Annotated in this window: 45 protein-coding genes (1 of these 45 cut by a window edge); 20 read left to right on the forward strand and 25 right to left on the reverse strand. The window is 63.8% G+C overall.

Annotation, left to right across the window (positions count from 1 at the left end; genetic code table 11):
• Together ACIPZF_RS02500 and ACIPZF_RS02505 are read right to left on the reverse strand one after the other, a co-directional pair.
• A protein-coding gene (locus ACIPZF_RS02500; protein ID WP_400794884.1) for an AraC family ligand binding domain-containing protein crosses the window boundary here: on the reverse strand, positions 1-21 show its beginning. Its footprint begins 810 nt before the window's first position; only the first 21 of its 831 coding nucleotides appear in the window; the start codon lies at positions 19-21; its stop codon lies beyond the left edge, outside the window.
• 58 nt (positions 22-79) lie between these two features.
• The gene (locus ACIPZF_RS02505; protein WP_400794886.1) at positions 80-979 is read right to left on the reverse strand and encodes a LysR substrate-binding domain-containing protein; all 900 of its coding nucleotides are present in this window, start codon (positions 977-979) and stop codon (positions 80-82) included.
• A gap of 103 nt (positions 980-1082) precedes the next feature.
• On the opposite strand from ACIPZF_RS02505, the gene nfsB reads away from it, so the two are divergent.
• Positions 1083-1736: an oxygen-insensitive NAD(P)H nitroreductase gene (nfsB, locus tag ACIPZF_RS02510; protein WP_400794888.1), complete on the forward strand. Its 654-nt coding sequence runs from the start codon at positions 1083-1085 to the stop codon at positions 1734-1736.
• Between the two features lie 23 nt (positions 1737-1759).
• Here nfsB and ACIPZF_RS02515 read toward each other — a convergent pair whose 3' ends face one another.
• Together ACIPZF_RS02515 and ACIPZF_RS02520 are read right to left on the reverse strand one after the other, a co-directional pair.
• Positions 1760-2914: a cysteine desulfurase family protein gene (locus tag ACIPZF_RS02515; protein ID WP_400794890.1), complete on the reverse strand. Its 1155-nt coding sequence runs from the start codon at positions 2912-2914 to the stop codon at positions 1760-1762.
• 154 nt (positions 2915-3068) lie between these two features.
• The gene (locus tag ACIPZF_RS02520) at positions 3069-3995 is read right to left on the reverse strand and encodes a LysR family transcriptional regulator (RefSeq protein WP_400794892.1); all 927 of its coding nucleotides are present in this window, start codon (positions 3993-3995) and stop codon (positions 3069-3071) included.
• Between the two features lie 139 nt (positions 3996-4134).
• Here ACIPZF_RS02520 and ACIPZF_RS02525 point away from each other — a divergent pair, with 139 nt between their 5' ends.
• Entirely contained in the window at positions 4135-5364 is a 1230-nt protein-coding gene (locus ACIPZF_RS02525; RefSeq protein WP_400794894.1) for an acyl-CoA dehydrogenase, read from the forward strand.
• Between the two features lie 153 nt (positions 5365-5517).
• Here the strand turns inward: ACIPZF_RS02525 and ACIPZF_RS02530 are convergent, their stop codons facing one another.
• Positions 5518-6519 carry a TerC family protein gene (locus ACIPZF_RS02530; RefSeq protein WP_400794895.1) on the reverse strand — a complete coding sequence of 334 codons (1002 nt, stop codon included), beginning with the start codon at positions 6517-6519 and terminating at the stop codon, positions 5518-5520.
• Positions 6520-6679: 160 nt separating this feature from the next.
• On the reverse strand, positions 6680-7987 hold the full coding sequence (locus ACIPZF_RS02535) for a substrate-binding domain-containing protein (protein WP_400794897.1): 1308 nt from the start codon (positions 7985-7987) through the stop codon (positions 6680-6682).
• Between the two features lie 404 nt (positions 7988-8391).
• On the opposite strand from ACIPZF_RS02535, the gene ACIPZF_RS02540 reads away from it, so the two are divergent.
• Entirely contained in the window at positions 8392-8670 is a 279-nt protein-coding gene (locus ACIPZF_RS02540) for a hypothetical protein (protein ID WP_400795020.1), read from the forward strand.
• Between the two features lie 144 nt (positions 8671-8814).
• Here ACIPZF_RS02540 and mrdA read toward each other — a convergent pair whose 3' ends face one another.
• The 6 genes from mrdA to ACIPZF_RS02570 form a co-directional block, all read right to left on the reverse strand.
• Positions 8815-10707, reverse strand: coding sequence for a penicillin-binding protein 2 (gene mrdA / locus ACIPZF_RS02545; protein ID WP_400794899.1), 1893 nt, complete (start codon positions 10705-10707; stop codon positions 8815-8817).
• Between the two features lie 209 nt (positions 10708-10916).
• On the reverse strand, positions 10917-12425 hold the full coding sequence (locus ACIPZF_RS02550) for a TolC family protein (RefSeq protein WP_400794900.1): 1509 nt from the start codon (positions 12423-12425) through the stop codon (positions 10917-10919).
• Positions 12426-12460: 35 nt separating this feature from the next.
• Complete coding sequence (locus ACIPZF_RS02555; protein WP_400794902.1) at positions 12461-23002, reverse strand: VCBS domain-containing protein; 10542 nt, start codon at positions 23000-23002, stop codon at positions 12461-12463.
• Between the two features lie 98 nt (positions 23003-23100).
• Positions 23101-25191, reverse strand: coding sequence for an HlyD family efflux transporter periplasmic adaptor subunit (locus tag ACIPZF_RS02560; RefSeq protein ID WP_400794904.1), 2091 nt, complete (start codon positions 25189-25191; stop codon positions 23101-23103).
• A complete protein-coding gene (locus ACIPZF_RS02565) occupies positions 25191-26537 on the reverse strand; it encodes an efflux RND transporter periplasmic adaptor subunit (RefSeq protein WP_400794906.1) in 1347 nt (448 codons plus the stop codon). The genes ACIPZF_RS02560 and ACIPZF_RS02565 overlap by 1 nt, the downstream gene beginning before the upstream one ends.
• Positions 26524-27285 carry an efflux RND transporter periplasmic adaptor subunit gene (locus ACIPZF_RS02570; RefSeq protein WP_400794908.1) on the reverse strand — a complete coding sequence of 254 codons (762 nt, stop codon included), beginning with the start codon at positions 27283-27285 and terminating at the stop codon, positions 26524-26526. The genes ACIPZF_RS02565 and ACIPZF_RS02570 overlap by 14 nt, the downstream gene beginning before the upstream one ends.
• Before the next feature lie 146 nt (positions 27286-27431).
• Here ACIPZF_RS02570 and ACIPZF_RS02575 point away from each other — a divergent pair, with 146 nt between their 5' ends.
• Entirely contained in the window at positions 27432-28532 is a 1101-nt protein-coding gene (locus tag ACIPZF_RS02575) for an AI-2E family transporter (RefSeq protein ID WP_400794910.1), read from the forward strand.
• Positions 28533-28534: 2 nt separating this feature from the next.
• The gene (locus ACIPZF_RS02580; RefSeq protein ID WP_400794912.1) at positions 28535-30151 is read left to right on the forward strand and encodes a mechanosensitive ion channel family protein; all 1617 of its coding nucleotides are present in this window, start codon (positions 28535-28537) and stop codon (positions 30149-30151) included.
• 38 nt (positions 30152-30189) lie between these two features.
• On the opposite strand, the gene ACIPZF_RS02585 is transcribed toward ACIPZF_RS02580, so the two are convergent.
• Together ACIPZF_RS02585 and ACIPZF_RS02590 are read right to left on the reverse strand one after the other, a co-directional pair.
• A complete protein-coding gene (locus tag ACIPZF_RS02585; protein WP_400794914.1) occupies positions 30190-30858 on the reverse strand; it encodes a DUF3313 domain-containing protein in 669 nt (222 codons plus the stop codon).
• Between the two features lie 44 nt (positions 30859-30902).
• Positions 30903-32198 carry an OmpP1/FadL family transporter gene (locus tag ACIPZF_RS02590; protein WP_400794916.1) on the reverse strand — a complete coding sequence of 432 codons (1296 nt, stop codon included), beginning with the start codon at positions 32196-32198 and terminating at the stop codon, positions 30903-30905.
• Between the two features lie 185 nt (positions 32199-32383).
• Between ACIPZF_RS02590 and ACIPZF_RS02595 the strand changes: the two genes are divergently transcribed.
• From ACIPZF_RS02595 to ACIPZF_RS02630, 8 genes are all read left to right on the forward strand, one after another.
• Positions 32384-32980, forward strand: a complete 597-nt coding sequence (locus tag ACIPZF_RS02595; RefSeq protein WP_400794918.1) for a paraquat-inducible protein A — start codon at positions 32384-32386, stop codon at positions 32978-32980.
• Positions 32977-33621, forward strand: coding sequence for a paraquat-inducible protein A (locus tag ACIPZF_RS02600; RefSeq protein WP_400794920.1), 645 nt, complete (start codon positions 32977-32979; stop codon positions 33619-33621). Before ACIPZF_RS02595 ends, ACIPZF_RS02600 begins: the two co-directional genes overlap by 4 nt.
• Complete coding sequence (locus ACIPZF_RS02605) at positions 33605-35245, forward strand: intermembrane transport protein PqiB (protein ID WP_400794922.1); 1641 nt, start codon at positions 33605-33607, stop codon at positions 35243-35245. The genes ACIPZF_RS02600 and ACIPZF_RS02605 overlap by 17 nt, the downstream gene beginning before the upstream one ends.
• A 24-nt stretch (positions 35246-35269) precedes the next feature.
• On the forward strand, positions 35270-35800 hold the full coding sequence (locus ACIPZF_RS02610; protein WP_400794924.1) for a membrane integrity-associated transporter subunit PqiC: 531 nt from the start codon (positions 35270-35272) through the stop codon (positions 35798-35800).
• Between the two features lie 146 nt (positions 35801-35946).
• Entirely contained in the window at positions 35947-37305 is a 1359-nt protein-coding gene (gene nhaA / locus ACIPZF_RS02615; RefSeq protein ID WP_400794926.1) for a Na+/H+ antiporter NhaA, read from the forward strand.
• A gap of 144 nt (positions 37306-37449) precedes the next feature.
• Complete coding sequence (locus tag ACIPZF_RS02620) at positions 37450-37959, forward strand: DUF3455 domain-containing protein (protein WP_400795022.1); 510 nt, start codon at positions 37450-37452, stop codon at positions 37957-37959.
• A gap of 90 nt (positions 37960-38049) precedes the next feature.
• Complete coding sequence (locus ACIPZF_RS02625; RefSeq protein ID WP_400794928.1) at positions 38050-38583, forward strand: sigma-70 family RNA polymerase sigma factor; 534 nt, start codon at positions 38050-38052, stop codon at positions 38581-38583.
• Positions 38580-39278, forward strand: a complete 699-nt coding sequence (locus tag ACIPZF_RS02630; protein ID WP_400794930.1) for an anti-sigma factor domain-containing protein — start codon at positions 38580-38582, stop codon at positions 39276-39278. The genes ACIPZF_RS02625 and ACIPZF_RS02630 overlap by 4 nt, the downstream gene beginning before the upstream one ends.
• Before the next feature lie 29 nt (positions 39279-39307).
• Here ACIPZF_RS02630 and ACIPZF_RS02635 read toward each other — a convergent pair whose 3' ends face one another.
• From ACIPZF_RS02635 to ACIPZF_RS02645, 3 genes are all read right to left on the reverse strand, one after another.
• On the reverse strand, positions 39308-40822 hold the full coding sequence (locus ACIPZF_RS02635; RefSeq protein WP_400794932.1) for a nucleobase:cation symporter-2 family protein: 1515 nt from the start codon (positions 40820-40822) through the stop codon (positions 39308-39310).
• A gap of 118 nt (positions 40823-40940) precedes the next feature.
• Entirely contained in the window at positions 40941-42299 is a 1359-nt protein-coding gene (locus ACIPZF_RS02640) for an 8-oxoguanine deaminase (protein ID WP_400794934.1), read from the reverse strand.
• Positions 42300-42893: 594 nt separating this feature from the next.
• A complete protein-coding gene (locus tag ACIPZF_RS02645; protein WP_400794935.1) occupies positions 42894-44192 on the reverse strand; it encodes an MFS transporter in 1299 nt (432 codons plus the stop codon).
• 257 nt (positions 44193-44449) lie between these two features.
• On the opposite strand from ACIPZF_RS02645, the gene ACIPZF_RS02650 reads away from it, so the two are divergent.
• Together ACIPZF_RS02650 and ACIPZF_RS02655 are read left to right on the forward strand one after the other, a co-directional pair.
• Entirely contained in the window at positions 44450-44986 is a 537-nt protein-coding gene (locus ACIPZF_RS02650) for a chalcone isomerase family protein (protein WP_400794937.1), read from the forward strand.
• 2 nt (positions 44987-44988) lie between these two features.
• Positions 44989-45528 (forward strand): DUF3833 domain-containing protein, encoded by a 540-nt coding sequence (locus ACIPZF_RS02655; RefSeq protein ID WP_400794939.1) that lies wholly within the window; start codon positions 44989-44991, stop codon positions 45526-45528.
• A gap of 212 nt (positions 45529-45740) precedes the next feature.
• Here the strand turns inward: ACIPZF_RS02655 and ACIPZF_RS02660 are convergent, their stop codons facing one another.
• Genes ACIPZF_RS02660 through ACIPZF_RS02685 form a run of 6 tightly spaced genes read right to left on the reverse strand, consistent with a single transcriptional unit; the run spans position 45741 to position 50701 of the window.
• Positions 45741-46229, reverse strand: a complete 489-nt coding sequence (locus ACIPZF_RS02660; protein ID WP_400794941.1) for a DUF2878 domain-containing protein — start codon at positions 46227-46229, stop codon at positions 45741-45743.
• Positions 46230-46232: 3 nt separating this feature from the next.
• A complete protein-coding gene (locus tag ACIPZF_RS02665) occupies positions 46233-47492 on the reverse strand; it encodes a class I SAM-dependent methyltransferase (protein ID WP_400794943.1) in 1260 nt (419 codons plus the stop codon).
• Complete coding sequence (locus tag ACIPZF_RS02670; protein ID WP_400794945.1) at positions 47467-48279, reverse strand: DUF1365 domain-containing protein; 813 nt, start codon at positions 48277-48279, stop codon at positions 47467-47469. Before ACIPZF_RS02670 ends, ACIPZF_RS02665 begins: the two co-directional genes overlap by 26 nt.
• On the reverse strand, positions 48276-49523 hold the full coding sequence (locus tag ACIPZF_RS02675; RefSeq protein WP_400794947.1) for an NAD(P)/FAD-dependent oxidoreductase: 1248 nt from the start codon (positions 49521-49523) through the stop codon (positions 48276-48278). The genes ACIPZF_RS02670 and ACIPZF_RS02675 overlap by 4 nt, the downstream gene beginning before the upstream one ends.
• 6 nt (positions 49524-49529) lie before the next feature.
• Complete coding sequence (locus ACIPZF_RS02680; RefSeq protein ID WP_400794949.1) at positions 49530-50282, reverse strand: SDR family NAD(P)-dependent oxidoreductase; 753 nt, start codon at positions 50280-50282, stop codon at positions 49530-49532.
• Complete coding sequence (locus ACIPZF_RS02685) at positions 50279-50701, reverse strand: nuclear transport factor 2 family protein (RefSeq protein WP_400794951.1); 423 nt, start codon at positions 50699-50701, stop codon at positions 50279-50281. The genes ACIPZF_RS02680 and ACIPZF_RS02685 overlap by 4 nt, the downstream gene beginning before the upstream one ends.
• Positions 50702-50917: 216 nt before the next feature.
• Here ACIPZF_RS02685 and ACIPZF_RS02690 point away from each other — a divergent pair, with 216 nt between their 5' ends.
• The 5 genes from ACIPZF_RS02690 to ACIPZF_RS02710 all read left to right on the forward strand — a co-directional run bounded on the left by ACIPZF_RS02690 (position 50918) and on the right by ACIPZF_RS02710 (position 55200).
• The gene (locus ACIPZF_RS02690; RefSeq protein WP_400794953.1) at positions 50918-51799 is read left to right on the forward strand and encodes a dihydrodipicolinate synthase family protein; all 882 of its coding nucleotides are present in this window, start codon (positions 50918-50920) and stop codon (positions 51797-51799) included.
• An 83-nt stretch (positions 51800-51882) separates the two neighbouring features.
• A complete protein-coding gene (locus ACIPZF_RS02695; protein ID WP_400794955.1) occupies positions 51883-52833 on the forward strand; it encodes a LysR family transcriptional regulator in 951 nt (316 codons plus the stop codon).
• 107 nt (positions 52834-52940) lie between these two features.
• Positions 52941-54077, forward strand: coding sequence for an alanine--glyoxylate aminotransferase family protein (locus tag ACIPZF_RS02700; protein ID WP_400794957.1), 1137 nt, complete (start codon positions 52941-52943; stop codon positions 54075-54077).
• A gap of 306 nt (positions 54078-54383) precedes the next feature.
• Positions 54384-54596, forward strand: coding sequence for a hypothetical protein (locus ACIPZF_RS02705; protein ID WP_400794959.1), 213 nt, complete (start codon positions 54384-54386; stop codon positions 54594-54596).
• Positions 54597-54636: 40 nt separating this feature from the next.
• Positions 54637-55200, forward strand: coding sequence for a hypothetical protein (locus ACIPZF_RS02710; RefSeq protein WP_400794960.1), 564 nt, complete (start codon positions 54637-54639; stop codon positions 55198-55200).
• On the opposite strand, the gene ACIPZF_RS02715 is transcribed toward ACIPZF_RS02710, so the two are convergent.
• A complete protein-coding gene (locus ACIPZF_RS02715; protein WP_400794962.1) occupies positions 55179-56450 on the reverse strand; it encodes an aspartate aminotransferase family protein in 1272 nt (423 codons plus the stop codon). The genes ACIPZF_RS02710 and ACIPZF_RS02715 overlap by 22 nt on opposite strands.
• 32 nt (positions 56451-56482) lie before the next feature.
• Positions 56483-57388 (reverse strand): LysR family transcriptional regulator, encoded by a 906-nt coding sequence (locus ACIPZF_RS02720; RefSeq protein WP_400794963.1) that lies wholly within the window; start codon positions 57386-57388, stop codon positions 56483-56485.
• Positions 57389-57426: the final 38 nt, after the last annotated feature.

Here is a 57426-nt window from a genome sequence, read left to right on the forward strand (position 1 = left end):
GAGGTCGATCCAGTTGGGCATGGCGAGGTAACTACAGAGGGGCAGGGCAGTTCACCTTACCCCAGACGCAATCGCCGGTTTAGAACATTTGTGCAGGCTGCAGCGCCGCGAAGTGCTCGCGCAGGCACTGGTGAAGCTGCGTCACGGCAGGCGACAGCTGTTTGCGATGCGGGCATACCAGGGTCACGGGGGTGGACTCGCCCTGGTGCTCCGGCAGCAGCACTTCGAGCTCGCCGGCAGCGATGTTGGCGCTGACGTCCAGCCACGACTTGTAGACGATGCCTTCGCCTTCCAGCGCCCAGCGGCGCACCACGTCGGCATCGTCGCTGACCAACGGCCCGCGCACCTGCACGGTGCGGTTGCCAAGTTGCCATTTGTCGTACACACGGTTGTGCTGCAGGTACAGCAGGCAGTCGTGTTGCTGCAACTCTTCGGGGGCGCGCGGGCGGCCGTGCCGGGCCAGGTAGCTGGGGGACGCCACCAGCACCCGCCGGTTCCAGGGCGCCAGCGGCAAGGCAATGTAGTTGGCGTCCTGGTTCAAGCCATAGCGGATGGCGACGTCCACCGGGTCGCGGCTGAAGTCGGCCATCTGATCGGAGAGGAAGAAGCGCAGGTTCAGCGCTGGGTGCTGACGACGAAATGCGCTCAGCCAGGGCAGCAGCAGATTGCGGCCGATGTCCGAGGGTGCCGACACCTGCAGCACCCCACGCAAGGTGCTGTGGCTGCCGTGCAACTGATCATGCCCCTGGCGCAAGGTCGCCAATACGTGCTGGGCGGTGGGCAGGTACAGCTCGCCTTCGGCGGTCAGGCGCAAACTGCGGGTAGTGCGGGCGAAAAGGCGCACGTCGAGCTCGCGTTCCAGGCGCTTGATCGCAGCAGCCACTTGGCCAGGCAGCAAATCGGCTTCGTGTGCAGCGGCGGTGAAGCTGCCCAACGCGCTGCTGCGGACGAACAGTTCCAAATCGGAGATGCGCAGCATTTTCACTCCAACGATGAAAGTGTTGCTGCATTTTGCCGGTTTTTCTTGTTTGCAGGAAAGATACTATGCACCCACATCCCGTTCCGCCTATTGGAGTTGCAGCATGGATACCGTTTCCCTGGCTAAGCGCCGTTACACCACCAAGGCCTACGATGCCGCCCGCAAGATCCCCCAGGCCACCGTCGATGCCTTGCTCGAGCAGTTACGCCACAGCCCGTCCTCGGTCAACTCGCAGCCGTGGCATTTCGTCGTTGCCGACAGCGCCGAAGGCAAGGCGCGCCTGGCCAAGAGCACGGCCGAAGGCTACGCCTACAACACGCCGAAGATCCTCGATGCCTCTCATGTGATCGTGTTCTGCACCCGCACCGAGATGAGCGAAGCGCACCTGGACGCGGTGCTCGATCAGGAAGCGGCAGATGGACGTTTCCGCGATGATCAGGCCCGCGCCGGGCAGAATCAGAGCCGTCGTCACTATGTGAACCTGCACCGCTTCGACCAGAAAGACCTGCAGCACTGGATGGAGAAGCAGACCTACCTGGCCCTGGGCACCGCGCTGCTCGGCGCTGCGGCTCATGGTCTGGACGCAACGCCGATCGAGGGTTTTGACAGCAAGATCATGGACGCCGAGCTGGGCTTGCGCGAGCAGGGTTACAGCAGTGTGGTGGTGCTGTGCCTGGGTTATCGCAGCGAGGCGGACTTCAACGCCGGGCTGAACAAGTCGCGCTTGCCGGCTTCAAAGGTGTTCACCTTCCTTTAAGCAAGCTGCTGCCTGAGACGGTTTCACCACAGCGCGATCGACGCCGCCGCCACCACCCGGCCAAACACCTCGATCGCCTTGTCCACCTCGGCTTCGCTGGTAAACCGTCCAATACTCACCCGCACGCTCTTGCGCGCCCGTTGCTCATCCAGTCCCAAGGCCAGCAGCACATGCGAGGCCGCGTTGCTTGCCGAGTTGCACGCCGAGGTGGTCGATAACGCAAGCTCCGTGGCCAACGTCGCGCTGTTGAAGCCTGGAGCTTCGATGCACAGGTTCAGGGTGTGCGGGATGCGCTGGGTGGCGCAGCCGTTAAGGCTCACGCCGGGCAGCGCCACCAGCCCTTCGCGCAAGTGCCCGGCGAGCTGCTCGATGCGCCGGTGTTCGCTGTCACCAGGCTGGCCGGCGAGAGCGAAGGCGCTGCCCATGCCGACGATCTGATGGGTCGGCAGCGTTCCGGAGCGCAGCCCGCGTTCATGGCCGCCACCGTGAATCTGCGCACGCATCAGCTCGCGGGCGCGCGGGCCGACGTACAGCGCGCCGATGCCTTTGGGGCCATACACCTTGTGTGCCGAGAACGACATCAGGTCGACCGCCATGGCCCGCAAGTCGATGGCCAGTTTGCCCACTGCCTGGGCTGCATCCACGTGCAACAGGGCGCCGTGGGCGCGCACCCGCTCGCCGATGGCGGCAAAATCGGTGATGGTGCCCAGCTCGTTGTTGACAGCCATCAGTGAGACCAGGCGTGTGTCGGCGCGTAATGCGGCCTGCACCTGGTCGGGCTGGATCAGGCCGGCGGCATCCGGTGCCAGGCGAGTTACGGACCAGCCCAGGCGTTCCAGCTCGTTGACGGTGTCGAGCACCGCTTTGTGCTCCAGCTGGCTGGTGATCAAGTGGCCCGACTGGCCGAGCCCCTGGGCGATGCCTTTGAGTGCGAGGTTGTTGGACTCGGTTGCGCCCGAGGTCCACACCAGGTCATCGGCTGCGGCACCGACCCGCTCAGCCACTTTCTGACGGGCTTGTTCGACGACGTTGCGGGCATTCTGGCCGTAGGCGTGGCCCGATGAGGCGGGGTTGCCGAAGTTGTCCTGGCGCCCAAGGCAGGTGAGCATGGTTTCGATGACTCGGTCATCGACCGGTGTGGTGGCGGCGTAGTCGAAATAGAGCGGGGCGCTTTGCATGCAGGCAGGTCCTGGAGTGTCACCGTGGCTCGGCGATCGATGCAGATAGCGTACCCGCGTGGGCGAAGAAGATTTTCGCCCTTTTATTCAACGTAGCTTATCGGCGGAGATAATTTTTTCTCTTGAGGCCATTAAGGAGAAAATCATTCTCACATCAAGCAGGTTGAAGCGGCCGTTCTTCTTCGGCCACCACTCGCTCACACAACTCGATGATCTGTTCGCGCATCCAGCGGTTGGCTGGGTCCTGGTCGGTGCTTTCGTGCCAATACAGATGGGTTTCCAATGGCGGTACGTCCACTGGCAGCGGCTGATAACGCAGCTGATGGCGACGGGCGAAGCGTTCAGGAACGGTCATGGTCATATCCGTCTGCTGCAGCACTTGCGAGGCCATCAGGTAATGCTGCGAACGCAGCGCGACCTTGCGTTGCACGCCCATTTTGCCCAGTGCCAGGTCGACGTAGCCCAAGCCGTTGCGGCGGCTGGAAATATGGATATGGGTCATGCCAAGGTAGCTGTCGAGGGTCAGTTTGGCCTCGGCCAGCGGATGACCCTGGCGTAGGGCGCAAACGTAGCGGTCCTGCATCAGCTTGACGTGACGCACTTGCGGGTCGGTGTTCAGGGGTGCATCTACGGCAAAGTCCAGGCGCCCGGCAGCCAGCTCCTTGGTAGTCTCGCGGCGCTTGCACAAAAAGCTTTCGATCAGCACCGCCGGAGCCAGGCGGCGCAGGCGCTGGAACAGCGGCGGCAGGATGACCGCCTCGGTGAGGTCGGTCATGCTGATACGGAAGGTCTTGTTGGCCTGCTGCGGGTTGAAGATGCGGCTCTCCTGCACCGAGGTGCGCAGCAGCGCCAGGGCGTTGCGCACCGGGCCGATGATGTTTTGCGCCATGGGCGTCGGCACCATGCCCTGGGCGGTGCGCACGAACAGCGGGTCATTGAAGGTTTCGCGCAAGCGCGACAGCGCGTTGGACACCGCCGGCTGAGTGATGCCGACGATCTGCCCGGCACGTGTCAGGTTGGCTTCGGTGTAGATTGCATCGAAGACGATGAACAGGTTGAGGTCGACCTTGCTGAGGTTCATGCGCGCCGCTCTTTGTTGGAATTATTGCCCGATCATATATCGGTTATGAATGTTTATACACGCGGAAAATAGACTAGGTAGATTGAGGCGCGCTGCTCTAGGCTCTGCCCATGTACTTCGAACCGTGAAGGTAGCCCCGATGGATTTCGCCTATTCGCCCAAGGTCCAGGCACTGCGCGAGCGCGTCACCGCGTTCATGGACACTTATGTATATCCCGCCGAGCCGGTGTTCGAGCGCCAGGTTGCCGAGGGCGACCGCTGGCAGCCCACCGCGATCATGGAAGAGCTCAAGGCCAAAGCCCGCGCCGAGGGCCTGTGGAACCTGTTCTTGCCGGAGTCGGAATACGGCGCCGGCCTGACCAATCTGGAATATGCGCCACTGGCCGAGATCATGGGCCGTTCGCTGCTGGGACCGGAGCCGTTCAATTGCTCGGCGCCGGACACCGGCAACATGGAGGTGCTGGTGCGCTATGGCAGCGAGGCGCAGAAGCGCCAGTGGCTGGAACCGCTGCTGCGGGGCGAAATCCGCTCGGCGTTCGCCATGACCGAACCGGACGTGGCCTCTTCGGATGCCACCAACATGGCAGCCACCGCCGTGCGTGACGGTGACGAGTGGGTCATCAACGGCCGCAAGTGGTGGACCTCCGGCGCCTGCGACCCGCGATGCAAGGTAATGATCTTCATGGGCCTCTCAGACCCGGAAGGCCCGCGCCACCAGCAGCACTCGATGGTGCTGGTGCCGACTGACGCGCCGGGGGTGAAGATCGTCCGGCCATTGCCGGTGTTCGGCTACGACGACGCCCCACATGGCCATGCTGAAGTACTGTTCGAGAATGTGCGTGTGCCCTACGACAACGTGATCCTCGGCGAAGGTCGTGGCTTCGAGATCGCCCAGGGGCGCCTTGGCCCAGGGCGCATCCATCACTGCATGCGTTCGGTGGGCATGGCTGAACGGGCGCTGGAGTTGATGTGCAAACGCTCTGTCGAGCGCACTGCCTTCGGTAAGCCGTTGGCGCGCCTGGGCGGCAACGTCGACAAGATCGCCGACTCGCGCATGGAAATCGACATGGCCCGGCTGCTGACCCTGAAGGCCGCTTACATGATGGACACGGTGGGCAATAAGGTTGCCCGCAGCGAGATAGCACAGATCAAGGTCGTCGCGCCGAACGTGGCCCTGAAGGTGATCGACCGGGCCATTCAGATACACGGCGGGGCAGGGGTGAGCGGCGATTTCCCGCTGGCGTACATGTACGCCATGCAGCGCACTCTGCGGTTGGCCGATGGGCCGGATGAGGTGCACCGCGCGGCGATTGGCAAGTATGAGATCGGCAAGTATGTGCCGGTGGAGATGTTGCGTAGCAGCAGGTGATATTTTCATGTACTGGCCTCTTCGCGGGGCAAGCCGGATCGCCGGACCGCCGCTCCCACAGGTTTTCCACTGAGCCTGAGGGCAGTGGCGAACCTGTGGGAGCGGCGGTCCGGCGATCCGGCTTGCCCGCGAAGAGGCCAGCACAGAAAAACTTCATACTTTCACTTGGGGCACTTTTTCCTTCTGCCCCCGGGTCTTGATCAGCGAAACCACCACCCCACCCAGCAACAACCCGAACGTAACACCGAGCGACAGCAATGCCGGCACCTTGCCCACCATCCCGTGGTAGAAGATCTTGCATCCAATGAAGATGAGCACCAGCGCCAACGCATACTTGAGATACACAAACCGGTGCATCAACGCCGACAAGGCAAAGTACAGCGAGCGCAGCCCCAGAATGGCAAAGATGTTCGACGTATAAACAATGAACGGATCCTGGGTAATGGCAAAGATCGCCGGCACGCTATCGACCGCAAACACCAGATCTGCCAGTTCGATCAGCACCAGCGCCAGGAACAGCGGCGTGGCGTAACGCAATGCCTTGCTTTCGCCCGGCGGGGTCAGGCGAACGAAGAAGTGCGATCCATGAATCTGATCGGTCACGCGCATGTGCCGCCTGACGAATTTCAGCACCGGGTTGTTGGCCAGGTCCACGTGGCTGTCCTCCTTCGACAGCGCCATCTTCACCCCGGTAAACAGCAGGAATGCGCCAAAGATGTACAACACCCATTCGAAGTTCTGCACCAGTGTCGCACCCACGCCGATCATGATCGCGCGCAGGAACACCACGCCGAGGATGCCCCAGAACAGTACGCGGTGCTGGTAGCGGCGGGGGATGGCGAAGAAGCCGAAAATCATCGCCATGACGAACACGTTGTCCATCGACAACGATTGCTCGACCAGGAACCCGGTATAGAACTCCAGCGCCGATTGTGCACCAAGCTCGTACCACACCCACGCCCCAAACAGCACGCCCACGCTGAAATAGCCCGAGTACAGCAGCAGGCTTTCGCGCATTTCGATTTCGCGGTCCTGGCGGTGCAGCACCCCCAGGTCGAGGACCAGCAAGCCGATGACGATGGCCATGAAAACCAGCCACAACCAGGTGCTGGTGCCGAGGAATGGTTGGGTGAGGAATGTGTGTAGAGCCGTCATGAGCCCCTCCTTGATTGTCGACGTTGCATGGCAACAGTGATCCGACATGGCGGCGCAGTCGCCGTCAGAGGGGCCCGGTATCACATGGGCTTGAGCCTAGACCTGTTTGCGGGTGATGCCGAATGGTGAGCTGTTACATTTCTTTGCCAGGAGACGAGGATCAGTAAACCCACACTTCCACACGCCGGTTACGCAACCGCCCTTGTTCCAGATCGTTGCCCGCAACCGGCAATTCATCGCCCATGCCCGTTACTTCCAGTACTTCAACCCCATCGCGGGCCAGCTCTCGGCGTACCGCCTGGGCCCGCAAACGCGAGAGCAGGGCGGCGCGGCCTGGTGTTTCCTTGGGATCGCCAAAGCCCACCAGCACCGCCTTGCTCTGCAGTTTGCCTGCCTGGCGCAGGTAGTCGGCGACCCGCTGCACATCGCGTAACGCTTTGTTGTCGAGGCTGGCGCTGCCTTCCTGGAAGCGGAAGTTGACGCTCAGACGCTGCGCCTGCTGTGCCAGGTTGCGGTAGCGCGGTGGCATGTCGGCTTGTGCCGGTACGGACAGCGACTTGACCTGCTGCGAAACAAAACCCTGCTCGGCGACGATGGCCTGGCCGGCCGGGCTCTGGGCAAATTCAGCCAGGGCCTTGGCCTGGGGCTTGGGATTGGCGGGCAAGTAGAAGTACAGCCGGCGTGACAGCGGGTAGTCCTCGCTGGCCACCAGCGAGCGGTCCGGTAGCATGGCCGGTGCATCGCCTTCTGCAATCGCCAGTACCTTGGCCCCGTGCACGGCGGCCAGGCTGCTGAAACCAATGGCCTGGCGATCGGCGCTGACGCGTTCGGCCAGCGTATCGCTGGATTCGTAGCGCAGGGCGCGCTTGGCCAATTCGCCATGGTGCGGTTCGAGCACCAGCGCCTTGAAGGTTTCGAAGGTGCCGGAGCGGTCGTCGCGGGTATAAAGATGGATCGCGCCACCCGCCACACCCAGTTGCTCCCAGCGTTCGATCTGCCCGGAGAAGATCTGCGCCAGTTGTGCGGTGGTCAGCTGTGGCAAAGGGTTGTCGGGGTGGACGATCACCGCCACGCCATCCAGGCCGATGACCTGCTCGGCACTGGCTGCGCGAAGGTCTCCCAGCGCCTTGAGCTGGCGCACTTCGGCATCGCTGATGGGGCGGGAGGCGGCGGCCAGGTCGGCCTCGCCACGGCCCAGAGCGGCAAAACCGGTGCTTGATCCGTGCGCGGCAATGTCGATGCGCAGCGCCTGGCCATCCGCGCTGCGGGCGTTGATCACGGTTTCATTCTCAACTGCCCCTGGCAGCTGCTCGATGGCCGTTGCCTGCTGTGCCCACAACTGGCCCTGCACCAGGGCCGGCAACAGGGAGGCGCCGATGGTGTTGGAGCCTTGCACGCGCAGGTGCACCGGCTCGGCCATGGCCTTCAGGGGGAGCAGGGGAAGCAGCAAGAGCAGCAGGCGGAGCATGCTGGGCGACCTTTGACATAGAGTTGCCCGGCAGATTACGACGGTAGCGTGACCGAAATGTGACGTTAAGGCGGTGGGTCCTGCTTTGGATTCAGATGTTTCCTACAACGTAGGGGTGGAGGAATCAGGTCTCGGGAAATACCCTACGTTGCCTGTCGACAGGCGTCTGATTGTTCCGGGAAACGCCACCCTCTAGGCTTTTCGGGTCGCTGAGGGTTCAGCGATCGGGTGTGGAAACCCGAACAATCTTCAAGATGTCTGCCGTTATGGCAGCTGTGCGCGGGAGGCCGTGAGGCCTACCGGGGTTCCTTGAAGACCGGTTTTCCACCCCGCGTACAGTTGCCGCCCTTCGTGTGGAAACGGCGGTGGCAGCTCCTTAATCCTCAAGGAATTGCTATGAAAAAATCGTCCCCGATCCACCTCATTCCTTCGAACTGCCTCCCGGCAAATCCCTCTCCCGCGCCATCGGCGAAAAGATCGTGCCGATGGAAAACGTTCTGCTCAATGTCTCCCATTACCTGATGTTCGCTTACAGCGACAGTCGTCGTGCCCTTGAGCGTATCGAAGATGAAGAAGCGCGGCAGTTGTTGATGCATGGTCTGCGAGCGATGCAGATTGCTTGGGGCCAGGCGGATGCGCTGGCATTGGCAGTGGAGCGCACGAGTCAGCATCCAGAGCATTGATGCACGATTCCTGTGGGAGCGGGCTTGTCCCGCGAAAGCAGGCACCGCGCTGGATGGCACGGGCTTGGCCCGTGATCGCGGGGCAAGCCCGCTCCCACAGGAAGCATGCAGCTTTCTAAATTTGAGCAAGGATTGGTGTACAGCCTAGATATGCGGAACGGGTTTAGCCTGCGCGCCACCGGCATACTCAGGTTTCAGGTGCCCTTGCTCATCCAGCAAGTAAGCATCCATCACCTCACGCACCACGGGCCCTGCCACGCGGCCACCGGCCTCGCCGTTCTCGATCATCACCGCCACCACCACGCTGGGGTGGTCGGCGGGGGCGAAGCCGACGAACAGGGCGTTGTCGCGGTGGCGCTCGAGGGTCTTGTTGCGGTTGTAGCGCTCGCCTTGCTTGATCCCCACCACCTGCGCCGTGCCGCTCTTGCCGGCGATGCGGTACTGGGCGCCCGCGGCGGCGGCGCGGGCGATGCCGCGCGGGTCGTGCATGACCATCTGCATGCCTTGGTTCACCTGGTCCCAGGCGTGCCGGTCGTGCAGCACGATGTCGGGCATCGGGTTAGGGTCGACCGGGGTTTCGCCGCCCACGCTCATGGCCAGGTGCGGGCGGTGCCACACGCCTTTACTGGCCAGCAGGCTGGTGGCCTGGGCCAGCTGCAGCGGGGTGACCTGCATGTAGCCCTGGCCGATGCCGAGGATCAGCGTTTCGCCGGGGAACCAGGCCTGGCGGCGGGTGGCGCGCTTCCACTGGGCTGAAGGCATGAGCCCGGCGGCCTCTTCGTTCATGTCCAGCGAGACCTTCTGGCCGAGGCCGAATTCGGCCATGTAGTCGTGCAGGCGGTCGATGCCGAGCTTGTGCGCCAGGTCGTAGAAGTAGGTGTCGTTGGAACGCATGATGGCGGTGTACATGTCCACCCAGCCATCGCCGCTGCGGTTCCAGTTGCGGTACTTGTGGTCGTAGTTGGGCAGCTCGTAGTAACCCGGGTCGAACACCCGGTTGCCAGGGGTGATCACGCCGCTGTCGAGGCCGGCGATGGCCACTTCCGGCTTGACCGTCGAACCCGGTGCATACAGCCCGCGCAGCACGCGGTTGAACAGCGGCCGGTCGATCGAGTCGCGCAGGGCGGCGTACTGCTTGAAGCTGATGCCTTTGACGAACAGGTTGGGGTCGAAGCTGGGATTGCTGACCATCGCCAGCACATCGCCATTGGCCGGGTCGAGCACCACCACCGAACCCCGGCGGTCGCCCAGGGCCTTCTCGGCGGCCACTTGCAGGTGGCTGTCGATGCTGAGGATGATGTCCTTGCCGGGGATCGGCGCCTGGTGGTTGAGCACGCGCATCACCCGGCCCTGGGCGTTGGTCTCGACTTCTTCGTAGCCCACATGGCCGTGCAGCTGGGCTTCGTAGAAGTGTTCGATGCCGGTCTTGCCGATCGACTGGGTGCCGCGGTATTCGGTGCTGTCGAGGGTCTTGGCTTCTTTCTCGTTGATGCGCCCGACATAGCCGACCGAGTGGGCGAAGTGTTCGGCCATGGGGTATTCGCGGATGAACTGCGGCTCGACGTCGAGGCCGGGCAGGCGGAACTGGTTGACCGCCACCAGGGCGATCTGCTCCTCGTTCAGGCCGACCATCAGGGTCACCGGCTCGAACGGCTTGCGGCCGCGGCGCAGGTCCTTGTCGAACTGCTTGCGCTCGTCTTCGCCCAGGTTCAGCACTTGCGCCAGGGTGTCGAGCACTTTGGCCGAGTCACCGGCGCGCTCGCGGGTCATGGTCAGGTCGAAGCTGGGCTTGTTGTCGGCCAGCACCACGCCGTTGCGGTCGTAGATCAGCCCGCGCTCGGGGGCGATGGGCAGCACGTGCACGCGGTTGTTTTCCGACACCGCCGTCTGCTGGTCGTGTTGCAGCACCTGCAGCACGTAGAGTCGGCCGACCAGGACGGCAACCAGGCTGAAGACCAGGGCAGCGCAGGCCAGCAGCCGGCGGTTGACCAAGGTCTTTTCCTTTTCGTGGTCCTTGAGGGGGATCGGTTGGGGCATGGGCAGCTCTGAAGGGGCGGTAGGGTCCTTGTGGGAGCGGGCTTGCCCCGCGAATGGGCCGCACAGCGGCCCCAAGGGCCGGCGATGCTACGCAACCTGGCCCGCCCCCTCAAGGCAAGTGCTGGGTGATGAGCCGCAGCATTTGCCCTTCACCCCGTCATCACGGCGTTCACAGCCATCATGAAGATTTGTTCATGCGCAGGTAGGGGCTACTTGCCCGCCGCCAGCAAGTTGTCCTGGGTCTGTTTCTCCACAGTATTCTGTATTTCCCGCGCCAGGGTCTTCACGTCGTGCTGCCCGATCTCCTTGGGCATGACCTGGAAGCCGATCGAATTGTAGAGCCGGCCCCAAGCGGCCTGAGCGTCGGAGTAGGCAGCTTCGCGCTGGTAACGCGACAGCAGCAGGCGGCCTTCGGCGCGGATCAGCTCCAGCTCGCTGCCCAGCGCTGCGTTGCGCGAGGACTGGGCGTAGCTGAGCAGGCTCTGGTCCACGCGCAGGCTTTCGTCGGCAAACTCCACCTCCTGGCGCGCCAGCTGGTAGCGCAGCAGGCCGACGCGGACCTGGGTGAGGATCGCCATCGACAGCGCGGTGCGACGCATGTCGTCGGTTTTTTCCTGGCTTTTTTCCGCTGCGGCGATGTCCGGGTACTGCAACAGGCGCAGCAGGTTCATCGAGACATTGATGCCAGTCTGGTTCCAGTCGCTGTTGTACAGGTACTTGTTGGAATCGTACTCATAGCCGTAGTTGAAGCTCACGTTCGGCCACAACTGGGCCTTGGCGATTTTCAGGTCGTTCATGCTCACGCGTTTGCGGTACCACTCTTCCATGACTTCCGGGCGCCGTTCCAGTGAAAGGCGCTCCAGTTGTTCGACGTTACTGGTCAACAGTGGCAGCGGCTGTTCGCTGGTGTCGGCCAGCACCATGCGGGTGTTGGGCGGCAGCGACATCAGGGCGGCCAGTTCGGCGCGGGCGAACTCCAGGTCCTGGCGGCGCACGGTGAGCATGTAGACCGAGTCGAGCAGCGCACGTTGGTAGGCGAGGATGTCCTGGCGCGGCAGCAGGCCTTTGCCTTCGGCTTCACGGGCGGCGGTCAGGGCGCGGTGTGTGCGCATCAGCAGGCCGTCCACTTCGGGCAGCAGGCGCTGGGCGCCGAGCGCGCGCCAGTAGGCGTTGCGCACGTCTTGCAGGACATTCTGCGCGACCTTCTCGCGGCGCTCCTCGGCCATCAGGATCTGGTCGTTCTTTTGCTGCGTGCGGAAGTAGGCGACCCCGAAGTCCAGCAGGCTCCACGACAGCCCCAGGCTGTACAGGGTGCGGTAGCGCTCCTCGGAGGTGGACGGGCGCAAGCTGACCTGGCGGTCCTCGATGCCGATCGAGGTGCCGCCGGAATCGTTGTTGCGCCCGGCATAGCCGGCCGAGGCCACCAGGCGCGGCAGCATCTCGTGGCTGGAGACATCGCGCAGGTCCGAAGCCAGGGCGCTTTCCAGCAGCTTCAGGCGGTAGTCGAGGTTGTACTTCAGGGCGCGCGCCGAGGCTTCGTAGAAGGTGATCGGCCCGTTGACCGGCTCCTGCTCCTTGTACATGCGCGCCTGGTCTTCGACCACCCGCTGGCGCATCTCGTCCTCGGTAAACGGCTTGGGCTGGAAGGCCGAGCAGGCGCTGAGCAGGACGCTGACAGCCGTGAAGGTGCTGAGGGTCTTAAAGGTCGATACTGACATAGGCAGTCCTTGGTCCGTCGGCGAATGTATCAGCTTCATGGGGCGTTACTGCCGCGGCGCTGGGCCGCTTCACGCAACTGCGCGCGGAAGCCGCGCGCGGGCGGTGGCGGTTGCTCCGCTGGCGCGACCATGTCGGTGGGCACGGGCGCCCACAGCGAAGGGTCCGGCAGCAGGCCGTCGGCGGTCAGGCTGATGACGCCGTGGCGGCCGTCGATCCAGTACTGGTCTTCCAGGCTGGCGCGCCGGCTCTCGGCCACCGCGCTGGCAACGAACTGGCCCGGGACCAGGCCAAGCCCGTTGCCCAGCGACAGGCTTTCGATTTCGGGGGTGGCGAACAGGCGCACATCGCTGCCATCGGCGTCCCAGGCGGAGAGGCTCAGGGCCTGGTTGATTCGCTCGACTACCGGCGCGACGAAGATCGCCGGGCTCACGTCGGGCAGCGGCAGGTTGATCAGCCGGCCCTGGCTATCGCGGTCGAAATACGGGCCCGGTGGAATGTACGGGGTGGAGATATCCAGGGTGATGATCAGCTGGGCCTCATCGGTGGCGCCGGCCAGGTCGCTAATGGTGTAGGTGAAATAGTCCTTGAGCACCTGCCCAAGGCCCGCAGCTGCCAGCACGTCCGGGTTGCTCAAATCGATGGTGTAGGTGTAGCTGCCGTCGGCGTTGAGCACCAGGGTGCCGTACTGGCCGGCAATCGGCTGGCCGATGACGCCCGCATTGCCGGTGCCGACTTCCTGGCCACTGCGGATGCCGGTCACGGTCAGCACGTCGCCGCCATCCACATCGCTGTCGTTGGGCAGCACGTTGCCGCTGGTGTGTGGCGCCGGTACCTGGTCGCTGGCGGTGTTGCTGTCGTCGCGAGCTATCGGGTTGTCGTTGGCGCCCTGGATGGTCACGGTCAAACGGGCATCGGCAGTGATGCCGGCGGTATCGCGCATGCGGTAGGTGAACACTTCCCGGAGCGATTCGCCGGCACTGCGCATGGCCTGCACGGTCGGATTGCTGTTGTCGACGACATACTGGTAGCGACCGTCAGCGGTGATCAGCAGCGTTCCGTAAAGGCCCTGCAGCACCTGCCCGGCGCTGGCGGTCTGGCCATTTTCGCCGGTGTACTGCAGCACCGTCTTGCTCTCGCCGTATTGCACGCCGTCGACGTCGGTGTCGTTGTCCAGCACGTTGCCCTGCGGGTCTAGGCCGGGGGTGCCATTGTTCACGCCACCGGCTTCGACGGCGTTGGCGATGTCGTCATTGGCCACGGGGTAGTCGTTGCGCCCGTCGATGGTGATGGTCAGCAGGCCGTTGGCGGTGCCGCCCCATATGTCCGATAGCAGATAGGTAAAGTTGTCGACCAGTGTCTGGCCGCTGGTGCGCAGCTGCTGCACGGCCTGCAAACTGTTGTCCAGCACGTAGCTCCAGGTGCCGTCGGCATTGACGGTCAGGTCGCCGTACTGGCCGCGCAAGGTCTGCCCGACCACGCTGGCATCGTTCGGCAGCGGTCCGTCACCGCTCCAGAACGCCAGCACCTCCAGGGTTTCCGGGAACAGGATGTTGATGGTGTCCGGGTCACTGTCGTTGTCCATCACGTTGCCGCTGGGGTCGCTGCCCGGGATGCCGTTGTCAACGCCGCCGGCCTCGACGGCCAGACCCTGGTCGGGGCCAGCGACCGGTGGCTGGTTTTCGCCGCGGATGAAAATGGTCAGGGTCGCGGTATCGCTCAGCCCGCCGCCGTCGGTGACCTGGTAGGTGTAGCGCTGGATGACGAAGCCCAGCGGGCCCAGGGCAATGATGGTGGGGTCGTTGGAATTGACCACGAACTGGTAGCTGCCGTCGGCATTGAGCGTGAGCGTGCCGAAGTTGGTAGTCACGGTCGCGCTGCCGGTCAGCGGGTCGAGGACCGGGTTGCTGCTCTCGGCACCCACGCCCACGGCAGTAACCGCCTTGGTGTCGTTGGCATCGACGTCGGTGTCGTTGTTCAGCACATTGCCGGTGGGGTTGCGCCCGCCAGTACCGTCGTCATCCACGGCCACCGCGTAGGCAAAGTCGTCATTGGCCACCGGGGTGTCGTAGCGGCCTTCGATGGTGATGTTGATCTGCGCCTGGGAGCTGGCACCGTCGGTGTCGTGCATGCGGTAGCTGAAGGTCTCGCGCAACTGCTCGCCGGCCTTGAGCGCCTGCACGGCGGCCAGGCTGTCGTTGACGGTGTAGACGTAGTTGCCGTTGGCGTCGATGCTCAGCGTGCCGTAGGTACCGGCCACCACGGTGGCGCCGGCATTGACCTGGATGAAGGTGCCGCCAGCGGCGAGGGTGCCGAGGTAGATGCCGTCGAGGGTCTTGCTGTCACCGGCATCGACGTCAGTATCGTTGCCCAGCGCGTTGCCGCTGCCTGGCTGGCCGGGCGTGCCGTTGTTGACCCCGCCAGCCTCGATGGCGAGGGTACTGTCATCGGCGGCGACAGGCGTGTCGTTGCGGCCATGGATGACCACGGTGAAGGTGGCGGTGACGACCTTGCCGTTGCCATCGCTGACGCTGTACTGGAACACCTCGGTGAGCTGGTCGGCATCGGTGCGCAGGGCCTGTACCGCGCTGTTGCTATTGTCCACCACGTAGCTGAAGTTGCCCTGGGCATCGAGCACCAGGCTGCCGTAGTTACCGGCCAGCGCCTGGCCCGGGGTGCCGCTGATACCGTTCGGGCTGACCACGCCGCTGATGGTCAGGGTATCGCCATCCGGGTCGCTGTAGGCCGTGCGTATGCTGCCAGCTGGGTCCAGGCCGGGTTGTGCGTTGTTCAGTCCACCGGCCTCGATGGCATCGATGCTGACTGGATTGACCACGGGCGGGTCATTGACCCCGGTCACCGTGATCACCAACTGCGCCTGGTCGGTCAGGCCGCCGCTGTCGTGGATCTGGTAGGTGAAGATCACCTGCAGACTCTGCCCGGCGCTCAGCGCGCGGATCGCCGGGTCGGCGCTGTTGACCGCGAAGCTGTAAGTGCCGTCTTCGTTGAGGGTCAGTTGACCGAAGTTGCCACTGATCAGGCTGCTGTCGGCCAGCCGCGCTACCGTGCCGGTAATCGCCGCAGGTGCGCCGTTGGCCACCGGGCTGAGGGCGCCACCGGTACTCTCCAGGCCGCTGCGCACGCCATCGACCTTCAGTTGCGTGGCGGTCGGCTGGTCGAGGTTGTCGACGTCGGTGTCAGTGCCCACGCCGCCGTTGCCGGTAATCACGTTACCGCTGGCATTGACCGGCGCCGGGCTGCCATCGCTGGCCCCGGCACTGGCGCTGCCCACGTCGTCCACGGCCACCGGCGCATCGTTGGCGCCCTGCACGGTGATGGTGAGGATATTCACCGAGCTCAGGCCACCGGTGTCGGCCATCTGGTAGGTGAACACCTCGGTCAGCGTCTGGCCGGGGGAGAGTGCCTGCACGGCGGGGTTGCTGTTGTCGATGACGTAGCGGTAGCTGCCATCGGCATTGATGGTCAGGGTGCCGAAATTCACCTGCACGCTGGTTGCCTGGCCGCTGGCGACGGGGATGATCCGACCGCCCCCGGGCCCGTCGTAACGCACGGCGGTGACCTGCTTGGTTTCACCCAAGGCCACCGAATCGACGTCGGTGTCGTTGGTCAGCACATTGCCGGTGGCGTCCTGGCCGGGTGTGGCGTTGTTGGTACCGCCGGCCTCGATGGCAGTGGCGGCGTCACTGATGGCTACCGGGGTATCGTTGGCGCCGTGGATATTCACCTGCAGTATCGCGCTGCTGGTCAGGCCGCCGCTGTCGACGATGTCGTAGCCGAAGAAATCGCTGATGAAATTGCCCGCCGTGCGCAGTGCCTGCACCTCGGGGTTGGCGTTGTCGACGTTGTACTGGAAGCCACCACCCGCGGTGATCAGCAACGTGCCGTAGCGGCCCTGTATGGCCGTGACGCCGGTGGCCGGCACCGCCACACCCGCCGGCACGATATTGCTGGCGATACGAGTCACGGTGAGCACGTCATTGTTAGTCTGGATATCGACATCGGTGTCGTTGGCCAGCAGGTTGCCGGTCGGGTTGACGCCCGGGTCGGCATTGTTCAAGCCGCCGGCTTCCACGGCGATGGCCAGGTCGTCATGAGCGATTGGCGCATCGTTGACCGGGTCGATGACGATGTTCATCACGTCGGTGTCGCTCAGCGCGTCGCCTGGGTTCTGGCCGGGGATGCCGTCGCCGTTGAGCGGTGCGTCGCCGAAGTTGCCCTGGTCGTTGGTGACCATGGTCAGGGTTTCCGCATCGCGGAAGGTGTTGAAATCCTGGTCGCCTTTGTAATACAGCTGGCTCAGCAGCACGTTCAACTGGTTCAGGGTGCCGGTCAGCACCAGACTACGGCCGGCGCCGGCGGGCGGTGTGGCGGTTGGGGCGGGTGGGGTGGCGGTCTGCCAGATGACCCCATGCACCACGGTCAGGGTGATGGTCATGATGCCATCCGTGTTCCCGGCGTTGACGTCGATGTCGCTGATGGCCAGGCCGCCGATATGCAGCACGGTGTCTTCCTGGCCCTGCTGGTCGGCTACGGTGTTGATCGGCGCCTCGTTGATGTGCACGTAGCCTGCGTCGGCGATGCCGGTACTGCCTTCGCCCATGGCCACATTGACCCGTCCCAGGCCTCCCAAGGCCGCGCCGGTGTCGGTATCGATACGCACCCGGAAGTTGTTGTTGGCGCTGGCCTGGTGGTCCTGGGCCACGGCGATCAGGTAGCTGCCCGAGGGCAGCAGGGCGAATTGGTAGAGGCCGCCATTGCTGGTGACGGTGCTGAAGGTGCGGTCGTCGGCGGTGCCGAACTGGCCATCGTCACCGGCCCAGGTCAGGCTGACGCCGATGCCGTCCAGGCCAGGCCCGTCAGGGCTGACGTTGTCCGTGGCGCTGCGGGTGTCGTCCCACAGCGTGCCCTGGATCACGCCCATGCCGGCACCGTCGCTGAGGATGTAGTTGTTCAAGCCGGACGCACCATCTTGCCCCGTGCGTTCACCGGTGGCCCCGCCGGCAGTGGCGGGCAGCGAACCGCCCCAGCCGGTGCTTTCGAAGTCGCTGGGCAGGCTGGTCCAGGTCAGCACGGCAGCGCTGGCGGCGTTGTCGGCGATGGTCTGGTTGGGCAGTGTCACGGTGTAGATCACCTGAACCGTATCGTTGGGCGCCAGCCGGGCGAAGTCCACGGCAATGGCCGTGCCATCGGTGAAGCTGACGCCTGCAGGCAGGTTGCCCAGGTCCAGGGCCACGCCGTTGAGCAGGATGCTCTGCACCTGGTAGTTGCTGCCATTGGGGAACTGGTCGGCCAGGTGCGTCTCGTAGGCTGGCACGCCGCCGTTCTGGGTGAAACTCACCGATACCGTGGCGTCGGTGGTGCCGGCCACGGCGCCCGGCGTCACGTCGATGACGGACTTGTCCATGCCTGTGAAGCTCGGCTCCACCACCCGCTCGAAAATGGTATCGCTCTTGCCACGGTCCACGCCGCCGTTGTCGCCGACATGCTCGAATACGGTCATGCCCAGCTGCGTGTTGGCCTGGTTGCCAGTCACGTTGCTGACGCGCACGTTGAACTCGAGGATCACGCCTTCGATATCGCTGTCGTTGGCTTCGGTATTGGTCAGGTTGCCGAGGCTGAAGGTAATCGTCTGGCTACCGTCAGCGTTGGTGATGATCTGCAGCCGACCGTTATTGCCATCGAAAACGCCGGAGGGCGCCACGCCACCCAGGTCGGTGTGGATGGGCAAGGCCACGTCGCTGTCCTGGTTGCCGATCATGTACAGCGTGCCACCGCTGAGCAGGTTGGTTGCGTCGGTGGTCAGACCGCCCAGCTGGCTCGACACCATGGCGATCAAAATGTTGTTGAGATCGGCGGGGATGAATTCCAGGCCTGCGGCCAGTTCGATGCGGATCTGGTAGCTGGGGTTGTCGCCGGTCGGCACCAGCACGGCCACCCGATAGCGGACGATTTCACCAACTGCGACGGTTTCCTGCAGGCCGCTGGTGTCGGTGGCGCCGCTGCCATTGGTGGCGGGCGGGGTATCGGACACACCGCCGACGCGCGACACCTGGATGCCGTTGGTGACCGGAATCAGCAGGGCGCTCAATACCCGGTAATCGTTGAGCACCCCCGAATTGAGCAGGCCATCGTCGCCGCTGCGTTCGCCATTGACTGTGTCGGTGCTGTTGCTGGTGCCGTTCAGGCTGCTCCAGCGCACGTCGACGTTGTTGGGGATCGCCGCCTGGCCTGCGGCGGTGGCGTTGACCACGCCGCTCAGGGTGATGACGATGCTGCCGCCGTTGGCGATGTCGATGTTGGCGCCGGTGGCGGTCACCAACTGGCCGTTGAGGATGACGAAATCGACGCCGCCGTTATTGCTGGCGCCGCCGTTGTACTGGATGGTGCCGCTGATCACCAGGTTGTCGATCTGGGTCGGCAGTATGTCCAGCAAGCTGATATCGAACGCGTCGGTGCCGGAATTGTTGGCCACGGTGATGGTGAAGGTGACGGTATCGCCCTCATCGAAGCCACCGAATGTCGGGGTCGAGGTCACCTGCTGGGTGACGCTGAGGGTGGGCTCGACAATGCTTACCCCAGGCTGTTGAGGGCTGACGAGGCTGCGGTCGACCGGGGCGGTGCCGTTGGGGGTGTCGCCGTCGGGGTCGCTGTAGACCAGTTGCGCGCCATTGTTCAGCGTTGTGCCTTGCTGGTTGCCGGGCACGTTGCTGGCCACCAGGACCAGGCGGATGACGAAACTGTTGTTGCCGATGACGTTGTCGGCCGTGGCCCCGGCGCTGGCGAACACCAGCATCAGGTCGGCACCGTCGCTGCCATCCAGGGTCAGCGGATTGACGTTGAGGACGCCATTGAAGTTCGCCGCCAGGGCTCCGCTGCCCGCTGTGGTGGTGATGATTTCATAGCCCAGGTTACCGTTGAAACGCGGATCCAGGCGCAGGCCTGGCGGGATCAGGTCATTGATGCGCAGGCTGCCGGTGGCACCTTCAGGCAGGGATACGACGATGTCGTAGGTGATGCTTTCGCCGATTACCAGGTTGCTGCCGGTGGTGTGGGTGGCGCTGGAATCATCCTCGCTGAGGCTGCCGTCCTTGTAGGTCTTGCTGATGGTGGGCGCAGCAACTTGCTGGTTGGCGACTTCGACCAGGTCGGTGGGGGTGAAGTCCTGGCCGCCGTCGACGCTGGCGTAATAGGTCAGGGCCGCCGTGCTTTGCAGGGTACTGGAAGCGAGAATGGCGTTGGCCACGCTGACGTCATAGGTGATCACCACCACGTTGGCGCCGGACAGGTCGCTGGCGGTGCCGGCGCGGCCGGCCAGCAGGCTGGCCTGGCCATTGGCGTCGAGGAAGGTGATGGTGTTGCCGCTGACGCTGTAGTCCGTGCCCAGCACCAGCAGGGTGCCGTCACCCCGGTAGATCTGCAGGTTGGCGGCCGCCAGGCTGCCGCCGGCAAACGACAGCCCGGCGGGCAGGGTGATGCTGGTGCTGACATCGAACGCACCGCCGCCACCGCTGTTTTTCAGCGCCGTGGCCAGGCGCAGGGTGTCGGCGCCATCGATGCCGCTGACATTGCCGTCCACCGCCGCCAGGCTGGTGACGCTGCCGCTGAACGGCACGCCGCTGCTGCCGGGGGCGGACCAGCTGCCGGTGGTGCCGGTGACCGTGCCGTTGCTGCTGGAAACCACGCCGTGGCGGATGTCCAGCACCGGTTCGGCGACCGATTCGATCACCGCCACATCCGACGAGGTGAGCACGGTCTTGTCGACCGTGGTGGTCTGGCTCGACTGCGCCAGCACGTCCAGCTCACGCTGGTCGGCATAGGGCTGGTCACCGACCACCATGGTGAAGCGCACCTGCACGGTGGCGCCGTTGATGCCGCCAGACACGTAGTTGCCAAAGTCGAAGACGATCGAATTGCCGGGGCCGGTGGTCACGCTGTCGGGTACATCCAGCGTGGTATTGCCGAGGCCGAACGTCCATTGCCCGACCCCGGTGCCGAAGCTCCAGGCGATGCCGGTGGCGTCGAGCAGGGGCAGTGGCAGGTAGGCGATGAGCTTGAAGTTTTCGTAGTCGGCCACCAGCAGGTCATAGCTGATGGTGAAGGTCACCACGTCGCCTGGGCGTAGCTCGCCGTTGGTCGGCGGGTTGCCGCCATTGACCTGGGTGAGTTCGATGTCGACCGTGGAGGTGTCGATGGTGCTGGTGGTGCTGGAGCCGTCGGTCTGGGTACCACCGAGGTTGACCGCGTCGCGCAGCACGGTGGCATTGACCGTGGCGTTGTTGCCGACGCTGTCGCCTTCGTTGAGCTGGTCGTGGGGCGGATGGTCGCTGGTGTAGGTGGCGTCGATCGTCGCGTCGTAGACGATGCTCAGGCGCGTGGCGCCTTCCTGCACGGTGTCGTCGTACAGGTCACCGAACAGCGCCGCTATGCCGGGGCCGGCGATGGCTTGGCGGATTGACTCGGCAATGTCGAAGACCAGCGTGGTGCTGCCATCGGCGTTCACCGTCTGGGTGTAGATCAGGGCGATGTTCTGCGCCACGCCGTGCTGCTGGATCAACAGGGTGGGCGGGTTGCTCGGATCGAAAGTCTGGCCGTCGCTGAGCAGGTCGGTCAGGGTGAACTGGCCTTGCTCGAGAATGTTCTCGCCAAAGGCGAAGAAGTCGGAGATGGCCACGTCCATGGTGTAGCGCAGGGTGTCGCCAGGGGTAAGGCCGGTCGTGCCGACATCGGTCTGCAGGTTGACCTGCTTGAGCAGGGTGATCGACTTGGCGACGAAGGTCACGCCCTGGCCGTTGCCGGTTTCACTGAACGGGTAGCCGTCCGGGTCGGTGGGGCGGTCGCGTGGGTCCAGCGGGTTCCAGTCGCCAGTGACAGTGGCAGTGCCAAAGTTGATCTGTGTTGGGTTGCCTGTGGCGGGGTCGATCACAGGCCGGCCGTTGGCGTCGATTTCCGGCACATAGAAACTGACCTGGGTCGTGCTGGCGGCGCTGAGGGTGTCGTAGTGCACATCGTAGCTAGCGACGAAGGCGTTGGGGTTCGCCAGTGCCAGGGCGATCAGCGCCGGGTCGGTAAGTACCGTACCGTCGTGCAACGTCACCGACGTCAGGGTGCCGCCAGGCCCTGGAGTGATGGCGCTGACATGCACCTGGTCAGGCACGGTCTGGGTCACGGTGACATTGCTCAGGGTCTGCCCCGGGGCCGGGGTCACGGTGACGGTCTGGGTGCGGGTGAAGTTCGGCCCGGTGACGGTTTCGCCTTCGGGCATGTTGACCGTTTGCTCGACCTTCAGCAGGGTCGGCGTGACGATGAAGCTGTGCAGCGCGCTTTCCACCAGGCTCGGGTCCTGGACCGGGTTGTTCAGTGAGTCGTTGCCATATTCGAAGCCGGCGCGGGTGTTGATGGTGAGGTTGGGCGCGCCGTCGGAGTAGGTGGTGTCGGCCAGGTTGCTGAGCTGCGCGGTGATCTGGATGTCGATGCTGGGCTGGCCGTTGGTGACGCTGGCGTAGGGCAGCTGCAGCACCACCATCTGGTCGCCGGGCTTCATGCCCACGCTGGCGGCATTGATCACCAACGCGTTGCCGCTGGCGTCCTTGGCCAGCGGGTGGGTGGCGTTGCCGTTGGCATCGAAGGTGATCACGAAGCTGTTGACCGTCTGGCCCAGGTAGGTGGCCGAGACGAAGCTGGCGCCATCATCGCCGTCGCGACCGGTAGCCGGCATGAATACGTCGATGAACGGTGCGTAGCCTTCCTGGGTCGAGGGGTTGTTGAAACTCACGGTAAAGGTGAACTGTTCGCCCAGTTGCACCTCGGCGCCGCCGCTGCCCAGGCTGGCGGTGGGGCTGGCGTCGGCCAGCAGGCCCTGGAAGCGGTCGAGTGTCGTGACGGCCAGGGCGATGGCCTTGTCGACATCGCCGCTGTTGACTTCAAGGCGCCAGTCACCGCCCGCCAGCGGGCTACCGGTGGCATTGCTGGAGGCGCCGACATCGGCACCGGTCCAGCGGGCCAGCTCATTGACTAACGCCTGGCCGGCGCTGCCGGCACCGACATCGCAGCCATACAGCTGAATGTCGGCGCCGGTATTCAGCTCGCCGCGCCAGGCACTCAGCCGATCACCCAACTGCTCGACCGTCTGGCTGGTGAACACCTGGTTGCCCAGGGTGAACTGGCCAGAGGCGCCATGGGAGAACACCTGGATCGAGTCGACCTTGCCCAACTGAACCAAAGCCGTACTGATGGCGGCGATGGCGTCCTGGCCGGGGTCAACTACCAGTGCGGTGGTGCCGGTGGGCAAGTTGGCGATCAGCTGCTCGCGGTTTTCCACGCGGGCATCGACCACCACCAGGTTGCGTGGGGCGGGCGCTGGGGCAGTGGTTTGCGCTTCGCTGGCAGTAGGCGCGGGGTGGCTGGTGTCCGAGGTGTCGGTGGAGCTGGCGTCACTGTGGTGCTGCTGGTCGACAGCGGTTGCGGCGGCACCGTCGAAGAGAATCCGCTGTTCCAGCGCCAGGGTCTGTGACCGAGGGCGTGAAGCTGTGGCAAAGCCGGCTCTGCTATTGATGTCCATTTCCGTACCCTGCTCAGAAGTTCGACGCCAGTTGCGAGGCTTAAGCAATCGTAGTCGGGTTTCATTTGCGCGGGAGAGCAGGCGCCGAAAGGCACTGTTCAGAACCCGCTTTCACGCAGCCCGACGCCCAGCAGCCATTTGCCCATCTCGCCAAGCACACTGCGTTTTTCCCCTTCGATCTTCAATTTGCCGCGGGTTTCGCGCACCGTGGTCAGCGGCTGATCGAGGGCAATCAGTACCTGGAACAACGCGTTGCTGGGGACCAGGGGCTCATTGGTGGTCGGTACCGGGCCGCCAAAATGCGAGGAAAGCATGCGGTGGGCCAGCTGCCCGGCGCGGGTGCTGCCGATGGCCAACACTTTGCCGCGCAGTGCCGTGGCCTGGCCTTCGGGGTAAAACTTCACGGCGTTGCCCACGGCCAGGTGATGGACCTGGTCCTGGGCCACATAGGCATCGATCTGCCAGTGGTCAGGGTCGATGAGGACACCCAGCGCTTGCTGTCGGTTCAGCCACTGGCCGGGACGCCAGTCTGGGTCAAGGTCTAGCCAGACACCCGCAAACGGTGCCTGCAGGTTCAGCCGGGCGATTTCGCTACGTGCGGCGCGGGCTTCCTCGTTCTGCACGTTCAGGCGCTGTTGGGTGGCGGCATCTTCGGCCAGCCCGGCAGGGTCGGCGAGCAGGCCGGACAAGCGCGCCTGATAGCTGCGGGCACTGGCTTCACTGCTGCGCAGGCGCGAATCCAGGTCGGGTTCGTCGAGCACGGCGAGCACCTCGCCGGCCTTGATCGGCCCTGCCGGGTGCAGGCTTTGCAGCCGTGCAGGGTAGGGGGAGTAGACGCGCAGCTGGTGTTCGACGCGGGCCACGCCCACGGCATCGACCTGGCTGTGCCAAGGCAACGCCAGGCCCAGCACGGCCAGTCCCAGGCAGGCGTAGATCAACTGCTTGCGCCGCCCCGGAATGCGCGCACGCTGCTGCCACCAGTGGCTCAGCTCACGCTTCACCGGCAACGCGATGAACCAGGCCAATTCGACCATGAACAGCACGATCCCCAGCAGTTTGAAGAAGAACAGGTAGACCGCCACGGCGATGCCGAGGAACAGCACCAGACGATACAGCCAGGTGGCGAAGGCGAACGCGACCAAAAGGCGCCGCTGCGCCACCGGAAACGGCTCGGGCCACGGGTCGTTGAGCCTCAGCAGGCTACGCCGCAACGCCGTGCGGGCCAGTGCCGAGGCGCGTTCGTGCAGATTGGGAAAGTCCAGCAGGTCACTGAGGATGAAGTAGCCGTCGAAGCGCATGAACGGGCTGGCATTGAGCGCCAGCGACAGCACCCAGCTGGTAGTGGCCAGATAGAGCAGCGCGTTGCGCAGCGCGCCATCGTCACACAAGGCCCAACCCAGCGTCGCCAGGCCCGCCAGAGACAACTCCGTAACGATGCCCGCCGAAGCGATTGCCAGCCGCTGCCTGGCGTGTTTGAGCTTCCAGCTTTCGCCAGTGTCGGTGTACAGCATCGGCCACAGCACCAAAAATGCCACGCCCATGTGCCCGACGCGCAGGCCCAGGCGCGTGGCGACCAGCGCATGGCCGAGTTCGTGCAAGGTTTTGGCGACCACCAGCGCCAGGGCAAAGCTGAGCAAGCCCTCGGTGGAGAACGACTCCACCACGGCATGGGTGAAGCTGTCCCACTGCTGCATCACCAGGATGATGCCCAGCAGGGTCAGGCTCACCACCAGTACCCCGGTAAGTGGATGGAACAGCCAGCCCAGAACCGCCGCCAGTCGCTGCAGGCCGGCTTGCGGGCGCAACAGTGGGACGCGGAAGAACAGGTAATGGTGCAACCACCAGCGCCAGCTCGACCAGGTGCGCGCTTCGCTCGCCGCCTGCAACTTGGCCAGTTGCTCGGCGCCGGGGCGCAGCAGGTGGTGATGTTCGAGAAAGCCACGTAACGCCAACACCTGCTCGACATCCGGTTTCAATGCACTGTCGCGTGAGATTTGCTCGCTGATCTGGCGCGGTGTCTGGCCCCAGCGCAGCAGGCATTCGAATTCCAGCCAGCCGATGCGGTAGAAGCGGTTGAGCACCGTGTCGTGGATCATCCACGCCGGTTCGCCTTCGCGGCTGTCGGCGGCTTCGCACAGGCGCAGGTCCTCGCGCAGCGGCGGCAGCGGCAGGTCGGTAAGGTCGAGCATTACCAACCGCTCCAGGCGCGCAGCGAGGCCAGTGGGCGGCGCAGCAGGTAGTACCCGAGCATGACCCGGCCGCCGTACAGCTTGGCCGTGCCGTGCAGGCCGAGGCGCGCATGCTCGGCCTGCTCATCGATACTCGCCAGCAGGCGGTAGGCCACCACCCCGTCGTCGCTGGGCTTGGCCTGGTAGCTGGTTTCGAGGATCTTGCCCTTGAGTGGGCTGAGCGGGTAGGCGGTGAGGAACAGGGTGACTTCGGCGCCCGGCTCCAGGGCGATGGCATCGGCTACCGCCAGCTGGATCTGCATGGCCGGTTGCGCCGGGTCGGCCACGTGCATGATGCGCTCACCCGTGGACACCGGTTTGCCGAGCCAGTCATTGGGGTCGCTGAACACCGCGACCCCGGCGCGTGGCGCCACGACCTGGGTGCGCCGAAGCTGCGCTTGCACCGCTGCCAGCTCGGCGCGGCGTTGCTGGACACGGCCTTGTAGCAGGGTCAGCTCGCTCTTGCTCTGCGGGTTGTCGAACGCTCGCTGGCTGGCCGCCAGCAACTCGGCATCGGCCACCGCGACTTCCTTGCCGAGCACTTCGGCGCGGCTGCGCAAAGTGGTTTCGTCGAGGGTGAACAGCGGCGTGCCGGCTTCCACCGGCTGGTTCGGACGCACCAGCATTTGGGCGATCACGCCATCGATTGGCGAGCTGACGATCTGCGCCTGGCGCGAAACGATCTGCGCCGGTGCCAGCGCCGTCTGCCTGACCGGCACCAGCAACAGCCCGGCGGCCACCAGCAAGGTGATCAACAGTTGACGGCGGCTGGGGCGCCAGCGGCTGACTCGCCGGCGCCGGGTCAGCGCGCTCCAGCAGTAGGCCCAGGTGCGGACAAGGCCTTCGAGTTGCTGGTGCAGTGCTGCAGGCGGGGCCTCTTCGAGCAGCAAGACCAGTACCCCGAGGCGTTGGCCGGCAGGGCCATGCACCGGTAGGCACCACAAGCCCGCGGGCCACCACTCGGCCCAGCCTTCGGCGATGTCTTCAGGGGGCGCAGCATTGGCTTGGGTCAACCAGGCGGGCTGCGCATCGACCAGGCGCCCGCCCAGCCAGCGGCTGGCACGGCGCAGCCACACCAGGTAGGGCGAGTCCTCGGTGGGCCGCGCCAGGCCCGACACGCACAGCAGTTCCAGGCCACTGTTGCCTTGCTCGAACACCAGCGCCTGGTGAAAGGGCAGCAGCGGGTAGAGGTCGTTGGCCATGCTGAATGCCAGCGCGTTCAGCGTCTCGGCGGCCATGGCCTTGTCGCGCAGGGCATCCAGCTGCAGCAACAGCTGCGGGTGCGGCAGCGGCCTATTCACGGTCATGGTCGAACCGCGCCGTGCCGCTCATGCCGGCGATCAGCTCGGGGTAGCGCTGATCGAAGCGCGCTTCGAGCTCAACCGTCTGCGCCACGGCATCGACCCGGGAATTGATTACGCTGACCTTGGCCGGGTAGGTCTTGCCCGTTTCGTGCACGCTCACCTGTAGGGGCAGGCCGGGGCTGAGGTCTTTCAACTGGCTGGACGGCACATTGAGGCGCACTTTTAATGCGCCGTCACTCACCAGGTCGAACAGCGGCGTGCCGGCGCTGACGGTCTGGTAGGGCTTGACGTAAACCTTGGCGACATGGCCCGAGAACGGCGCCAGCACCTGGCAGTAGCTCATCTGCGCTTCGCCCATTGCGCGCGCACCGTCGGCTTTCTGCACCTCGGTATTGGCGGCGGCCACTTCGATATCGCCCACCGCGTCGAGCTTGCGCAGTTGCTTCTTGGCCTCCAGGTTCTGCCGGGCCATCGCCAGTTCGGCCACTGCGACCTTGCCGCGCGCCTGGGCTTCGTTGCAGTTGAAACGGGCCAGGGTGGCGCCCTTGGCCACGTGCTCGCCGAAGCGGGTCTTGAGCTCGCCCAGGGTGCCGCTCATCTGGCTGGACAGGGTGGTTTCCAGCTCGGCCGCCAGCAGCACGCGAATCTGCTGTGGGTCATCGGCGGTCGCTGCTTGCTCGGCGTGGGCGGTGACGCTGGCCAGTGCCAGCAACAGGGCGAGGTAATGCGGTGCAAAAACGGGTGGCAGCATGCTCGACTCTCCTCGCTCAGAGACATCCTTCGGTCGCGATGCAAACGTTTTAACGGTTTGATACTAGGAAGGGATTGGCGATAGCGCAAAAGCGAACGAGCTGTACTAGGGTGAAGCAGTGTTCGCCGCACTGCACGGAGACGACGATGGTACCTATGCCTGTCAAACGGGATTTTTCCCGGACGCTGCTGGACGTGCTCATTCGTGCAGGGCTGGTCGCGGCCCTGGTGGTCACCTGTTATGAAGTCTTCCACCCCTTCCTTGGGCTGATGCTCTGGGCGGTGATCCTGGCGATCACTTTCTATCCCTTGCACGACCGCTTGCGCCATCGCCTAGGGCTGAAGCCCGGGCATGCCGCTACCCTGATCGTGGTGGTCACGTTGCTGATTCTAATGGTGCCCATCTACCTGCTGGCGGTGTCCATCGGTGAGTCTGTGCGTGCAGGCCTGGAGCTTTTCGAAAGTGGCGCCTGGCACATTCCACCGGCCAACCCCGAGGTACAGAACTGGCCGCTGATCGGGCCTCAATTGTTTGAACTGTGGCAACAGGCGGCGACCGATGCCACGAGCCTGACGCAGAGCGTTGCCCCTCACCTCAAAGGCTTTGGCATGGTCGTACTGGGCAAGCTGGCTGGGGTGGGCACGGGCTTCCTGCTGTTTCTAGGTGCATTGATCCTCTCGGGCATCGTCATGGCCTATGGCGACAACGGCGAACGCAGTGCAGTGCAAATCGGCACGCGGATTTCCGGGCCGCAGCGCGGGCCAGAGATCGCCGCGTTGTGCACTGCGACCATCCGCGCGGTGGCCCAGGGAGTGGTTGGCATCGCCTTCGTGCAGATGGTGCTGGTGGGCGTCGGTTTCGTGGTCATGGGCATCCCTGGTGCCGGGCTGTTGGCGCTGGTGGTGTTGCTGTTGGGGATCATGCAACTGCCGGTGCTGCTGATTACCTTGCCGGTGGTGTGCTTCGTGTTCTTCACCGAAGGCGTCAGCGTCGCCAGCGTGGTATTCGCCGTGTACAGCATCCTGGCGGGCATGGCCGACAACGTCCTCAAACCCTTGCTGCTGGGGCGGGGTGTGAATGTGCCGATGCCGGTGGTGCTGATCGGTGCCCTGGGTGGCATGGTGGCTGGCGGCATCATCGGCCTGTTCATCGGGCCGGTGATCCTGGCGGTCGGTTACATGCTGTTCTGGCAATGGGTCGATGACGGGCCGGCCAGCGCTCCCGTGACAACTGTCGAGCCAGATTGATCATGGGGCCAACAGTATTGCGCCTGTTGTTGATGCTGCTGGCCCTGCTACCTGCGATCGGCCTGGGCAATGACGCGGCCATCGTTGATACCGATGGCACGCCAGCCGAACTGACCATCGCCAATCGCAGCATTTTCACCTTTCATGCCACGTTTCTTGGAGAAACGCCGGCTGCACGGGCGCAGCGGGCTACGGCGGTGATCGAGGAGGCGTTGCGGGGCACCGACGAACTGAAGGTCAGTATCGACCCGCTGCAAAACAGCTACCTCGTGCTGCTGGGCAACCGTCGTGCTTTCATCGTTGCGCCCCAGGACCTGGAAGTGAGCGGTAGTGATACCCGCGTTGCTGCCGAACAGGCCGCAGCGGTGCTGCGCCAGGTGGTCGACGAGTCTGGCGAGGCGCGCAACCTGCACTTTCTGCTCAAGGCGTTTGGCTTGTCGGCCCTGGCAACGCTGATTTTCCTGGTGCTGATCAAGGGCGCCCACCTGGCTCGGCACAAGCTGCGCGGGCGTTTGCCGCAGCTGATGCGCGAGCGGGCGCGACAGATTCGTGTCGGGCAGATGCCGCTGTTCGACATGCAATTCGTCTACAGGATCATCGACCGCCTGCTGAGCCTGTTCTATTGGGTGGTGGTCCTATTACTGGGCTACCAGTGGCTGAGTTTCGTGCTGTCGCAGTTCCCCTACACCCGGCCGTGGGGCGAAAGCCTCAACGTGCACCTGCTCGACCTGCTGCGTTACCTGCTCGATGGCATCCTCCAGGCCATCCCGGGAATTGCCGTCGCCATCCTGATCTTCTTCATCGCCCGTGGCATCAGTGGCTTCAGCCGGCGCGTGCTGGAGCGCATGGCACGGCCGGGCACCCTCAACTGGCTGACCGAAGAAACCCTGCAACCGACCGTGCGCCTGACGTCGCTGGCCATCTGGCTGTTCGCGCTGGTGATGGCCTATCCCTACCTGCCAGGCTCGGGGACGGATGCCTTCAAAGGCCTGTCGGTTTTGCTCGGCCTGATGATCTCGCTGGGCGCCTCCAGCATGGTCGGGCAGGCGGCGGCGGGGTTGATCCTGACCTACTCGCGCACCTTGAAAACCGGCGAGTACGTGCGGGTCGGCGACAACGAGGGCACAGTGACCGAAGTGGGGATGTTCAATACCACCATCCGCACCGGTTTGGGCGAGGTGCTGACCTTGCCCAACTCGATGATCACCGGCTCCGTCACGCGCAACTATTCGCGTGCGGTGCAGGGGCGGGGCTACATCGTCGATACGGTGGTGACCATCGGCTATGACACGCCCTGGCGCCAGGTGGAAGCGATGCTGGTGGCGGCGGCGCAGCGCACCGAGGGCATTCTCGACACACCCAAGCCGCAGGTGTTTCAGACAGGGCTGTCGGACTTCTACCCCGAATACCGCCTGGTGGCCCAGGCCGTGCCCAGCGAGCCGCGGCCGCGCGCTGAGCTGTTGAGCCTGCTGCACGCCAACATTCAGGACGTGTTCAACGAATACGGCGTGCAGATCATGTCGCCGCATTACCTGGGTGACCCGGCACAGGAGAAATGGGTGCCCCAGGACAAGTGGTACACGGCACCGGCGAAAGGGCAGAGCGCGGATGAGCCTTGAGTAACCACTGCAGGGGCGACCCTGCAGTGGTAGGGGGGTTATTTTCTCAAGGCCTGGAACGAACTGACCATGTCTTTGGCCCAGCCGTCGAGCACGGCCTTGGCGTCCTTGGCCTGCATCACTTGTGATGAGTTTTCCAGTTCGGTACCGGCGCCTTTGCGCACTACCTCGGCCACCACCTCGTTGGTATCACCGTCCAGGAAAGCGGCCTCGGTGGCGATGCTGGTGTCCTGATCGCGAATCCCGGTGGCGGTACTTATGCCCGCAGCCACCAACGCAATCGGGATTACTTCATACGGCCGCAGGCTTTTGGTCTTGGCGCTCACGGCAGTGATGGCCGGGCGTACCACCAGTACCCCTGGGCCAGGGCTGGTGGCCAGCGGCAGGACTTGCGAGAAGTGGTTCTTGAGGGTCTGGTCGTAGTAGCCGGTGATGCCCTGCAAGGTCGACTGCGGGACTTTCTCGGTCGGTTGCGGTTTGGGGTAGAGCTGGCTGGGCTCGATGTAGACGCTGCGATAACGCTTGGCGTCCACACCTGATTTGATCCAGCGCATGACCGGTGCACCCGAAGGCGACTTGTCTTCTTTCAGGACGCTGTAGTCCTTGAGAAAGCCCGAGTACTGATCGGACTCCACATACTTGCTAGCGCAGCCCTGCAGCATGAGCGTTGCCAGGCACAGCGATGCAGCCAACGACTTGGTGTTCATGCAGCTTCTCCTTCTCACGATGATCGGTGCCGTGCGGGGTCACCTCAGAAACGCCAGGTCGCGCCGCCGCCGACGATGTGCAGGGCGCTGTTCTCGTAACTGCCGGACAACGAATTGCCGGAGCGCGCCTTGGTCTGCTCGACGTCCATGTCGCCGAGCCAGACCAGGGTGTAGGCCAGGTGCAGGTCGAGGCCCTCGTCGACCTGGTAGTTGACCCCGGCTGCCAACCGCCAGGCTTCGCCCATGGGGTTGTCGACCGTGCGGTCCTTGTCGTCGACCGCCGAGCTGTCGTAGCCCAGCCCCATGCTCCAGCGCCACTGTGGGGTCGCCTGGTATTGCGCGCCTATCGAGGCGTGCCAGGTGTCTTTGTACTTGCGATCGACGGTGCGGCTGGTGCCACCGGCATTGCTGTCGACCTCGACGCCGACGTCGCCGAATTCGCTCCAGTCCTGCCAGTTGAGGCTGCCGAGCAAGGTCCATTGATCGTCCAGTTCATGGGCAATGCTGAAGGTGACGGTCTGCGGCACGTTGAGGTCCAGCTCCAGTTCATCGACATCCAGGCGCCGCAGGGCGACGTTGATGAGGTGGTTGCTGATGTCGCTCAGGTGCGGCTTGTCCTCGAACTCCAGCTTGACCTTGCTGGTGTAGGCCAGGCCGACGCGGGTGCGGGCATCGAGCTGATAGAGCAGGCCAAGGTTGACGCCAACCCCGACATCGGTGTCCTTGTATTCGAGTTGGCCGTCTGGCCGGTCGGCAAGGCCCAGCAGGTTGTTGTTGATGGCCATTTCGGTGCGGTAGTAACCGAGCATGATGCGCGGGCCGATGCCAATCGACAGGTCGTCGGTGAACTTGTAGGCCCAGGTCGGCTGCAGTGACATGCCAATGACTGCGGCTTCCTGGGTGAAATAGCGGCCGGCCCAATCATCGTCGTAGTCCAAAGCAAGGCCGAAGTTGCCGTACATGCCAAAGCCGATGGCGGAGCGTTCATCGAGCTGATGGCTGATGAACAGGCTGGCGCCAGGCAGGTACTGCAGCGAATTGCCGCCCTCGTTGCCGTCGAACTGATTATTGCCGTCGCGCGAAAAACGCAGGTCGCCGAGGATCACCTGAGCGTTGGCACTGACCTGGGTGCCCTTGAGCCGGGTAATACCGGCCGGGTTGCTCATCAACACGCTGGGGTCGGTGGCCAGCGCTGCGGAGCCCGCATTGGCCAGGCCATTGCCTTCCTGGCCGGCTTCGTAAATGAGGATGCCGCCAGCCCACGCCTCATTGCCGTCCAGCAGCGCCGCACACGCCAGTGCAAGTGCGTATTTGCCAAGCTCACGCGGGCGGTAGCTCATTTCACACGCTCCTGAACAGCGGCGGCTGTTTATCAGACTTGATACTTTAGACGACGCACCTTGTCGCGCAAGTTTGACCGGTCCAGGCAATCAACACCGGAGTCTGAGCAACGAAAAAAAGCAGGTTGCCTGGCCGTTGACTAGTATTGCCTGCCAAGTAAGCGCCATTTCCGGTGGGGATAGGCATGGCCCAGGCGAATGATGTGGTCATTTGCGAATACTGCGACGCTGTTTATCAGCGTGCGCCCTTGCAGCGCCGCCAAAGTGCACTGTGCCTGCGCTGCGGAGGCGTCCTGTACCGTCACAACCCTTTGAACGTGCAACAGCGCCTGGCCCTGTGCGTGACCGGTGGCGTGCTGCTGGCGTTCGCCAACGCCTACCCGGTAATGACCATCAGCATGGGCGGGATCAGCAATTCGGCGACATTATGGGATTCGGTATTGATCCTCAGCCACGGCAGCATCACCTTCATCGCCCTGGTGCTGGCGCTGGCGATCATCTTCGCTCCGGTGCTGCAGATTGCCCTGTTGTGCTGGGTATTGGGCTTCGCGCTGGGCGGGCGCCGCGCCCCTGGCTTTGCCAGCTGCATGCGCGCCTTGGAAGGCCTGCGGCCGTGGAGCATGCTGGAGGTGTGCCTGCTCGGCGCCATGGTCGCGGTAATCAAGTTGGCCGGCCTGCTCGATGTGATCCCGGGCATCGGCCTGATCGCCCTGGCGGCGCTGAGCGTGTTGCTGATCTTCATCGCGGGTCGCGATATCCGCGATTTATGGGCGCAGGTATGAGCACGCCGGCGTTGGCCGACCAGTTGAACCTGCGCCTGTGCCACGGCTGTGGGCAGGCCTGCGCTCTGCGCCATGGCCAGCACCACTGCGACCGCTGCGGCGCGCCCTTGCACCGGCGCAAATCCAACGCCATCACCCGCGGCTGGGCGTTTCTGTTCGCCGCGTTGATCTTCTATATACCGGCCAACGCATTGCCGGTGATGAACACCGAAATGCTCGGCCAGGGCAGCGACAGCACCATCGTCGGCGGGGTACTGGAGTTCTGGGAGGCGGGCGCCTGGGATATCGCGTTGATCATCTTCATCGCCAGTATCGGCGTGCCGGCGATCAAGTTCGTGTCTCTTGGATTGCTGCTGTACACCGCCCAGCGCCGCAGCCAGTGGGCGCGCCGTCAGCGCTCGCAGCTGTATCGCTGTGTCGAATTGATTGGCTACTGGTCGATGCTCGACGTCATGGTGGTGGCATTGGTGGCGGCGCTGGTCCAGCTGCATGGGCTGGGCACGATCGAGCCGCGACCGGGGATTCTGTTTTTCGGCATGGTGGTGGTGCTGACCATGTTCTCGGCCATGAGCTTCGACCCACGCCTGATCTGGGACGACCAACCACACCAAGGGGAGCACGGCGATGGCGCTGGAAACTGACAACCGCGCTGGCCCCGGCCAGGCCCAGGTACGCACACGGCGCTTGAATGTCTCGCTGGTGTGGGTGGTGCCTATCCTGGCGCTGCTGGTCGGCGCTTCGCTGGTGGTGCGCAACTGGATGGAGCAGGGGCCGGTGATCACCATATCGTTTCGCAGTGGCGAGGGCCTGGTGGCGCACAAGACCCAGGTGCGTTACCGCGCCGTGGTAATCGGAGAAGTGACGTCGGTGGAACTGGCCGCAGATCGCAAGAGCGTGGATGCCAAGGTCGAACTGTCAAAAGAGGCGGAGTCGTTTGCCACCGAAGGCGCGCGCTTTTGGGTGGTGCGTCCGCGCATTGGCGCCGGGGGCATTTCTGGCGTTGATACCTTGCTCTCGGGCAGCTTCATCGGCGCCGATGCCGGGGAGTCGAAAAAGCCCGAAAAAACCTTCGTCGGGCTTGAGTCGCCACCGCCGATCACCTATGGCGAGAAGGGCAAGCGTTTTGTGCTCAGCGCCAATGACCTGGGCTCGCTGGATATCGGCTCGTCGATCTATTTCCGCAGGATTCCGGTGGGCGAGGTGGTGTCCTACGCCATCAAGCCAGATGGCCGCGGGGTGGACATCGACATTTTCGTGCAGTCGCCCTACGACGCGTTCGTAACCTTGGACACACGGTTCTGGAATGCCAGCGGCATCGACATGCAGATTGGCGCCAACGGGTTGAAAGTGGAGACTCAATCGTTGTCGTCGATCCTCATGGGTGGCCTGGCCTTCGGTACGCCCGAATACGCCGCCGTGGCCGAACCTGCAGTCGATCAACAGGCCTTCGAACTGTTCGCCGACCGCGATTCTGCCCTGGCGCCGCCTACCGGCACCCCGCAATACCTGCGCCTGCGCTTCGACCAGTCGATGCGCGGGCTGGCGGTCGGCGCACCGGTCGAATTCAAGGGCGTGGAGTTTGGCAAGGTGACCTCGGTGACTCTGGATTACGACCCGAAAAAACAGATTTTCCCGGTGGTGGTCGATGCGGCCATCTACCCCAAGCGCCTGGGCCCGGTGCATCAGAAAATGCTCAAGGTGTTCAACCACACCGAGGGTGACGCCGCCGGGGCCCGGCAGCTGATCGGCTCGTTCGTCGAGCACGGCCTGCGTGCCCAGGCCCGTAGCGGCAACCTGATCACCGGGCAGATGTTCATTTCGCTGGACTTCTACCCGGACGCGCCCAAAGTCGCCTTCGACATGAGTGCCGACCCCATCGTCATCCCCACCGTGCCCGGCAGCCTGGAAAAACTTCAGGAGCAGCTGCAGGGAGTGGTGGCGCGTATCGGCAAGCTGCCGCTGGAAAGTATCGCCGGCAACCTCGACGGTACGCTGCGTGAGTTGCGCGCCACGCTCAAGCGCGTCGATGTGCAGACGCTGCCGGGGGTCACCAACACGCTGAGCGAACTGCAGAAGACCCTGCGCACGGCCAATTCGGCGATCGACGAAAACTCGCCGCAACGGGAAAAACTGGGTGACACGTTGCAGGAACTGGAGCGCATGTCACGCTCGCTGCGCGACCTGGCGGACTACCTGGGCCGGCATCCCGAATCGCTGATTCGCGGGCGGCCGAAAGCCGCAGGCGCGGACGACGTGCAACCCTGACCACGCCCCAAGGAGTGAGAGCCGATGCGCACGCTGCCTACCCTGTTGCTGACCACGCTGGTGGTGCTGATCGCGGGCTGCCGCAGCGCGCCGAACAATTACCACACCTTGGTGGCGGCGCAGCCGACCCGTGGCGCGGGTGAATCGATCCTGGTCGAGCGAGTCAGCCTGCCGCCGCAGGTGGATCGGCCGCAATTGGTGATACGCCAGGGTTCCAGCGGTTTGGTGATCCTCGAAACCGAATGGTGGGGCGCCAACCTGGTCGATGAGTTCCGCAGCGCCTTGCAGGACCAGCTGGGCGGGCCGGTTGGCGGCACGCCGCGCACCGTGTTGCGGGTGGATGTGCAGCGCTTCGACTCGGTGCCTGGGCAGTACGCGCTGCTGGAAGCGGTATGGCGCCTGCAGCGCCCCGGGCAAAACGAGATGACCTGCCGAACGTCGGTGCAGACTTCGGCGCAGAACAGCGTCGGCAGCCTGGTCGGCGCTCAGCAGGTCAACCTGCAGAAGTTGGCCAGCGCGGTGCGGGGCAGCGCCTCGGGTTGCCCACGGTCCTGAGCAATGGCGCTCAGCGCAGCCGCCCGCGCGGGGTGCACGAAGCGCCGCTTTCCGCTAGAATGCCGGCCGGGTGCTAAGCTGCGCAAAGCAGTGATGCAGGTTAAATAACTACGCAGGTCGGGCCGCCTGCGGGAGTCGTCGCACCCATGCAAAAACATGTCATGCCTCGCGCGCAGCAAATCGCGCAGCGCGCATTTGCCAATTTCGAGCGCTTTCTGCACATCGAAGCCGTCAGCGGCATCGTGCTGCTGATCGCCGCCGTAGCGGCCCTGATCTGGGCCAATTCCCCTGCTGCCGACAGTTATGATGCCCTCTGGCACACGCCTGTTTCCTTCGGCATTGGCTCGCTGGTGTATTCGCAATCCCTGCATTTCTGGATCAACGATGGCCTGATGACCATCTTCTTCCTGGTGGTCGGCATGGAAATCCGCCGCGAGATCCATGAAGGCGCGTTGTCCAGCCTGCGCCAGGCCACGCTGCCGATGGCGGCGGCGGTCGGTGGCGTTGCGGTACCCGCGTTGATCTACCTGGCGTTCAACCATGGCCCTGCCGACCATCAGGGTTGGGCGGTGCCCACAGCCACCGACATCGCCTTCGCGGTGGGTGTGCTGGCGCTGCTGGGTAAATCGATCCCCTCGAATGTGCGGGTGTTCCTGTTGGCGCTGGCGATCATCGACGACATCATTGCCGTGCTGATCATCGCCTTCTTCTACTCCGGTGGCCTCGATTACAGTGGCCTTGGCGTGGCTGCCGTGGGTCTGCTGCTGGTGGTCGGCCTGCAGAAGATCGGTGTCGGCTCGGCCTATGCCTACATCATCCCTGGCTTCATCACCTGGCTGGGTGTGCTGATGACTGGTGCGCACCCGACCTTGGCAGGCGTGGCGCTCGGCCTGATGACCCCGGTCAAGGCCATGCCGCTTGGTGAGCGCCCGCTGGAGGCCGTCAGCCGCTTTACCGATGACCTGCTGGGCCGCGCCAAAGCGCCCGAGCGCGATGCCAGCCAACTCATGAGCCCGCTGAAAAACCTGCGCCTGGCCCAGCGTGAGCTGGTACCACCGGTAACCCGTGTGCAAGGCAATCTGCACCCGTGGGTGGCCTACGCGATCATGCCGCTGTTCGCCCTGGCCAACGCCGGTGTCGGCTTGTCGGGTGTCGACCTGACAGCCGACGGGCCATTCTGGGTGATGATCGCCGTGGCCGTGGCGCTGGTCGCCGGCAAACCCTTGGGTGTCGTCAGCGTCAGCTGGCTGATGGTGCGCCTAGGCTGGTGTGCATTGCCAGCGGGCGTGACCTGGCGCGGGATTACCCTGATCGGGCTGTTGGCGGGTATCGGTTTCACCATGTCGATCTTCATTGCCAACCTGGCCTTCGCAGACCCAGGTGCCCTGGGTGCGGCCAAGCTTGGCGTGCTGTCCGGCTCCGTCATCGCTGCGGTAATCGGCGTGACCTGGGGTGTCATTGGCATGCGTAAAGCGGCCCCTGCAGTGCCGGCAGAAGCGAGTTGATTTAACGAGGGTGCACGCATCAGGAAATATTTTTCCTCGCGTGCATCCAATCGCCTCCTTGGCGGGTATTACAGGCAGCGCGAATTCGCGCTGTCGATCACTCGCCAGGAGACTCGCACCATGAATAGCCCAGTTGCCACGCTGATGATCACCGGCGGCATTGTCCTGATGCTGGCCACCCAGGCCGCCCACGCTCAATCTGCAGTACCCGATGCGGTCAAAGTGCCCGATGGCCATAGCGTCATGCTTGAAACCGTCGGCGTCGGCCAGATCACCTACGAATGCCGCGACAAAGCCAACGCACCCGGTCAGACCGAATGGACCTTCGTCGGGCCCAAGGCCGTGCTCAACGACAGGGCTGGCAAGCAGGTCGGCGATTACTTCGGGCCGCCCGCCACCTGGCAGGCCAAAGATGGCTCCAAGGTCACCGGCACCCAGCTGGCCATCGCACCCGCCGCCAAGGGCGACCTGCCGTACCAGTTGGTGCAGGCCAACCCGGCCGAGGGTAAAGGCGCCATGAATGGCGTTAGCTACATCCAACGCCTGGCCACCCGCGGCGGCGTCGCACCGGCAAGTGCCTGCTCGATGCAGAACAAGGGCGAGAAGAAAATCGTCGAGTATCAGGCCGACTACATCTTCTGGGCAGCAAAATGATGCGCATCCCAGCGGGCAGGTGAGCCACTGGCGTCTACGCTCATCGACAACCCCAGCCACCTGGCTGGGGTGTCGTCCAGGGACCAAGCATTGAATTCACCTTTGCCACCGTTCGATTTCCAACGTTGCCTTGAAGCCTGCGCACAAGGTGACCGGCGTGCCTTGCACGCGCTTTATGAAGAAGAAGGCGCGCGCTTGCTCGGCGTGGCTCGGCGCATCGCCCGCGACGACGCCACGGCCGAAGATATCCTCCACGACGCGTTCCTGCGTATCTGGACTCGCGCGGCCAGCTTCGACCCCGCGCGGGGTTCGGCACGAGGCTGGATCTACAGCGTCACCCGGCACCTGGCGCTGAATTTCATTCGCGATACGCGGCGCGAAGTCGAATTGGATGAAGCGGCTTTTTCCAGTTTGCCTTTTGAGACGATCGATATTCAGGCAGATTCGGCCAAGGTTCACCGCTGCCTTGAGCAACTGGAGCCCTCGCGCAAACTGTGCATCCTGCATGCCTATGTCGACGGTTGCAGTCATGCCGAAATCGCTGGGCTGCTGAACACGCCGTTGGGCACCATCAAGGCCTGGATCAAACGCAGCCTGAAGGCGTTGCGGGAGTGCATGGGATGAAGAAGCCGCAGGGCGAAACCGCCGAAGCGCTCGACCAGCTGGCCGGTGAGTACGTGTTGGGAACACTGTCGACCGAAGAGCACGAGACCGTGCGTCAGCGCCTGGATGAAGATGGTGAGCTGCGCAGCGCTGTGGATGCCTGGGAGCAGCGGTTACTGGCACTCAATGCACTGGCCGAACCGGTGGCACCCAGTGCGCGGTTATGGGGCCGGATCAACCGCAGCCTCGATGCTCAGCAACCTGCACAGCCATTGCGCTGGTGGCAGCGTTTGGCGCTATGGCAGGGTATGGCCGGTGCCGGTGTGCTTGCCAGCCTGCTGCTGGCGTTCACTCTGCTGACCGCCAATGCGCCGGCCCCTTCGTACCTGGTGGTGCTGGTGGCACCGGCTGACAGCGCCGCAGGTTGGGTGGTGCAGGCGAGCGATAGGCGCGACATTCAGCTGATTCCGCTGGGGCAGTTCCCAGTACCGAGCGACAAGGTGCTGCAGTTCTGGACCAAAGGCGAACAGTGGCAGGCCCCGGTGTCGCTTGGCCTGGTCAAACCGGGCGAGCAGTACCGCGTACCCTCGCAAGACTTGCCGCCGTTGGAAGCCAACCAGTTGTTCGAGTTGACCCTGGAAAAAGCAGGAGGCTCGCCAACCGGTCGGCCTACGGGGCCTGTGCAATTCATCGGCCGTGCGGTGAAGGTGCTTTGAAGGGGGCGGCGCTTGCGCGCCGCCCGAGGTCAATGCGCGTGCTCTGGGCGCTTCTTGCGTGGCGCCGGAGCATGCCCATGGTCCTCGTCCGCTGCGATGATCGGCACCTCGTTGCCGTCACAGTCGAACAACTTGCCATCGCGGAAGAAATCACCATCGTTGAGCCCGGCAATGTCGCGATAGCGCAAGGTACGCTCGCTGGCGGCGACGAACACCGACTGTTGGTCGGAGTTGCCGGCACGCAAATGGTTGAACAGCAGGTTGAGCAGAATCGCCATGATCGCCGCCGAGCTGATGCCGGAGTGGAAAATCGTCTCGAACCAGGCCGGGAAGTGGTGATAGAAGCCTGGCGCCGCGATCGGGATCATGCCGAAGCCGATCGAGGTGGCGACGATGATCAGGTTCATGTTGTTGCGGTAGTCCACCTGCGCCAGGGTGCGGATGCCGCTGGCCGCGACGGTACCGAACAGCACCACCCCGGCGCCACCGAGCACGGCGGTAGGGACTGCGGCGATCAGCCGGCCCATGACCGGCAGCAGGCCGAGGGTTACCAGGATCAAACCGGTGGTGGCGACCACATAGCGGCTCTTCACACCGGTCACGGCAACCAGGCCGACGTTCTGTGCGAAGGCACTCTGGGTGAAGGAGCCGAACAGCGGCGCCAGGGCGCTGGAGATCATGTCGGCGCGCAGGCCGTTACCCAACCGCTTCGAATCGACCTTGGTGTCGATGATTTCGCCGACGGCCAGGATGTCTGCCGAGGTCTCGACCATGGTCACCACGATCACGATCAGCATCGAGAGGATCGCCGCAACCTGGAACTCAGGTGCGCCAAGCGGCAAGGCTTGTGGCAGCGCGACCAGCGTGCCGTTCATCACCTGCGAGAAATCGGCCATGCCGAACGCCACCGCCACCAGGGTGCCGATCACCATCGCCAGCAGGATCGACAGGCGCGAAATGCTGGCGCTGCCCAACTTGCTGAGCAGCAGCACCGTAGCCAGGGTGAACGCCGCCAGAGCGATGTTGGAAATGCTGCCAAAATCCGCCGCCTGGCTGTTGCCGCCCATGGCCCAGCGCGCCGTGACCGGCATCAGGGTCAGGCCGATGGTGGTGATGACGATTCCCGTCACCAGCGGTGGAAAGTATTTGGTGATGCGTGAGAACAAAGGTGTGATCAATAGCCCGATCAACGACGCCGCGATCACCGCGCCGAACACCACCGACAGGCCGACACGGCCGTCACTGCCGATGATCGCGATCATGGTCGCCACGCCGGCGAAGGACACGCCTTGCACCAATGGCAACTGGCAGCCGAAGAAGGGGATGCCCAGGGTTTGCAGCAAAGTCGCCAGACCACCGGCGAACAGCGAGGCGGCGATCAGCAGGCCCACGTCTGCCGGGGCCAGGCCGGCCGCCTGGCCGATGATCAACGGTACGGCAACGATACCTCCATACATCGTCAGTACATGTTGCAGGCCATAGGCCAGGTTGGCGCCGACGCCGAGGTTCTCGTCCTCGGGACGAGGTGTAGCGGGTGAAGTCATGGTGAGTAGCTCGCTTTTGTTTTTGTAATGCGTCTAACAGCACGGTTTCAGTCGCGGTGGGTGAACATTCATAGAGGGCAGGCCGCTGCGCAGTGGCGTGCGCAACGGCCAGGCAGGATTACTCGCCGATAACCAGCTGGCGGGCCAACTGGTTGTGGCGCTCCAGCACGCGCGGCAGGTCGACGGTGGTGATGCGGCCGTCCTTGACCACCACACGGCCGTTGATGACGCTGGTGTCGACCTGGGTCGGGGTGCAGAACACCAGCGCCGCCAGTGGGTCGTGGTGCGCGCCGGCATAGGACACGTGGCCGAGGTCGAAGGCGACCAGGTCGGCGACCATGCCCGGCGCCAGGGCACCGATGTCATTGCGGTTGAGCACCTTGGCGCCACCGAGCGTGGCGATTTCCAGCGCCTCGCGCGCGGTCATCGCGTCAGGGCCGAAGCCGACCCGCTGCAGCAGCAGGGCCTGGCGCACTTCGCCGATCATGCTGGCACCGTCGTTGGAGGCGGAACCGTCGACGCCCAGGCCCACCGGTACGCCGTGGTCGCGCATTTTGCGGATCGGCGCGATGCCCGAGGCCAGGCGCATGTTCGAGCATGGGCAGTGGGCTACACCGGTGCCGGTGCGGGCGAACAGCTCGATGCCGTGCTGGTCGAGTTGCACGCAGTGGGCGTGCCACACATCGTGGCCGACCCAGCCCAGGTCTTCGGCGTATTCGGCCGGGGTCATGCCGAACTTCTCGCGGCTGTAGGCGATGTCGTTGACGTTTTCGGCCAGGTGGGTATGCAGCGACACCCCGTAGTTGCGCGCCAGCACGGCGGCTTCGCGCATCAGGTCGCGGCTGACCGAGAATGGCGAGCAGGGCGCCACCACCACGCGCAGCATCGAGCCGTGGCTGGCGTCGTGGTAGTCCTCGATCAGGCGCTGCGATTCCTTGAGGATGTCGCTTTCCTTTTCCACCACCGAGTCCGGCGGCAGCCCGCCCTGGCTGCGGCCCACGCTCATGCTGCCGCGCGCTGCGTGGAAGCGCATGCCGATTTCACCGGCAGCGTGGATGCTGTCGTCGAGCTTGCAGCCATTGGGGTAGATGTACAGGTGGTCGCTGGAGGTGGTGCAGCCGGAGAGGATCAGCTCGGCCATGGCCGTCTGGGTCGACACCGCGATCATCTCCGGCGTCAGCCGCGCCCAGATCGGGTACAGGTTGGTCAGCCAGTTGAACAGCTCGCCGTCCTGGGCGGCCGGCACCACGCGGGTGAGGCTCTGGTACATGTGGTGGTGGGTGTTGACCAGCCCCGGGATGACCACCTTGCCGGTCATGTCGAGGATTTCGTCAGCGTGCTGGGGCAGTTCGTCGCTGGGGCCGACCTGCTTGATCAGGTTGTCTTCGATGTACAGGCCGCCACGGCGGATCTCGCGGCGCTCGCCGTCCATCGTGACCAGCAGTTCGGCGTTTTTTATCAGCAAAGTCTTGGGCATAGGTATTCCACTCCCGCTTGGGGCGTTGTAATCAAGGTTCTTTCGCAGGCAGCCTGGGTTCAGGCGCCGGGTGTAGAAGACTGAAACGAAGAGGGTTTGCCGGCCGATTGGACGACAGTCGCGCAGAGGCGGGAGAGGGTAAACAGCGGTGGGAGTTGCATGGCTTTAGCCTGTCGCAATACGCAGCGGCGATGACCGGTGTCGTAGGCGTCAGGTAATGTAACCAGGAATGTTAGATTTTGTATACAGGGTAATAGCGGGTCAGCAGGTGTTCGCCTTGAGGCTGATGGCGCCTGTGAGACCGAGCGCCGCCCGCGCGGCGCTTCGCGGGGCAAGCCCGCTCCCACTGTCCACCTCCGGCCAATTATGCCTTCGGCATCTTCACTGTCCGCCTTGTGTGTCCGACTCAATATCGAGGCGTGCGCTGCTCGGCTTTCCCCAAGCTCATGCCATGAGCCAAGGCTGACGATGGAGATGTCACTGATAGAACTGGCCAGAGGTGGACTGTGGGAGCGGGCTTGCCCCGCGAAGCGCCGCGCGGGCGGCGCTCGGTCTCACAGGCGCCAGAAGCCTCATGGCGAGCACCTCAAAACCCTACACCGCTTCAACCTTGCGCGGCGCCATGAAATACAGCCATACCAACGCGATGAAATACATCGTCGGGATCATGGTGAACAGCACGGCATAGTTGTTGTGGGTGATGGTCAGCACGCTGCCGACGATCTGCGTCATGAACATCCCGCCAATGGCCGCGCACATGCTGCCGAAGCCGAACACCGTGCTCACCAGGTGCTTGGGCGTGTAGTCCATCAGCAGGCTCCAGATGTTCGCCGTCCAGGCCTGGTGCGCGCCGACCGCCACGGCAATGGCCAGCACTGCGATCCACAGGTCGCTGGCGTGGGCGGCGAAGGTCACGCTGACGATGGTGCAGGCGAAGATCAGCATGGAGATCAGGCGTGCCCGCGTGGCGCGCACGCCGCGGCCGATCAGCCATGACGAGAGGATACCGCCGCCGATGCTGCCGAAGTCGGCGGTGAGCCAGATCAGGATCAGCGGGATGCCCATCTGGGTGACGCTGATGCCCAGGTTGTACTGCTGGTTGAGAAACGGCGGCAGCCAATAGAGGTAGAACCAGAACACCGGTGCGGTGATCGCGAATGCCACGGCGAAGGCCCAGGTGCCGCGCATGCGCAGGATGCGGCTGAAGGGCACGCGCAGCGCTTCGGGTTCGGCCTCTTGCTGGATGTAGTCCAGCTCGCTCTGGCGCACGCGGGGGTGATCTTCGGGGTTGAAGTACTTGAGGCCCCAGAAAATCACCCACACCAAGCCCAGGCAGCCCATGGCGATGAACGCGGCCTGCCAGCCCCAGGCTGCGAGGATCAGCGGTAGCAGCGCGGGAGTGATCATGGCGCCGACGTTGGTGCCGGCGTTGAACAGCCCGGTGGCAATGGCCCGTTCGCCGGCGGGGAACCACAGGCGCGTGGTTTTCACGCAGGCAGGGTAGTTGGCGGCTTCGGTCAGGCCGAGGATGAAGCGGCAGACCATGAAGCCAGCGGCCGAAGTGGCCAGGCCGTGGGCGCCGGTGGCCAGGCTCCAGAGCAGCACCGCGACGAAGAAGGCGCGCTTTACCCCGACCTTGTCGATCAGCCGGCCTTGCAGCAGGAAGCCGATGGCGTAACCCACCTGGAACCAGAAGTTGATGTTGGCATAGTCCATCGCCGTCCAGCTCATGTCCTTGGCCAGCATGGGCTGCATGATGCCGAGGGCGGCACGGTCGATGTAGTTCAGGGTGGTGGCGAAGAACACCAGGGCGAGCATGCCCCAGCGCGTCTTGCCGACGGCAAAGGCGCCGCGAATCTTGCTGCCCATGGAAGCATGGGGAATCGGAGGCATGGCGGATGTACCTGTTTCTTGAAATTGTAATGAGCTGCGTGATGTATCTAGCTCGCGGCTTTGGGCCAAGGCAGACGGCACTCGCGAGGCCGGGGCATGGTGCGCAGTCAACGCGGGAGCGTCAATGCCAAGTATGGCGCTTGCGTTCGATAACCGAACGAATGCCGACCGTATGAACTTATGCGAGGGTGCGGGCATCTCTACTGAGAGCTGTACAGGAAACTACACTTGTACAACATTTTGAGTGGTCCCAGAGTATGGCCAATCGAAGCAGCTTCCAGGCGTTGTTTGCCCTGATCGCTCTGTTGGTGGTGATACCCGCTGCCTCGGCAGACTGGCGATCCGCGCTGCCGGCGGCACGTCAGTTGGGCAGCGGTGAGTTCACCTGGTTTGGCTTCACTGTGTACACCGCGCGGTTGTGGGGAGCAGATTCGCCGCAGGGCTGGCAAGCGCCGTTTGCCTTGGAGCTGATTTACCACAGGGCGTTGTCACGCGACACGCTGGTGCAGGCGAGCGTCGATGAAATGCGCCGCCTGACTGACCGCCCATTGCCCCAGGCCACGCTGGAGCGTTGGACCCAAGCCATGCACGAGGCATTCGTGGACGTGCAGCCGGGTACGCGCATCACAGGCCTGTATCTGCCAGGGCAGGGTTGCCGGTTCTACGTCGATGGCCAATTGCGCCACGAGGTCAGCGACCCGGCCTTCGCCCGCGCGTTCTTCGCTATCTGGCTCGACCCGCGAGCCCGCGACCCACAATTGCGCCAGCGCCTGCTCGGCCTGGGAGGAGATTGAACATGGGTAGAGTTCTGCTGTTGGTCGGCTGCCTGCTGCTGGGCAGTTGCGGCAATGTTGAGGTCGATCACTATGCTGGCGAGAAGCCGACATTCGACCTGGTCGCATTCTTCTCCGTGCCGGTGCAGGCCTGGGGCATGGTGCAGACGCGCTCGGGCGAAGTGACCAAGCGATTTCATGTGCGTATCGACAGCCGCCGCGAAGGTGAGAAGCTGTTTCTAGACGAGGATTTTCTGTATAGCGATGGCACGCGGCAACAGCGTACCTGGACGATTACCCCGGATGGGCCTGGGCGCTGGATCGGGCGGGCCGGCGATGTGATCGGCGAGGCGCGGGGCGAGATGGCGGGCAATGCACTGCGCTGGCGGTACCGGCTGCTTGTGCCGGTCGATGGCAGGCACTGGGAACTGGATATCGACGACTGGATGTACCTGATGGATGACGATACGCTGATCAACCGTTCGAGCATGCGCAAGCTGGGTGTGGAAGTGGGGCAGGTTACCCTGTTCTTCCGCCGGCTGCCGGCCAGTAAGAGCGGCTGAAGCCCACACAGGGATTGCATCCCGCCTGAGGCATTTCGCCGGTAGGAGCGGATTCATCCGCGAAGCAGGCGCTGCGGTGCATGGCACGGGCTTCGCCCGTGTTCGCGGCTGAAGCCGCTCCTACAGGGATTGCATGCCGCCTGAGGCATTTCAACTATCGCGCAACTTTTTTAATGTCGAGCAAGACAGTTGCTCCCACCAGTGCACCGGCGTTATCTCCTCAGCGCGACATGCAGGGTGAGTGGGAAAAATACCGCCCACAGTGGCGCTAGTAGAAAAGCGGTCGTTGACGACCCCATGGGCAACTCGACACCCGCCAAACGCGCGCCTGCCAAGTAAGCCAGCGGCCCACCGACCATACCCAGCAGCCCGCCGAGCCAGACCGGCCGCGCCGCCCACGCCAAGCTGTGGCGTAATCCGCTGGCCAGCACCAGCCACATCAATGCCAGCCAGAGCGGCAGTGGCCACTGCGCGAAGGTGAACACGCCCAGCACGCCCAGAAGGCTGTCCAACAGACAACCCATGATCGACACGTACACCAACGCACGTATTTCACCCTTGCGATCCGGGCAATACCCCAGGTGCAGCGCCAAGCCAATCGGCACGATCACCAACAGCCATGGCTCGTGAGCCCCAAGCACGCACACCCACCAACCCGCCTGCAACCACAAGGCGTTGCCGATCAACCACCGACGTGACACGCTTCAGGCGCCTGGCAACGGCGCCCGACGCGCCTGCGGCGCCGCCCACAGCAATTGCGCCACACCAATGGCACGCTCCTCGAAACCACCCTGGCAGTAGCACAGGTAGAACTCCCACAAGCGCTGGAAGGTCTCGTCGTAACCCAACTCCTTGAGCGCGGCACGCGCCTGGCGCAGGTTGTCGCGCCAATGGCGCAAGGTGCGAGCGTAGTCCTGGCCGAAGTCTTCCAGGTGCACCAGGTTCAGTGCGGTCTGGCGGCTGGCGGTGTCGAGCAGCACGCTCAGCGAGGGCAGTGCGCCGCCGGGGAAGATGTAGCGCTGGATGAAGTCCACCGAGCGCCGCGCCTGGGCGTAGCGCTGGTCGCGAATGGTGATGGCCTGCAGCAGCATCAGGCCGTCGTCCTTGAGCAGCGCGGCGCATTGGCGAAAATACGTGGGCAGGTAGCGGTGGCCGACCGCCTCGATCATCTCGATCGACACCAGCTTGTCGAAGCGCCCACGCAGGTCGCGGTAGTCCTCGCGCAGCACGCGGATGCGCGGGGTCAGGCCCAGCGTTTGCACACGCTGCAAGGTATGAGCGTACTGCGCATCGGACAGTGTCGTGGTGGTGACGCGGCAGCCATGATGCGTGGCGGCGTGGATGGCCAGGCTGCCCCAGCCGCTGCCGATTTCCAGCAGGTGGTCGTCGGGCTTGAGTTCGAGTTTCTGGCAGATGCGTTCGAGCTTGTTCAACTGCGCATCTTCCAGGCTTTGCTCGGCGTGGTCGAACTGCGCTGCCGAATACATCATGGTCGGGTCGAGCAGGCGCTCGAACAGGTCATTGCCCAGGTCGTAGTGGGCGAGGATATTGCGCCGCGCCCCACGCCGATTGTTGCGGTTGAGCCGGTGCAGCAGTTGCAGGGCCGGGCGCGCCAGGCGTGCCAGGCCGCCCTCCATGGCGTCCAGCACATCCAGGTTGGCGACGAACACACGGGTGACTGCCGCCAGGTCCGGCGTGCGCCAATAACCGTGGATATAGCCTTCCCCGGCACCGATCGAGCCATTGCTGGCCACCAGGCTCCAGGCGGCCTCATCGATGATTTCGACTTCAGCGTACAGGGGGCTGCCGGCTTCGCCGAAACTCCACTGCCGGTCCTGGCAGATCACCCGCAGACTGCCGTGGGCCAGACGGCGCAGTTGGGCCAGCACGGCCATCCTGGCCAGGCTGGCGCAGATCGGCGTGCGGCCTGCCGACTTGCTAACGCTCAGGCTGGGATCGGTCATGATCGTGCTCCTTACAAATGGCGTGGCCAAGGCCCAGGTTGCCCTGGCTGGCACTGTGGTCGTGGATCGGTGTGCGCTTGAACAGCAACTGCAAGGCCTGCCAGTAGATAGCCGACACAGTGCGCAGGCTCATCCAGGGAAAGGTGAGGATGTGGCGATGCAATGTGGCGCGGTCCAGTGGACCGCGTTGCAGGGCCAGGTCGGCTTCGAACACCTTGTGCCCCTTGGCCCAGTTTTCCATGTGCACGTGTACGCGCTGGGCATCGCGTAAAAAGCGCAGGCGGTATTCCATGTCCAGGGGCATGAATGGCGAGACATGGAATGCCTTGGCCACGGCAAATCCCGTCTCCAGGCCGTCTTGCACCGGCAACACATAGTGAAAGCGCTCGCGCCAGGGTGTGTTGCGCACCTCCAGCAGAATCGCCGCCAGCTGGCCATCGCACTCGTGGCAGAAATAGACGCTCACCGGGTTGAACGACAATCCCCAGCAGCGCGGCTGGGTAAGCAGATGCACAGCGCCGTCTGGCGTTCGTCCGGTAGCCTGACCAACCAGCTGTCGCGCGGCCTGGGCCAAGGGCCGGCCATTTCGGGTGAGCGCTGGCAGGTAATCGCGTTCGCGCCAGCACAACGGCGACAGCCGCGAGTGGCCGAGCCAGCGGCTGAGGCCGAGCAGGCGCGATTGTTCGTCCAGGTCCAGATAGAACATGCCGATCCGGTAGCGGAACCTGTGCGGTCGCGGGGTCAGGCGCCGGTGGCTGACCCAGCCGTGACACAAACTGCTGTTCACAAGCCTTCTCCAAAAAAATCCGCCACTTTCAGCGCACTGACCACACCATCTTCGTGGAAGCCGTTGCCCCAGTAGGCGCCGCAGTAGTAAGTGTGTTGCCGGCCCTGCAACTGGTCCTGGCGGGCCTGGGCGGCGAGGGCGACCAGGCTGTATTGCGGGTGGGCATAGTCGAAGCGGGCGAGGATTTGCGTGGGGTCTATCTGTGCGGTCTGGTTCAGGCTCACGCAGAAGGTCACTGGCGCTTCGATGCCCTGCAGGATGTTCATCGCGTAGGTCAATGCCGCCGGGGCCTGTTGGGGGCCGCCAAGGCGGTAGTTCCAGCTGGCCCAGGCCTTATGCCGGCGGGGCAGCAGGCGGGTATCGGTGTGCAGCACCACATCGTTGCTGGCGTAGGTGATCGCGCCCAGCACCGCGCGCTCGTCGGCGCTGGGTGTTTCCAGCAGGGCCAGGGCCTGGTCGCTGTGGCAGGCGAACACCACGCTGTCGAAGTGCTCGCTGCCTGCGGCGCTGAGCACGGTCACGCCATCAGGGTCACGGCTGACCCGCCTGACTGGGCAGTTGAGGCGGATACGCTCGGCGAAGGGCCGGCACAGCGGCGCCAGGTAGCTGCGTGAGCCCCCTTCGATCACTCGCCACTGCGGGCGGTTGCTCACCGACAGCAAGCCATGGTTGCGGCAGAAACGCACGAAGAACTGCAGCGGAAAACCGAGCATGTCGGCCCGCGACATCGACCAGATGGCCGAGCCCATCGGCACGATGTAGTGGTCGATGAAGCGCTGCCCATAACCCTGCATCTGCAGATAGCCGCCCAGGGTGGTGGCGTCGTCGATGCGCTTGCTGTCGAGGTCGGCGATCGCCTTGCGGTTGAAGCGCAGAATGTCGCGCAGCATGCCCCAGAAACCGAAGGACAACAGGTTGCTGCGCTGGGCGAACAGGGTGTTGAGGTCATGGCCGTTGTACTCGAAACCACTGCGCGGGTCGTGCACCGAAAAGCTCATCTCGGTGGGCCTGGAGGCGACCTTCAGCTGATCGAGCAAACGGATGAAATGCGGGTAGGTCCAGTCGTTGAAGACGATGAAACCGGTATCTATCGCGTACTGCTGGCCGCCCCACTGCACATCGACGGTGTGGGTGTGGCCACCGATCCAGTCAGCGGACTCGAACACGGTGACTTCGTGCCGGCGTGACAGCAGGTAGGCACAGGTGAGGCCAGCGATGCCGCTGCCGATGATTGCGATGCGCATGCTGGCCTATTCCTGTTGCTTGCGTGCCAGGCGTTGGCCTAGCTTCAGCCGCCAGCGCACCGGCAGCGCGCCGAGCAGGCGCAGTACCTGGGTGAAAACACCGGGGAAGTTGATTTCCAGCGGGCGTCGCGGCAGCCGCGTGGCGATGTGTCGGGCTGCTCGCTCGGCACTCCACAGCTGCGGCATGGGGAAGTCGTTGCGACGGGTCAAGGGTGTGTCGACGAAGCCGGGGCTGACCAGGGTGACGTCGATGCCCTCGTTGATCAGGTCGATGCGCAGCGACTCGATCAGATAACGCACTGCCGCTTTCGACGCGCCGTAGGCTCCGGCACGCGGCAATGCCAGCCAGGACACCGAACTGCCGATCACTACCAGGTGTGGGCGGTGGCCGCGCCGCAGCAAGGGCAGGGCGGCGTGCAGGCAATGGCTGAGGCCGAGTACGTTGGTGCGCAGCACGCGCTCGACCAGATGCGCGTCGAACTGACCCGGTTCCAGGTATTCGCAGGTTCCGGCGTTGAGAATGACCAGGTCCAGCGCACCCCAGTTCTGCTCGATCTGCGCGGCGATCGCTGCGACTTGCCGTGAGTCATCGATATCACCGATGGCCAACAACGTCTGCTGGCTGAATCGCGAGGAAAGCGCGGTCAGGCTCTCGGCCCGCCGACCGCCCAGTGCAACTTTATGGCCCTGTTCCAGCAGCTGCTCCGCCAGCGCGGCGCCAATACCGCTGCTGGCACCGGTCAGCCAGCAGCGGCTCATGCCAGCCTGCCCTTGAGCCAACGAACGGCGCCACCCAGTACCGGCACATGTTCATAAAGCAATGCTCCGGCGTCGAAGTAGTCCTGATGAAAGTACACCCGCTCGTGCCAGCGCAGGTGGCTGCAACCTTGCAGGCTGACCAGCTGACCACCATTCAGGCGTGGGTGACGAAAGTGCAAGGTCCAGCGGATGTAGCCGTGGCCCGGTTGCACTTCGTCGGTACCTTCGAAGGCGTAGCGCACCTCCTGGATGTTGCCGTAAAGCTCGACAAAGTAGGCACGCAGAGCAGGGAGCCCGCTGATGTGATGCAGAGGATCGCGGAAGGTGATGTCGTCGCTGTACAAGTCACCTAGCTGGTCGAGGGAGTGCGCATCCAGCTGGGCAAAGCGTTCGGCGAAGGTTTGCAGGTAGCTGGACATGCGTGATCCTGTACAGAAATATTTTCTTGTACAGGTATAGTTCAGCTCCCAGCATAAATCTATACAGAGAACATTTTTTGTATAGCTTTGCGTTGCCACTGTTCAGTTCGCATAACTTTTGCTCATCAGATGGCCCCTGGAAATGTCGCTGTCTGCACGCCGAACGGCACCGTAACCTTTTGGCTACTACCGCCAAGAACAATAAGGATCCGTTCAATGTCTGCATTCACCTTTTCCGGTGTGAACCTGGCCATCACCACCCCATTCGATGCGCAGGGCAAGATTGACTTCGCATGCTTCGAACGCCTGATCGAGCGCTATCTGGCCGCCGGTGTGCACGGGTTCGTGCTCAGCTCTGGAACCGGCATGCACGTGTACCTGAGCAAGGACGAATCGAAGGAACTCGTGACGTTCGGCGCCAGGGTGATCAATGGCCGAGCCCGAGTCATCGCCCAGACATCCGCCTTGCTGGTCGAAGAAGTCCTGGAACGCACCCGCCACGCAAAGGACTGTGGTGCGGATGGGGTGATGGTGTTGCCGCCCTTTTTCGAAGGCCCCACCGACGATCAAGGCATCATCGATTTCTATTCGACGGTGTCTGAAGCCGGCCTGCCGATCATCGGTTACAACGTGCCCCAGGCGGTGGGCGTTGAAGTGACCCCGGCGCTGTTCAGGCAATTGAGCGCAATCCCCAACTTCGTCTCGGTCAAGGACAGCAGCGGCGACCTGGCTGCCCAGGCCTCCTTGGTCCGCACCGGCTTGCCGACCCTCAATGGCGCCGACCCACTGGTGCCGTACGCACTGTTTGCGGGTGCCGCAGGATTGATCTGGGGCGGCGCGAACCTGGCACCGAAAACCTGCGTGGCACTGGTCAACGCCGCCCAGCAGGGCAAGTGGGAGGAGGTGCAACACCGCTGGAAATCCCTGGCACCGGTCATGTCGCTGATCTGGCAAGGCGACTACGTGCAGTCGGTGTATGCCGGCGCCGAGCTCATGGGCTATGGCGCGGGTAACCCACGCCGGCCGCTGGCGCGCCTGGCGCAAGGCAAGCTGGCGGCCTTGCGCGAAGCACTGGCGCCGTTGAACGAAGAGGCCTAGCCAGCGTATGAAGTTGAAAAGGCCTCAATCGAGGCCATTTTTTGTATGATGGCCCGCCAAGCGTGAAGTCGAGTCGAAGGCCGATGGTGAAGCACACAGAGCCCGATCAGTCGCTGATCCAGATGCCTTCGTTGCGTGCGGTCAAGGCGTTCGTCGCGGCGGCGAAATACCTCAATTTCACCCGCGCGGCGGAAGCGTTGTGCGTCACCCAGGCGGCGATCAGCAAGCAGATTCGCGAGCTGGAAAGTTTCATGGGCGCGGAGCTGTTCATCCGTCATGGGCGTACCGTGCAACTGACCCCGGAAGGTGCGATCTTCTTCGATGCCGTGCAGTTGTCCCTGAGCAACATTTCCCAGGTGTCGGCGCGCATTCGCAGGCAAAACAAGGGTAAACGGGTCGTTACGCTGTGCTGCACGCCTGCATTTTCCGGGCTTTGGCTGACGCCTCGCCTGCCGCAGTTCCTCGCTGGCAACCCTGACATCGACCTCAATCTGGTGGTCACGCAGAATTTCGTGACGCTTGAGCCTGGCGTGCAACCGGACATCTTCGTCAACAAGCTGTCGAAGATTCGCGAAGGGTACAGCAGCCATCCACTGGCCTATGACGTCATCTACCCGGTCTGCAGCCCCAGCTTCCTGGCGCAGCATCCAGAGGTTGTCACCCTCGACGGCATCAGCCAGAGCGCATTGCTGAACTTGAGCCCCTACGGCCGCTCGCAGATCGCCGAGCACGTCGATTGGCACGTGTGGTTCGAGTACCACAATGTCGACCTGGGCACGCGCGTGGCGGCCGGGGCACAGCTGCTGCATTCCAACGATTACGGTTCGCTGGTGCAGTTGGCGGTCCAGGGGCAGGGCGTCGCCCTGGGCTGGCATTATCTGGTGAACCCGCTGATAGAGGAGGGGAAGTTGGTGCGCCCGGTGGCGCACGAACTGGTGCACAAGGACAGCCAGCATTTTTTGACATTCAATGAACAGAAGAAAGACGACGATGCCTGTTGCCGCTTGCGGGATTGGATATTGTCGAAGTTCTAGACATTGCTCAATGTTCAAAAGCTGCCGACATCGCACGCCATCTTGTCATTTGCCAAGGCGTTAGGCAGGGTCAATCCTACTGAGATCTCTGCGAAAGGAGTCACCCGATGTCAAAGCTCTATCCCAGTATCGATCCCGAGGGGCTGGTCGAGTACTCAGTGGTCTACACCGACCGCTCGCTCAACCACATGTCGCAGGCATTTCAAGGCGTGATGAAGAACATTTCCAGCACCTTGAAACAGGTCTACAACGCCCAGGCGGTTGCGGTGGTGCCGGGCAGCGGCACATTCGGCATGGAAGCGGTCGCGCGTCAGTTCGCCACCGGCCAGCAATGCCTGGTGGTACGCAACGGCTGGTTCAGTTATCGCTGGAGCCAGATCCTTGAGATGGGCAAGATTCCAGCGGCCACCACGGTGCTGAAAGCGCGACCGGCCGACACGGGTCGCCAGGCCGCCTACGCCCCGCCCCCTCTGAACGAAGTGCTGGCAGCCATCGAGGCGCAGAAGCCGCAAATTGTCTTCGCCCCGCATGTTGAAACCTCGTCAGGGATCATCCTTCCCGACGAGTACCTGCGGGCTGTCGGTGACGCCGTGCATGCGGTGGGCGGCCTGTTCGTGCTGGACTGCATCGCCTCAGGCACGCTTTGGGTCGATATGGAAAAATGCGCCGTCGATGTGTTGATCAGCGCACCGCAGAAAGGCTGGAGCGCCTCACCTTGCTGCGCCTTGGTGATGTTCAGTTCCTTGGCCCTTGAGCGCATCGAACAGACGCAGAGCAGCAGCTTCGCCTGCGACCTGAAAAAGTGGCTGCAGATCATGCAGGCCTACGAACAGGGCGGGCATGCCTACCACGCGACCATGCCCAGCGATTCCCTCGCGCGATTCAATGAAGTGATGAAGGAGACGCAAGCCTACGGTTTCGACAAGGTGCGCGACGAGCAGCAGGCGCTGGGTGATCGGGTGCGGGCAATGTTGACCGGCAAAGGCTTCAAAAGCGTGGCCGCTGTTGGCTTTCAGGCACCGGGCGTCGTGGTGAGCTACACCGATGATGCCGATATCAAGAACGGCAAGAAGTTTGCCGACCACGGCCTGCAGATTGCTGCCGGCGTGCCGTTGCAGTGCGACGAGCCGGCCGACTTCCAGACCTTTCGTATCGGTTTGTTCGGGCTCGAAAAGTTGCGCAATATCGAGCGCACGGTCAGCACCCTGGAGCAGGCACTGGACGAGGTGATGTGTTCGCCTTGAAATGTTCAGCGTTTGTGAGATCGAGCGCCGCCCGCGCGGCGCATCGCGGATAAAATCCGCTCCTACGTTTGTTTCTGGCCAGTAACGTCAGTGACAGACGCGCGCGAACGCCTTGTTTGTATGACTCGTTATCGCGTCAGGCACCAGGGCGGCCGCGCGCAAATGTCACTGATATAATTGGCCAGAAACAAACGTAGGAGCGGATTTTATCCGCGATGCGCCGCGCGGGCGGCGCTCGATCTCCTAGGCGCAGCCGATGTCATGACGATCGTCTGACGCTTGAACACGCTCATCACAGGATAACTCATGGACGAATTACCATTCTGGGCTGAAATCTCGATCAGCATTGCCGCATTTCTGCTCCTCGACTGGGCCGTCAGGCCTGAGCGCTTGCGTCACTGGCTGGGGATCATTTGCTGGTGGGTCGGCGTTGTGTCGATCTTCAACCCTTGGGGCTGGGTTTGCCTGATACTGGGCTGGCGATTGTGGTACCACTCGGATCGTCATCTGCCTGAATGACTTGCGCCTTTATCCATGAACAACCGACAAGGAACGTTGAATGCAACACCCAGGACGACTTTCACCCGATCAACATGAAGCATTCATGAACCGTTATGGCCCCGCATTCGCCGCAAGTACCTTGCTGTGCATGGTGGCAGCGGGAAGCGGGGTCGCTTTGTGGGGCGGCACTTACCTGCGTAATTTGCCGGATGGTTTGGCGTACATGCTAACGGGCGGAGTGACGTTGACATTGCTGTTCTCCGCTGGCCAGCTTGCGATGATTCGAGGCTTTCGCTGGGGGCTATGGCTCCTGTTACCGAGTCTGGTACTCCCCGCACTCACGGCGATCAGCTTGTTCGGCACCCGCCATGCCGGCGCAATGCAGATGGCCATTCTCACCGTGTCCTTGCTGGGCTTGCTGGTGCTGAACAGTAAACGTCATCGCGCCATGCGACAGCGCCTGATCGAGCTTCGCTTGCAGCGCGCCGGCATACTCCCGCCGACGCGTGTGGATGAATTCCCAGACGGCCCCCCGCCCCAAAAAGCCTGGTTCAGCACGTCAGTGCTGGTACTGGCCGCGCTTGTCGTCATGGGCAAGATCTACATGCTTTTTTGGGACTGATGCCCGTGTAAGGCAAAACGCGGAGCCAGCCGAACCGCCGCCGCTTCGAACGCCTGCTTCATCAGTTGGACGATCTCATCGCTGTGTTCGAACGACAGATAGATGCGCCCATACGGCGACGGCATCACCAGCAACCCTTCGGCACGTAGTGCCAGGTGCAGCGCCTGACTGAAGGCGGCATCGCCGAATGCAGCGGCTTCTTCATAGGTGGACGGCGCACGTTCGGAAGGCCAGATGGCGAACACGTTGCCGTAGCCGCTGGTGCTGACGGTGATGCCTTGCGCCTTGAAGATCGCTTGCACGGCATGGCGCAGGTGCTCGCCGCGCTCGATCAACTGACCGTAATCGGCCTGGTCCAGTTGCCCCAGCGTGCCGAGCACCGCTGCGCACGCCAGCGGGTTGCCGCTGAAGGTGCCGCCGCGCAGTACCTTGCCTTGCTCGAAACCTTCCAGAATGTGCGGTTTGCCGACGATGGCCGACACCGGCACGCCATTGCCGATAGCCTTGCCGACGCTGGCGATGTCCGGGTCCAGGCCGGCCTGGAGGCTGGCCAGCCCGGCATGCAGGCGAAAGCCCATCAGCACTTCGTCGCTGATGACTAGTGCGCCGTGGCGGTGGGCCACGGCCTGCACGTGTTGCAGGTAGCCCGGCAGGGGCATGATGCAACCCGCATTGGCGAGCATCGGTTCGAGAATCACGGCGGCAATGTCCGGGTCTTCTTCGAACAGGCGCTCGACGTCGTCGAAGTCGTTGAAGCGCAGCAGCGTGGTGCGGGCGGTGGTGGGGCGCTCGCCGTTGGCGAACGCAGCTTCGGGCGAGCCGACGTTGCCGAAGCTGACATCGTCGAACCAGCCATCGAAACCGGCCGCCATCTTGGCGATGCGCCCGCGCCCAGTGTAGGCGCGCGCGGCGCGGCAGGCCAGGTGCACGGCCTCGCTGCCGGAGTTGGTGAAGATCACCCGGCTCAGCGCGCCGGTATGGGCCGCCAGCGCACTGGCGGCGGCGTGCTCGCGCACGTGGGCCCAGGATGGCGAAGCGGAGTCGGCCAGGGCCTCGGCCACCTGCGCATTGACCTCGGTATTGGCATGGCCGAGCAGCACGGCACCGAAGCCCAGTGCAGTGTCGATGTAGCGGCGACCCCGGTCGTCCCACAGGCAGGGGCCCTTGCCGTTGCGGATGAACAGGGCCTCGCCGTCGAGTGCCGGGAGGATACGGGCGGCGCTGGAAACATCGCCAATGAGATTGCGCATGTGGACCTCTGTCTTGTTGTGCGGTTCTGGCCTCAGCGAGTGTTCCATGGGCTGCTGGCGAGCTTCTGTTCGAGGAAGTCGCGGAACACACGGATGCGGGGGCTGAGGTGTTTGCGGTTGGTGTAGATCATGTAGATCGGTTCGACGCTGTCCTGCGCATAGCTTTGCAGCAGGGGCACCAGGCGGCCTTCCTGAATGTCCTGGCCGATATGGAACTCGGCAAGGCGTACGACGCCGGCGCCGCCCAGCGCCAGGTCGCGCAGCAGGTCGCCCTGGGCGAAGGTGGCCTTGGGCACTACTGGCACGGTCACCTCCTGGCCATCGACCACGAAGCCCCAAGTGTTCCACGCGCTGCTGAAGCCGAAGGAAAAGCAGATGTGCTGCAATAGTTGCCCGGGGTGTTCTGGTGTGCCGTACGCGGCCAGATAGGCGGGCGACGCGCAGATGACCCAGCGGCTCTGGCCGATCTTGCGGGCAATGCGCGAGGAGTCGGGCAGCACGCCACTGTGGATGGCCACGTCCAGGCCCTGGTCAAATTGGTCGCTGAATTGTGCGCCGACCTGGATATCCACGGTCAGTGCCGGGTAGGCGCTGAGGAATTCCGGTAGCCAGGGGATGATTTGGTGCTTGGCGAAGGTGGTCATGGTGTGCACCCGCAGGGTGCCGCTGACGCGAGTGGGGAAGGCCTCGGCCAGCGAGTCGGCTTCGGCCATGGCGTTGCTCACCGCGCGAGCACTGACCAGGTAGGCGGCGCCTTCCTCGGTCAGCGTGAGGCTGCGCGTGCCGCGCTGGAACAGGCGAACCTGCAGGCGATCCTCCAGGCGCGAGATCAGCTTGCTGATGGCTGACGGCGTCATGCCGCAGGCACGCGCCGCAGCGGAAAAGTTGCCGTGTTCGGCGGCGCCCAGGAAGGCCAGCAGTTGAGTGTAGTTATCCATGTTCTGCCTCCGGTAATCAGCAGAATGCTGGCAGCGCC

Source organism: Pseudomonas sp. NPDC089752 (assembly GCF_044748725.1).
Classification (GTDB): domain Bacteria; phylum Pseudomonadota; class Gammaproteobacteria; order Pseudomonadales; family Pseudomonadaceae; genus Aquipseudomonas.

Bases quoted from the DNA above. Each gene is read 5' to 3' on its own strand.
- ACIPZF_RS02505 (WP_400794886.1), bottom strand. From the start codon at position 979: ATGCTGCGCATCTCCGATTTGGAACTGTTCGTCCGCAGCAGCGCGTTG.
- nfsB (WP_400794888.1), top strand. From the start codon at position 1,083: ATGGATACCGTTTCCCTGGCTAAGCGCCGTTACACCACCAAGGCCTAC.
- ACIPZF_RS02515 (WP_400794890.1), bottom strand. From the start codon at position 2,914: ATGCAAAGCGCCCCGCTCTATTTCGACTACGCCGCCACCACACCGGTC.
- ACIPZF_RS02520 (WP_400794892.1), bottom strand. From the start codon at position 3,995: ATGAACCTCAGCAAGGTCGACCTCAACCTGTTCATCGTCTTCGATGCA.
- ACIPZF_RS02525 (WP_400794894.1), top strand. From the start codon at position 4,135: ATGGATTTCGCCTATTCGCCCAAGGTCCAGGCACTGCGCGAGCGCGTC.
- ACIPZF_RS02530 (WP_400794895.1), bottom strand. From the start codon at position 6,519: ATGACGGCTCTACACACATTCCTCACCCAACCATTCCTCGGCACCAGC.
- ACIPZF_RS02535 (WP_400794897.1), bottom strand. From the start codon at position 7,987: ATGCTCCGCCTGCTGCTCTTGCTGCTTCCCCTGCTCCCCCTGAAGGCC.
- mrdA (WP_400794899.1), bottom strand. From the start codon at position 10,707: ATGCCCCAACCGATCCCCCTCAAGGACCACGAAAAGGAAAAGACCTTG.
- ACIPZF_RS02550 (WP_400794900.1), bottom strand. From the start codon at position 12,425: ATGTCAGTATCGACCTTTAAGACCCTCAGCACCTTCACGGCTGTCAGC.
- ACIPZF_RS02555 (WP_400794902.1), bottom strand. From the start codon at position 23,002: ATGGACATCAATAGCAGAGCCGGCTTTGCCACAGCTTCACGCCCTCGG.
- ACIPZF_RS02560 (WP_400794904.1), bottom strand. From the start codon at position 25,191: ATGCTCGACCTTACCGACCTGCCGCTGCCGCCGCTGCGCGAGGACCTG.
- ACIPZF_RS02565 (WP_400794906.1), bottom strand. From the start codon at position 26,537: ATGACCGTGAATAGGCCGCTGCCGCACCCGCAGCTGTTGCTGCAGCTG.
- ACIPZF_RS02570 (WP_400794908.1), bottom strand. From the start codon at position 27,285: ATGCTGCCACCCGTTTTTGCACCGCATTACCTCGCCCTGTTGCTGGCA.
- ACIPZF_RS02575 (WP_400794910.1), top strand. From the start codon at position 27,432: ATGGTACCTATGCCTGTCAAACGGGATTTTTCCCGGACGCTGCTGGAC.
- ACIPZF_RS02580 (WP_400794912.1), top strand. From the start codon at position 28,535: ATGGGGCCAACAGTATTGCGCCTGTTGTTGATGCTGCTGGCCCTGCTA.
- ACIPZF_RS02585 (WP_400794914.1), bottom strand. From the start codon at position 30,858: ATGAACACCAAGTCGTTGGCTGCATCGCTGTGCCTGGCAACGCTCATG.
- ACIPZF_RS02590 (WP_400794916.1), bottom strand. From the start codon at position 32,198: ATGAGCTACCGCCCGCGTGAGCTTGGCAAATACGCACTTGCACTGGCG.
- ACIPZF_RS02595 (WP_400794918.1), top strand. From the start codon at position 32,384: ATGGCCCAGGCGAATGATGTGGTCATTTGCGAATACTGCGACGCTGTT.
- ACIPZF_RS02600 (WP_400794920.1), top strand. From the start codon at position 32,977: ATGAGCACGCCGGCGTTGGCCGACCAGTTGAACCTGCGCCTGTGCCAC.
- ACIPZF_RS02605 (WP_400794922.1), top strand. From the start codon at position 33,605: ATGGCGCTGGAAACTGACAACCGCGCTGGCCCCGGCCAGGCCCAGGTA.
- ACIPZF_RS02610 (WP_400794924.1), top strand. From the start codon at position 35,270: ATGCGCACGCTGCCTACCCTGTTGCTGACCACGCTGGTGGTGCTGATC.
- nhaA (WP_400794926.1), top strand. From the start codon at position 35,947: ATGCAAAAACATGTCATGCCTCGCGCGCAGCAAATCGCGCAGCGCGCA.
- ACIPZF_RS02620 (WP_400795022.1), top strand. From the start codon at position 37,450: ATGATCACCGGCGGCATTGTCCTGATGCTGGCCACCCAGGCCGCCCAC.
- ACIPZF_RS02630 (WP_400794930.1), top strand. From the start codon at position 38,580: ATGAAGAAGCCGCAGGGCGAAACCGCCGAAGCGCTCGACCAGCTGGCC.
- ACIPZF_RS02635 (WP_400794932.1), bottom strand. From the start codon at position 40,822: ATGACTTCACCCGCTACACCTCGTCCCGAGGACGAGAACCTCGGCGTC.
- ACIPZF_RS02640 (WP_400794934.1), bottom strand. From the start codon at position 42,299: ATGCCCAAGACTTTGCTGATAAAAAACGCCGAACTGCTGGTCACGATG.
- ACIPZF_RS02645 (WP_400794935.1), bottom strand. From the start codon at position 44,192: ATGCCTCCGATTCCCCATGCTTCCATGGGCAGCAAGATTCGCGGCGCC.
- ACIPZF_RS02650 (WP_400794937.1), top strand. From the start codon at position 44,450: ATGGCCAATCGAAGCAGCTTCCAGGCGTTGTTTGCCCTGATCGCTCTG.
- ACIPZF_RS02655 (WP_400794939.1), top strand. From the start codon at position 44,989: ATGGGTAGAGTTCTGCTGTTGGTCGGCTGCCTGCTGCTGGGCAGTTGC.
- ACIPZF_RS02665 (WP_400794943.1), bottom strand. From the start codon at position 47,492: ATGACCGATCCCAGCCTGAGCGTTAGCAAGTCGGCAGGCCGCACGCCG.
- ACIPZF_RS02675 (WP_400794947.1), bottom strand. From the start codon at position 49,523: ATGCGCATCGCAATCATCGGCAGCGGCATCGCTGGCCTCACCTGTGCC.
- ACIPZF_RS02680 (WP_400794949.1), bottom strand. From the start codon at position 50,282: ATGAGCCGCTGCTGGCTGACCGGTGCCAGCAGCGGTATTGGCGCCGCG.
- ACIPZF_RS02685 (WP_400794951.1), bottom strand. From the start codon at position 50,701: ATGTCCAGCTACCTGCAAACCTTCGCCGAACGCTTTGCCCAGCTGGAT.
- ACIPZF_RS02690 (WP_400794953.1), top strand. From the start codon at position 50,918: ATGTCTGCATTCACCTTTTCCGGTGTGAACCTGGCCATCACCACCCCA.
- ACIPZF_RS02695 (WP_400794955.1), top strand. From the start codon at position 51,883: ATGGTGAAGCACACAGAGCCCGATCAGTCGCTGATCCAGATGCCTTCG.
- ACIPZF_RS02700 (WP_400794957.1), top strand. From the start codon at position 52,941: ATGTCAAAGCTCTATCCCAGTATCGATCCCGAGGGGCTGGTCGAGTAC.
- ACIPZF_RS02705 (WP_400794959.1), top strand. From the start codon at position 54,384: ATGGACGAATTACCATTCTGGGCTGAAATCTCGATCAGCATTGCCGCA.
- ACIPZF_RS02710 (WP_400794960.1), top strand. From the start codon at position 54,637: ATGCAACACCCAGGACGACTTTCACCCGATCAACATGAAGCATTCATG.
- ACIPZF_RS02715 (WP_400794962.1), bottom strand. From the start codon at position 56,450: ATGCGCAATCTCATTGGCGATGTTTCCAGCGCCGCCCGTATCCTCCCG.
- ACIPZF_RS02720 (WP_400794963.1), bottom strand. From the start codon at position 57,388: ATGGATAACTACACTCAACTGCTGGCCTTCCTGGGCGCCGCCGAACAC.